The sequence below is a fragment of the Paenibacillus sp. FSL H3-0321 genome, from assembly GCF_038002865.1.
Taxonomy (GTDB): domain Bacteria; phylum Bacillota; class Bacilli; order Paenibacillales; family Paenibacillaceae; genus Paenibacillus_AQ.
In genome coordinates this window covers 4,093,301-4,150,971 of sequence record NZ_JBBODH010000001.1, presented here as the reverse complement: position 1 = coordinate 4,150,971, position 57,671 = coordinate 4,093,301, and the positions used below count along the sequence as shown (strand labels likewise).

The window sequence follows — 57,671 nt, the reverse complement described above, 5'->3', positions numbered from 1 at the left end:
GCCCTGTCGGCACTGTAGAGCTTGTGTTCCTGAAAAATTTCAACAAGTTCGTCAACTACGAGCGGGCACACTCTGAACCTTTTGCAGGGTAGATCATTTATTCACAATTCCCGAACGATTGCACATTTCCTTGTGTGATCGTTCGTTTTTATTTGACTTTAAAAAGTACCACTGTTACACTGGTTATTGTGCTTTAGCGGGTTAAAACTGCTTTGGCGTCCGGAGGGCTGCGTACATAAGAACGCTGTACAGAGCCCATATTATGAAAAATAATGGTGCTAGCTTGCACCTACGGAGGAATGAATATGTCAACGGTAGTCGTCGTGGGAACACAATGGGGAGACGAAGGCAAAGGGAAGATCACGGATTTTCTGGCAGAGAGCGCAGATGTGGTCGCCCGGTATCAGGGGGGTAACAATGCCGGTCACACGATTCTGATTGACGGAAAGAAATTCAAGCTGAGCTTGATTCCATCAGGTGTATTTTATAAAGAAAAGACTTGTGTAATCGGTAACGGAATGGTTATTAATCCGGAAGCCCTGATCCAAGAAATTAATTATATTCATGAGAACGGATTTGACACCAAAAATCTGGTGATCAGTGATCGTGCCCATGTCATTATGCCATATCATATGCTGCTTGATGCCTTGGAAGAAGACCGTAAAGGCCCGAACAAAATCGGTACTACACGCAAGGGAATTGGCCCGGCGTATATGGATAAAGCGGCACGCAACGGAATCCGGATCGCCGATCTGATGGATGCCGAGGAATTTGAGCTGAGACTGCGCCAATTAATGGAGGAAAAGAATCAGGTCATTACCCAGGTATATGGAGCGGAAGCTTTGAACGTGGAAGAAATTCTGGTCAAATATCTGGAGTATGCAGAAGTGCTTCGCGGTTATGTGACTGATACTTCAGTGGTTCTGAATGATGCTATAGATGCTGATTCCAGAGTACTGTTTGAAGGTGCACAAGGTGTAATGCTGGATATCGATCAAGGGACTTATCCGTTTGTTACATCGTCGAACCCTTCGGCTGGCGGTGTGTGTATCGGTTCTGGCGTGGGCCCTTCGAAGATCAAGCAGGTTATCGGGGTTGCCAAGGCCTACACTACCCGTGTTGGCGATGGTCCGTTCCCTACCGAGCTGAACGATGCTACGGGTGATTACATCCGTGAAACAGGCCATGAATATGGTACTGTAACCGGACGTGCACGCCGTGTGGGCTGGTTCGACAGTGTGGTTGTCCGTCATGCCCGCCGGGTCAGCGGAATTACCGGTCTGTCGCTCAACTCGCTGGATGTGCTTAGCGGCCTTGAGACGGTAAAGATTTGCACCGGCTATAAATTCCGCGGCGAGGTGATTACTCACTATCCGGCCAGCCTCAAAATGCTGGCTGAATGCGAAGCCGTCTATGAGGAGCTTCCAGGCTGGAGCGAAGACATCACCGCAGCGAAGACACTGGAGGATCTGCCGGCTAATACACGCAGATATGTGGAGCGGGTATCGGAGCTTACAGGCATTCCGATTGCCATCTTCTCCGTGGGACGCAACCGTGAGCAGACCAATCAGGTTCTGCCTATCTATATCTAAGTGATTCCTGTGAGTAAAGGGGCCCTATGTGGGGCTCTTTTTTTTGCGCTTCAACAATTATGTAATATTTTGGTTTCCCGGAGCCGGTTCTAGTCAATACTGGGAGGATGAAAGCAATAACGCACTGATCCTCCGGAGATTGAATATGAACAGGGCGCAAGGGAGTGATGAAGATGAAGATAGTAAGACGTGCACTTGGAGTCTGCCTGATTGTCGTACTGGCCAGCGCACTTTCGGTTCTGACCACGGCATTCGTCGTCAATACTTATATACAGTCGGTGTTGGCCAGTTTTGATATAAAGCTGGAGGGGCCGTCACCGGGAATCGGCGGTTTTATCAAGAGCCTCACGGGAATGGGAGCCACGGATAACGCCAAAAATGTAGCTGAGGATGTTAAAGATGCCCCCGATGCAAAGAAAGACAGTAAAAGTGAAACGGTGGACACACCAGAACAAAAAAAGGAGAAGTCCGTGGAGGAAAAGGTACCTGAGGATGCTTTGGCTGTAATGGGAGAGGCTTCCGGAGAGGAAGAACAAAGTGACAGTGCACTGGACCAGCAGCTGGTGATGACACCGGAAGCGATGGGTGAGCTCAAGGACAGTTTGCCCATGGATGAGAAATCCAATATTTTCAATATCCTGATGACCAAGCTTCCGCAGGAGGAGATGCAGAAAATCTCAACGGCGATGGAGGGTGGGTTGACGGAGAATGAAGTGAAGGAACTGCAGCAAGTCATTGCCAAGTATGTGAATCCTGATGAATATGACACATTAATGAAAATGCTTACACCAAATTCAACTGAGGGTACTACAAACTAAAAATTGTCATTTTTTGGACACGTTCTTGATGTTGAAATGTCAAAATCATGGAAGAAACCCGCGATTATCGCGGGTTTTGTCTTTGGGGTAAAGTTGAAATTTTTCTGCCGTCTATGGTACAGTAAAAAAGGACTATAAGGGGTTAATTTTTTGTAACCTTTTTAAATATAAGAAAAGTACGAATTTTACCTCATACTTTATGCTTATATTTTGGACGGAAACGAAATGCAAGTACACTAACGCACATAGCAAATAGATGCAGCAGCATATATAAAAGGGGTCGAATAACAAGGTTGGCCGCTTCTAAGCGGACTGAAAGGGAGAGTTTCATGAAAGGATTTAAGTTCATGCGCGGGATGGGGAAACTGCGGGACAAAGCAGAGACATCCGCAGAATTCAGCGCAGAAAGTCAAAAGGGCAGTTCTGCCTCTAGCGAAACTAACGTCTTTTATCAAGAAACCAAACCTCGGAGATTCCGGCGGTCCTGGATAGCAGCTTCTGCCGGTCTGGTGCTTCTGGCGACCTTTTTAATCGGGGCAGAGAAGAAATATGTGACCGCGAACACGGTAACCTATTATAAGGTGCTGGTTAAGGGTGAGGAAATCGGAAAGATCAGCGAGGAAACGGAGCTGGATCGGCTGTTCGAAGAGAAGCAGCAGGAATACCAGCTCAAGTATCCCGATTCAGTGATGGTGCTGCAGACAAGCGGCATTACGACAGAGGCGGAAAAAGCGTATAAACCGGAGATAGACAGTGCGGCTACGCTGGACAAGCTGGATGGCATGCTTAAAGCTTATGCAGTGGGTGTGCAGCTGACGGTGGATGGCAAAGCTGTGGGGATTGTCAAGGATCAGGAGACAGCGAATGCCGTCCTGCAGGGCGTGAAAGAACACTACGTTCCGGCTGCCGCGGTTTCAACGGGCGCCCAGCTCAAGAGGACAGCAGCTACGCGTTCTGCGAAGGCGGCTGCACCGGCAAATGCAGACAAGGTAGAATCGGTTGCCATTCAGGAGGACGTTGCCGTTGTTCCTGTCAAGGCGGACCCCACCCAGGTGCTGAGCGTCGAGGAAGCGGTTGAGGTGCTCACCGAAGGGAAAGAGGAGCCGCTTGTTTATGCGGTTCAGGAAGGCGACACCGTTTCTGGGATTGCCAAACGTTTTGAGATTACGCAGGCTGATATTTTCCGCAACAATCCGTCGGTGAAAGAGCTGACCCTGCAAATTGGAGACGAGCTGCAATTGACCGTACCACAGCCAGAGCTTACTGTAGTAACCGTAGAGCAGGTATCGGAGCAGCTTGTCACTGAACCGGAAGTGATTGTCCGCAAGAGCGATGAGCTGGCAGCAGGCAAGAGCAAGGTGGTCCGGGCAGGACAGACCGGCCTGAAACAGATGCAGTACCGGGTGACCAAGGAAAATGGTCTCGTAGTGAAGGAAGAATGGATGGGCCAGAAGGTTCTGAAGGCTTCCTTGCCTGAGGTGGTCTATCGCGGCACGAAGGTAGTCGGCGAAGGAACGGGCATGTTCGCCTGGCCGGTCAGCGGGGCAAGCCTCTCCAGCAGCTTTGGCCAGCGCTGGGGACGAAGCCATAAAGGAGTCGATCTCGTATCCGGCAACCGGACCATAACAGCTGCGGATGCCGGGACGGTTACTTTTGCAGGTGTACAGAGCGGCTACGGCAATGTGGTCATTGTGGATCACAAAAACGGATATGTCACCTACTACGGCCATCTGAGAAGCATCTCAGTATCTGTCGGCCAGCGGCTGGAGCAGGGAGCCAGCATTGGTGTTATGGGCAACACGGGGCGTTCAACCGGTACCCACCTGCATTTTGAGATCCGCAAGAACGGCACAGCGGTCAATCCGCTTAGATATTTGAAATAATCCATAGGTTATAATCAGCCGTCCGAGTTTTCGGGCGGCTTTATCTTTTAAAGCTAAAAATATATTGATGAACTGGATGAAAGTACATTTCTATCCCCACTTCGTAGGATGTGACGCCAGTGCAGGTATGTTAAAATAAGAGAATGAGTGATTAGTACGCTTAGAAAGGTGAAGCTGAGCATATGCAGATGGGAACGATTCTGGTAGTAGACGATGAACAGCCTATTGCTGATATATTAAAGTTTAATCTCGAAAAAGAGGGCTATGAGGTAATCTGTGCCTTTGACGGCAACAGCGCTGTGGAGCTGGCTCTGTCCAGACGGCCCGATCTGATGCTGCTTGATCTGATGCTTCCCGGCAAGGATGGCATGGATGTCTGCCGCGAAGTGCGCTCAGCGCATTTGGACATCCCGATCATTATGCTGACAGCCAAAGACGGTGAGATCGACAAAGTGCTGGGTCTGGAATTGGGTGCGGATGATTATGTAACCAAGCCTTTCAGCACGCGCGAGCTGCTGGCCAGAGTCAAAGCTCAAATGCGGCGCCAGCATAAGCCATCGCCGTCCGAAATGCTCAGTGAAAGAGCGGAGAGCAAACAGGGTGTCAATCATTTCGGCCTGTTCGTTGATACCGACATGTACATGGTTTATAAAGACGGAGAGCCGCTCGATTTAACACATCGTGAGTATGAGCTGCTCTATTATATGATTCGCCACGCCGGCAAAGTAATGACCCGGGAGCATCTGCTTCAGGCGGTATGGGGCTTCGAATACTTCGGGGATGTGCGGACCGTGGATGTCACGATCCGCCGCCTGAGAGAAAAAATTGAGGAGAATCCCAGCAAGCCGGAATATATCTTCACCCGGCGCGGACTCGGTTATTTGATGCATAGCCCCAAAAGCGGGGGGTTGTGATGAAAGGGCGGTCCTTTTTCCGGACGATTCAGGCCAAGCTTATCATTATTTACGTGCTGCTGATTCTGATCGCGATGCAGCTGATCGGTGTATATTTTGTCAGCTCGATGAAGAATTCACTGACTGATAACTTCACCAAAGATTTAAAGGCACGGGCAGAAATGTTGTCGATCCTTACGGCAGATAAACTAGGCAGCGAAGCCGGAACAGCCGGTGAAGAGACTGCGGTGGAGAGTCTGCGCGGAATGGTCAATAATCTGTATATCAGCGGAGCTGAAATTCAGGTACTGGATGCGAGCGGTAAAATTATTACGACATCTGTCCCTTCGCAAAATGATTATGTCGGGCAGCGGAACACACAAACTGTGGTCAGCCGTGCCCTGCAAGGCATCAGCGATAATGAGGAATATATCATTGCCGATGATAATGTGCGCAAGAAGGTGGTCGCCAAGCCGGTTCTCTCCGGCGACAAAGTGGTAGGGGCGATTTATATTGCTGCCGATATGAAAGATTTATACGCCACGATGAGCCGGATTAATAGCGTGTTCCTCTCCGGTCTGCTGCTGGCGCTCGCCCTGACGGCCGTTCTGTGTGTCATTCTCGCCCATACGATCACGCATCCTATCAAGGAGATGACCCGGCATGCCACAGCGGTTGCTGAGGGCCGGTTCAACCGTAAGATGCCTGTATTCGGCAATGATGAAATTGGGCAGCTCAGTCAGGCGTTCAACTACATGACAGGAAGGCTCCGCGAAGCGCTGTCGCAGAATGAAGAGGAGAAGGAGAAGCTTGCTTCCATCCTGACCAATATGAGTGACGGCGTGGTTGCTACTGATGAAAGCGGCGTGGTGATTCTGATGAATACCCGGGCAGCAGATATGCTGGGAGCGGAAGGCCCGCTTCCGGAAGGGGCACCGCTCGATGAGCTGCTCGGTCTCGATCATGAGCAGTCGGGGTCGCTGGCGCAAGGTAATGCCCAATCAGCAATGCTTCATCTCTCGCCAATAGGCGGAGGCGATCCCAATATCGTCCGGGTGACCTTCACCCCGATTCACCGCCGTGAAGGCGGAGGAATCGCCGGAACCATTGCGGTGCTGCAGGATGTTACCGAGCAGGAGAATTTGGAGGAATCGCGGCGGGAGTTCGTGGCGAATGTCTCGCATGAGCTGCGGACTCCACTGACGACGATCAAGAGCTATGTTGAAGCGCTTGATGATGGTGCGCTCGATGATCCGCAGCTTGCTGCGCGGTTTGTCGGAGTCATCCGCAATGAGACAGAACGGATGATCCGGCTTGTTACGGATCTGCTGCATCTCTCGCGGCTGGATTCGAGGGAATCGAGCCTGCGCATTCAGCAGACGGATATCTCCGAGATGCTGGAGGATGTGGCCGACCGCTTCTCCTTCCAGATTCGCCAAAAACGAATTCATATCAGTACAAGAGTGCGCAAGGAAGTCGCCACGGCCTGGCTGGACCGCGATCAAATTGATCAGGTGCTGGGCAATTTGGTCTCCAATGCGCTGAAATATACGCCGGAAGGCGGAACCATTCAATTGGAGGCACTAAAAACCGAAGATGGAATGCTGGCCGTTTCTGTACGTGATTCCGGGATTGGGATTCCCAAGAAGGATATCGAACGGATTTTTGAACGTTTTTACCGGGTTGATAAAGCCCGCTCCCGCAATATGGGCGGCACCGGACTCGGGCTGTCCATTGCCCGGGAAATTGTCAAAGCGCATGGCGGGTCAATTTCCCTGCAGTCAGAGCTTAATGAAGGCTCGCTGGTAACCTTCACACTGCCTCTGAAAGAGCAAAGGGGGAATGTATTGTGAAGGAAACAATCAAGTCATGGATTCTTGCCCTGCTCGTTTGCGGAAGTCTTGTAGAGAGCTATTATCTGATCTACCGGCTGCCGGGGAGCGACTCCGCGGTGATGTCGGAGAAGCTATATGTGAAGACAGATAATATGGGGCCCGAAGAGAAAGTTGAGAATCTGCTCTACCCTGATAAAATGATCATTCATATGGGGGAGGACAAGCATACGCTGTTTTATCCCGGCTCCACCTTCTATGACCTGATCATGAACCGGCTGAAAGGACGCGGGTTTGAGAGCTTTCAGCGGCGCTCGGTGCAGGATTTCGATTGGGACAAGATCCGCAGTGAGAATTCGGGCATTGAGCTGTCCTTCGGTGCCGGCATTCCGGTAACCTTGCTGCAGCGGGTAATGCAGCTTGCTCCCGATTCGCTGTTCCAGGGAGAAAGCATTGACCGGATCTGGATTTACAATATTAAAAATGATTCCAAGGCACATGCCGTCTTTTTCAGCACCAGAGGTGATATCGTATATGAAGCGGCTAAGGCTGATTTGACCGTTCAGGACGTGCAGCAGCATGTGGATTTCGGTATGAATTGGACGCCATATACCGCAGTGAATGGCGATTATTATGTGCCGGAAGAAAAAATATCGCTGGTTGAGGTGGAAATTCCCTCCGGCATGTACACCATTGAACAAATGCAGAACAATCTATTCTTTGATGCCGGTAGCACCAGATATATTCCAGAGAAGGATGGCTCAAAGATTTATACAGACAGCAAACGCAGCCTGCAGGTTGATCAGGAACAGAACTGGATGAGCTATAGCGATCCGGCTGCACTTCCTGCGGGTGAGAGTACACCTGCGAAGGATGCCCTGGAAGCGGTGGATTTTGTCAACAAGCATGGTGGATGGAACGGTACATACCGTCTGGCATCAACGGAGGAAGGCAACCAGGAGCGGACCGTTTCCTTCCAGCAGTACTACGGTTCTTATCCGATTATGAGCAAGCCGAAGCTGCAGTATGGCGTTATTAACCTGGAGTTGCAGCAGGGCACAGTATCCTCCTATGAGCGATCGCTGATGTATACAGAAGAGGGAAAAGCCGTTAAACAGGTTGTGGAGCTTCCCGGTGGCGATGAGCTGCGGGCTAAGCTGGCCCAATTCAGTGAAGCTTCGCCTGTGAAGGATTTGACCCCGGCCTATGTTGCTTCAGTAAACGGGGAGAAGCTGAAGCTCCTGCCGGTATGGCGGGTAACGCTCCGTGACGGTACTTTCCTTACACTGAACTAGAGTAATAGACACGCGGGAATTCACTCGACGAGGCAGAATCAACGAAGCTAATGCTCACAAACAAAGCGGATGCTTCCGAAGCTAGTTTGTTCGAGGTAGATTCAATGAAGTTAATGCTCACAAACGAAGCGGATGCTTCCGAAGCTAGTTTTGTTCGAAGCAGAATCAACGAAGTGAATGCTCACAAAACTTTGAGGAGGAGCGGTATGGACTGGGGAAGAGCCAAAAATGTGCTGATTTACGCCTTTCTGGTATTGAATCTGCTGCTTTGTTATCAGCTCTGGATGGACTTGCGCGATCAGGCCAGTGCCAATCTGGATTTCACTTCCCTGTCCGCAGAAACGCAGGCGGTGATGGAACAGAAGGGGATTCGTGTGTTGTGTCCCATTCCGGCTGCCACTCCGCAGCTGCCCGACATCACTTACCGCTACTCCGGGGAGGAGCAGAATGAGGAGCCGGTTGAACTGAAGGTGCCTATAGACAGCAAGCTGATTTATTCATCATTTGCCGAACTGAGCAGCTCACTGGCAGGCCAGATCACAGACATCGCCAATTATCGCTTTGATTCGCAGGAGAGCGAGGTCGGCAAATTTGTACTTCATCCACTGGTCGACCATAAATGGTCTTTGTTCAGAGTGCGGCTTGAGCTGATCAACAGCGATCAAAAAATTGTGGCTTACCGTTGGCCGAAGATTGAAATCGGAGCTACAAGCAGTGACGAAGATATCCAGAAGGTGCTTCCGGCCTCACAGGCACTCAGCAGCCTGATTGAGAAATATTTTCCGGCGGATTCGGTAGTTAAAGAGATTGAGCTTGGCTATTATGGGGAATTGTTCAACTCTGAAAGCCAGGTGGCTTCGCCAATGTGGCGCTTTATGCTGGAGAACGGCAACGCCTATTACGTCGATGCCATCAGTGCGGACATCATCAGTCCGAAGACAACAGAGTAGAAGGAGCAGGAGAGAGATATGGGGATTTCATTTACGGTACTGTCCAGCGGTTCTACCGGCAACGTAACAGTGGTGCGAAACGGGGAAACGGCGCTTATGATCGACGCGGGCCTCAGCGCCAAACGGATCGACGAGCTGCTCGCGATGCGTGAGATGACAGGCAAGGAGATAGACGGAATACTGGTTACGCATGAGCACTCGGACCATATCAAGGGACTTGGAGCCATGGCCCGCAAATACGATCTTCCGATCTACGCCAACTCCAATACCTGGGGGGCGATTGAGAAGGGGATCGGCACTATTGCCGAGCATAACCGGATTATTATGGAGACCGGACAGCACAGGGATTTCGGCAGTCTGCGGGTAGAGTCATTTGCAATCTCCCATGATGCGGCTGAACCGGTAGGGTACAATTTTTATGACGGCAAGGAGAAGCTTTGTGTTGCTACGGATCTTGGGTATGTCAGTGATAAAGTGCGGACGGCGATTGCCGATTCGGATGTGCTGGTACTGGAGGCCAACCACGATATAGAGATGCTGAGAATGGGGCGTTATCCGTGGAATACGAAACGGCGAATTCTGGGCGATTTAGGCCATCTCTCCAATGAGGCGGCGGGAGCGGCACTAAGCGAGATTCTTACCGGACGGACCAAACGGACCTATCTGGCTCACTTAAGCCGGGATCACAATATGATGGATTTGGCCAAAATGTCGGTGCGCGGGGCAATGGAAGACCGGGGCTGCTTCTTCAGAGACAGTGAGTTCAGATTGTGCGATACCTATTATGACCAGCCTACGCCGTGGGATAAGGTGAGCCAGTCATAAGCTGGTCTACCTCCGTAATTTTACGTTCCAATTCTTGGCGTGAGAAAAGCCCTTTATCAATCAGCAGCTCGATCAGGGCGCTTTGAACCAGGATCAGATGATAGTGTTCATCCTTCAGGTCACCGAGTTTGCCGATAAATTGCACCAGATCCATACTTGTTGAAAAAGATTCCATATTTATTCCTCCTTTTGGGCTAAACGAAAGCTGATCTGTAAAAAATTTGTAGGGTTTTTGCGTCAGAAAAAACGTGGGTGCCAGCCCCGCCTGTGATACAATCATAAAGAGCAGAATTAAGCCTGAGTTTAAATAGTACTTCTATTATTGTAGTCTTTTAAGTTGGAAAATATTCCGGATTGAAGCTTATCCTTTTTTAATATGTTGTAAGAATAGGAGACCCCTTGCGCTTATAACACACACATTTGTGGTGAATGAATGAAGTGAAACCTTTTAGAGCTTTCAGGAGTCTAAGAGATAAAGCGGAAAGCTCGGGCGTGGTTGCTTGGCGTTCAGGTCATGGATGCAGTGGCAATAGAGGGGAGAGGATGTAACGGTGGGACTGTTTGATGATGATTTTTATTCAACCAAGGTACCGCGGCGCGAAGGCAGAGAGCAGGAACCCTCTAAGGTCTTAACGAGCCGGAATTGGTCTGCCCGCAAATCACGGCGGAGTCTGGCAACTTGGCAGGTGTCTGTCATTAGCTCAGTGATCAGTGCGGTGGTTGCAGTGCTTCTGTTCAGTCTGGCTACAGGCCAGTTGACACAGGAGAAGGCGGAGCAGCCGAAAGTGATTGAGAAGGTGACTGCAAGCAGCGGTGACCCGTTTGAGCGGATTGTTCAGGCTGCGGCTCTTGTCCGACCGGCCGTTGTGAGCATAATTAATCATAAAGAAGATAACAAGGAACTTAACATTCTCGACGAGTCGGCACTTGGCTCGGGAGTGATCTATAAGAAGGATGATAACAAGGCCTTTATTATTACTAATAATCATGTGATTGAGGACTTCGGCAAGCTGGAAGTCGTTATGGTGAATGGTGAGACACGCAAGGCGACACTTGTGGGTACGGATAAAGTAAGTGATATCGCAGTGCTCTCCATTGATGCCAAAGGTATTACTACAGTTGCCCAGATTGGTGATTCCTCTAAGCTGCGGTTTGGGGAGACAGTCATTGCTATCGGCAATCCGCTGGGACTTGGCGATAGCTTAACCTCGGGGATTGTCAGCTACACAGAACGGACCATTCCCGTATCACTGAACCAGGACGGTGTCTATGATTGGGAACAGGAAGTCATTCAGACGGATGCTGCAATTAACGAGGGCAACAGCGGAGGTGCGCTGGTCGATCTGGACGGCAAGGTGATTGGTATTAATACAATGAAGATTTCCGATACAGGCGTGGAGGGACTTGGCTTTGCCATCCCGGCCAATCATGTTATGGAAACGGCGGGTGAGCTTGAGGCAAACGGGAAGATTGCCCGCTCTTATCTGGGAGTGTATTCCGTGGATCTGAATAACCCTTATGTGCCGCTCGCGGAAGACCAGCGCAAGGAGCTTAATCTGCCAACCACCGTTAAAGACGGAGTAGTTGTGCTGGATGCGGTAGGGCCGGCCAAGGATGCAGGACTGCAGTTCAATGATGTGATTACCAAGTTTGACAATGAACCAATCACATCGACCCTTTCGCTGCGCAAGTATCTGTATGATCACACCAAAATCGGAGATGATCTGAAGATTACTTATTACCGCAACGGAGAGGTAAAACAGGTGACGGTGAAACTTCTTGAAAAACAAAAGGAATAAAAGCGGCATCAGCCGTATATAATAATGTGGCAGTCAAGATAAGCGAGACGGCCCAGCCGTCCTTATTATAAAATTAAGGACGGCATCCGTTTCGAAGTCAAATCATCTGGGTATATTACTTAATATGGATGCAAATCCCCCTTTTTATAAAGACTGGTAGCCCTTACATTGGGAACAGCACCTTATAAGGGGAAATACGGATATATTCGGATGTTGGCTTGCCTTTGTAACTCCGGTGTGGTAACATGAGATTAATCATACATTTGATACCTAATTCTCGTATTGAAAAGGGCTGTCAATGCTAATACAACCTTTTTCAATGTGTGAATTTTTTCTTTGTTTGAAGATAAAAAGAACATATTAATTTAAATTTGTGGAGGTAACACACATGCAAACAGGTACAGTTAAATGGTTCAACGCAGAAAAAGGATTCGGTTTCATCGAAGTTGAAGGCGGAAGCGACGTATTCGTTCACTTCAGCGCAATCACTGGCGACGGCTTCAAAACTTTGGACGAAGGCCAACGCGTTGAATTCAACGTTGTTCAAGGCAACCGCGGACCACAAGCCGAAAACGTTGTAAAACTGTAATAATAGAAGCACCGTCCCCGCTTTTGCAAGTTGGGACGGTCTTTTTTTATAAGATCAACTGCTATATCATCATGAAACTAACAACATGATCTTGAAGTAGAGCAACTGCAAATGAAGGATTTGTAAGCATCTTAGAAAGAGTATAATTGGATGCTTTTTTACTTGTTTCTCAACTTGTAACATAAAGGAAGGGAGGAACGGCAATGAACTACCGGAAGAAGCCTTTAGAGGAAGTACCGGAAGAAAATACCGCAATTTGGGCCTGTACCAATGATGGATGCAACGGATGGATGAGGGATAATTTCGCATTTGAACATGCGCCTTCTTGCCGTCTCTGTCATGCCCCAATGGTTCGCAGCATGAAGATGCTGCCGCAATTGCTTAATTCTAATGGCGATCTCAAATCGCTGAAGAAGGGTATTTCGATTACCTAACCAATGCCTTTATGAGTCAAGCTTTCTATAGAACGACGAACAAATCCAAGACGGTAAAACCGTCTTATTTTTTTTGCTTTCTGAACGTAATATTGTGATATTTGTCACAAATTTATTGTTTTTTAGCCTGAATCCGGGTGTATAATGTGATAATTATCACACTTTAGCCCTTAAATTTTTGACAGAATAGACATAACGAATGGGGAGAAGAAAGGGGAAGAAACATGGATACAGTTATGCTGTCGCGTATACAATTTGCGTCGACGACGATCTTTCATTACTTCTTTGTACCGGTATCTATTGGACTTGCACTCTTGATCGCGATCATGGAGACGATGTATGTCCGAAAAGGCAACGATGAGTACAAAAGAATGGCGCAGTTTTGGGGAAAGCTTTTTCTCATTAACTTCGCAGTAGGGGTAGTAACAGGGATATTGCAGGAATTCCAGTTCGGAATGAACTGGTCCGATTATTCCCGCTTTGTCGGGGATGTATTTGGGGCTCCACTTGCGATTGAAGCGCTGCTGGCGTTTTTCCTGGAGTCTACTTTTATCGGCTTATGGATTTTTGGCTGGGACAAAGTCTCCAAGAAGATTCATTTACTGTCCATCTGGATGGTAGCGCTGGGAACGATGTTATCGGCATTCTGGATTCTCGCAGCCAATTCTTTTATGCAGCACCCTGTTGGTTTTGCGATGAATAATGGCCGGGCCGAAATGAATGACTTTCTGGCTTTGATTACAAACGGACAATTGCTGGTGGAATTCCCGCATACGGTGCTCGCGGCTTACGCTACAGGGGCATTTCTGGTAACGGGTATCAGTGCCTATAAAATGCTCAAGAAGCAGGATGTGCCTTTCTTTAGAAAATCGTTCGAAATTGCGGCGATTGTCGGCATTGTCTCCTCCATGGGGGTAGCCGTTGCAGGTCATGCCCAAGCGCAGTATCTGGTAGAGACGCAGCCGATGAAGATGGCAGCTACGGAAGCCCTTTGGGAGGACAGTGGTGACCCTGCGGCTTGGACAGCCAGTGCTTTTATTGATCCTGACAATAAATCAAACTCCGGGGAAATCAAGATTCCTTATATGCTGAGTTTCTTGTCCTACAGTAAGTTCTCCGGTGAAGTTAAAGGGATGAACACGCTGCAGGCGGAATATGAACAAAAGTACGGCCCGGGGGATTATATCCCGCCTGTGCGTACGACGTTCTGGAGCTTCCGGATCATGGTGGTCGCAGGCACACTGATGATTGTGCTCGGTATGTATGCGATGTATCTGATGTGGCGCAAAAAGATGGAACGTCCGAACACCTGGTTTATGCGGTTCATGTTCTGGGGGCTGCTGCTTCCGCCAATTGCCAATACTGCAGGCTGGATCATGACAGAGATCGGACGTCAGCCTTGGACGGTATTCGGATTAATGACGACAGAAGACAGTGTGTCTCCTAATATATCGGCTGGACAGGTGCTGTTCTCGGTGATCTCCTTTACGGCGATCTACGCTATTCTGGGAGCGGTACTGATCGGATTGTTCATCAAAGTTATCAAAAAAGGCCCTTATGCCATGGATAACGATCACGGTGAGTCGCATGATCCATATAATAAGGAGGGATCGCATGCTTTCTCTTAATGAATTGTGGTTTGTGCTGATTGCGGTATTATTTATCGGATTTTTCTTCCTGGAAGGCTTCGACTTCGGCGTAGGAATGGAAACGCAGTTCCTGGCCAAGAATGATACGGAACGCCGGGTGCTGATCAATTCAATCGGACCGTTCTGGGATGCGAATGAGGTATGGCTGTTGACGGGTGCGGGCGCGATGTTCGCTGCTTTCCCCAACTGGTACGCAACGCTGTTCAGCGGATTCTATATTCCGTTTGTCTTTGCCCTGCTGGCGCTGATTGCCCGCGGTGTCGCCTTTGAATTCAGAGGCAAACGCGATTCACTGGCTTGGAAAAGAACCTGGGACGCCTGCATCTTCTTCGGCAGCTTCCTTCCGCCGTTCCTGCTGGCAGTAGTGTTCGCGAGCTTCATTAAAGGGTTGCCGATTGACGGTGACATGCAGATGTATGCCGGATTCTTCGACATCGTGAATGTGTATACCGTAGTCGCAGGGATTACTGTAGTGCTGCTTTGCCTGGTGCATGGCCTGATGTTCACGACGCTCCGTACGGTTGGCGATCTGCAGGTTCGTGCGCGCAAGCTGGCGCAGAAGCTATTGTTCCCGCTGGCTGCGCTGCTGGTTGCTTTTGTAATTATGACTTACTATATGACAGATGTGTTTGAACAACGTGGTGCACTGCTGCTGGTATTAGTGATTCTAGGCATTGCCGCCTTCGTTCTGTCCGGCTATTTCATGACCAAGAAGAAAGACAGCTGGGCGTTCGGGATGACCGGAGCGGTTATGGCCTTGTCGGTGCTGTCGATATTTGTGGGCCTGTTCCCACGGGTTATGATCAGCTCTATTGATGAGGCGTTTAATCTGACGATCACCAATGCGGCTTCGGGCCAGTATTCACTGAAGGTGATGTCGATTGTGGCGCTGACGCTGCTGCCGTTCGTGCTCGGTTATCAGATCTGGAGTTATTTCATCTTCCACAAACGGGTTCACGAGAAGGAGCATCTTGAATACTAATGGATAAAAATTTGCTTGGGTACAAAGGAGTTAAGCCGGTCTTTCTGATCGTAGGCTTCCTTACCCTGGTGCAAAGCCTGTCCATTCTTCTGCTGGCCAAGTCGCTGGCAGAAGTAGTCTCTGCGCTGTTTGCGGGAGAACCGCTGAAGGAACAAGGGGCGACAATGCTCTTGTTCCTTCTTGCGTTTCTTGTACGCCATGCCTGCGCCATGCTGATGAGCCGCGTCTCTTACCGCTTCGCGGAGAACACCGGCAGCAGCATGCGGAGACAAATGATGGACAAGCTGTTCCAGCTGGGACCGAGGCTGGCGGGCGACCGGGGCACGGGAAATCTGGTTACGCTTGTGCTTGAAGGAGTAACGAAGTTCCGCACCTATATAGAGCTTATTATTCCGCGGATGGTAGGGATGGCGGTAACACCGGTCTTGCTTCTGGTATACATCTATACTCTGGATACGTCGAGCGGTGTTATTCTGACCCTGACGATGCCGATTATTATCGTCTTTATGATTCTGATCGGAATGACCGCCCGCAAGCAAATGGACCGCCAGCTGAAATCTTACCGGACGCTGTCCAATCATTTTGTCGATTCGCTGCGCGGGCTGGAGACGCTGAAGTTTCTCGGGCGCAGCCGCAGTCATAGTGACAGTATTGCCGAAGTCAGTGACCGCTACCGTTCGGCTACAATGCGTACGCTGCGTGTAGCTTTTCTGTCTTCCTTCGCGATGGACTTCTTCACGATGTTATCCGTGGCCTCAGTAGCGGTAAGCCTGGGCCTGCGGCTGGTCAATGAGCAGATGACCCTGGTTACCGGGTTAACCATTCTGATCCTGGCGCCGGAATATTTCCTGCCGGTCCGGCTGGTCGGAGCGGATTTCCATGCTACATTGGATGGCAAGGAAGCTGGTGAAGCGATGAAGGACATTATCGACCGGGATACGGTAACAGCGGAGGTATTGGAGGCTGGGGGAACGGAAATCTCTACAGCCGCGCCGTCTTCTGCCGCTGTGTTTACTTGGCGGCAGGATAGTGTGCTAAAGCTGGAGCAGGTTGGCGTTAGATATGAAGCAGACGGGATTGCCTCGCTGGAGGGCGTTAACCTGGAGTTCAAGGGTTCTGCGAAGATTGGAATTATCGGAGAGAGTGGCGCAGGTAAATCCACATTAGTCGATATCCTGGGCGGCTTTCTGCATCCTACCTCAGGGAGCATAAGCATTAACGGGAATCGTGTCAGTGCGCTTACCGATGAGGAGTGGCGCAAGCAGACCTCATATATTCCGCAGCGGCCGTATATTTTCAGCGGCACGCTGGCAGATAATGTACGTTTCTATTATCCGGAAGCTTCGACGGAAGCTGTGGCTTCGGTGATGGCCGCCGCAGGATTATCCAAGCTGGTGGAGTCGCTGCCAAGCGGGCTGGATGAAATGATCGGCGGAGGCGGCCGCTCGCTCAGCGGCGGTCAGGAACAGCGCGTCGCGCTGGCCCGTGCACTGCTGAGCAGCCGTCCGGTCATGCTGCTCGACGAGCCGACCGCCCATCTCGACATTGAGACGGAATACGAACTGAAGCAAACGATGCTGCCGCTATTTGCAGGGAAACTTGTGTTTCTCGCCACCCACCGCCTGCACTGGATGATTGATATGGATCTGATTGTCGTGATGCAGCAGGGACAGGTGGCCGAGGTTGGCACTCATCCGGAGCTAGTTGCCCGGCGCGGTGCTTATTATGAGCTTATTCAAAGTCAATTGGAGGGAATCCATTGAAACGTGAAGGATGGTTTACTCCCTATGTCTCCCCTTATTTCTGGCGGTTCCTGCTGATTATCGTGCTGGGTGCGTTGACGATTTTTTCAGCTTCGTCCCTGATGTACACCTCGGGATTTCTGATCTCAAAGGCGTCCATACCGCCAGAAAATATACTGATGATCTATGTGCCGATTGTCGGCGTGCGCACGTTCGGGACGAGCCGGGCGGTCATCCACTATGCGGAACGCCTGGTCTCGCATGATACGATCCTGCGGATTCTCTCGAAGATGCGGATCCGGCTGTACAATATCCTGGAGCCGCAGGCGCTGTTTCTATCTTCGCGGTTCCGTACCGGGGATATTCTCGGCATGCTGGCCGACGATATTGAATATTTGCAGAATGTGTATCTGCGCACTGTATTCCCAAGCATTATTGCCCTCCTGATCTACGCGGCGGCGGTGATTTCCATCGGCACGTTTGATGTGGCTTTTGCCCTGCTGATGGGACTCTATATGCTGGTGCTGGTAGTTGTGCTGCCGCTGATTTCCCTGCTGCTGACGCAAAAACGCCAGCGGCAGGTGAAGCAGGAGCGCAACCGCCTCTACCAGAAGCTGACGGATGCTGTGCTGGGGATGGGCGACTGGGTGATCAGCGGACGGCAGGGGCAATTCGTGGAAACCTACGAGGCCGATGAGAGAGCTGTCGCCCGCACCGACGGAGCGCTGCGTCGCTGGGCGCGCCTGCGCATGTTCATCGGGCAGGCGGTTGTTGGCATCGGCGTGCTGTCGATGCTGTACTGGGCCGCCGGCCAATTCGCGGACGGGGCCATTGCCGGAACGCTGATTGCAGCGTTTGTACTGGTGGTGTTTCCGGTAGCAGATGCTTTCCTGCCGGTCTCGGAAGCGGTGGAGAAGATCCCGCAATACCGCAATTCGCTGGAGCGCCTGTCCGGGGTGGAAGCCGCGGAAGGAAATATGGCGGGGGCAGCACCGGATTCGGGGAAGGCTGACACTGCCCGCCATGTGGATGCTGCGGTCAAGGCGATCAAGGAAACAGGGCAGGCGCCTATCCGGCTGGAGAATGCCGGTTACCGCTATGCTGCGGGAGATGACTGGTCGATCCGCAATCTGACGCTCGATATTCCGCAAGGCCGGAAGGTTGCTGTTATCGGGCGCAGCGGGGCAGGGAAATCAACACTGCTGAAGGTGATTCAAGGCGTCATTACGCCTTCCGTCGGTTCGGCCACGATTAAGGGCATTGAAGCTTCCGCTTATGGCGAGAGAATTCCGCAGCTTATTGCCGTGCTGAACCAGAGCCCGCACTTGTTCGACACTACCGTAGCCAATAATATCCGGCTTGGTAATCCCGATGCGTCTGATGAGGACATAAAGCAGGCCGCCAAGCTGGCCAAGCTGGATACACTGATCTCATCGCTGCCGGAAGGCTATAACACAGCGGTGCGCGAGGCGGGCCAGCGCTTCTCCGGCGGGGAACGCCAGCGGATTGCCCTGGCGCGGATTCTGCTGCAGAATACACCGGTAGTTGTGCTCGACGAGCCAACCGTCGGGCTTGACCCGCGTACAGAGCGGGACCTGCTGGCTACTATGTTCGAGGCCATGGAGGGCAAGACGCTGATCTGGGTCACCCACCATCTTGTCGGTGCAGAGCAGATGGATGAAGTAATCTTTATGGAGAACGGGTTCGTGGAAATGCGCGGCACCCATGCCGAGCTGATGGACAAGGAACCGCGCTACCGCAAGCTGTATGAGCTGGACCGGCCAAGCGGGTTCGTGAACACGGCACCAGGAGAATAGAGATGTATACGAAAAGGCTCTTTCCACCCGATTGGGGGAAAGAGCCTTTTTTAAAAACATAAGAATTTATATGCTTCGCGCTATTGGCGGTTCACGATTACCTACAGCCGGTGCAGCTACTCCGCCTGAGGCACTTCCGCTTCCTCTCCAAACCGCTCCTTCACCCATTCTGTAAACATCACGAAGTCTTTCTCCACCTGGGTGGCATAACCGTAAGCCCATTGGGAAATATAGCGGGCAAAAGCATCAGGGTCGGGGCCCATCGCTTTGGCAATTTCCTTCTCGCTGTGGTAGGAGAGGATTCCTTGGTCCACATCTGCGTCGGCTCTGGCATGCATTTTGGCCGTTAGGCTGCCCATGACTTCAACAACCTGGAGCATATCGTCTACAGTTGCGATGTCTTTGAGCTTCAGGCTTTTTTTATACGGGGAGCGTTCGCGGACATAAAAATCCCGGCCATCCATCGTCAGAAAGCCCAGATAGGGATCAGCTTTGTGATGCATCGCCTGCTGTGTGGCCGCCACACGTTTCCCTTGATGTCCGAAGGTGCTCCAGAAAGATTCCGAATAAGGCATGAAATAAGCCGGGACTGGCACACGAACCTCTTTTACTTCCAAAATGGTATCGTCGGTATCTTCTTGACTGCTTCCGCCTTCGATCAATATATAGTAACGGTCCAGCCCGATGGATGCAGTGCCCGAGCCATGTTTGACAGCAATGTCCTTCATCCGGTAATGATCGTCGTTCCAGCTGCGGGCAACAATGGTCTGCATATAGAAGCTCCAGGCCTTCTCCAGCAACGCTTGCTCCGCTACCTCAGGGACAGCCAGTTCGGAGTTCTCCAGAAATACTCTGCCGCTCTGCATTTGGGACGTGACCTTTTCCAGAAAATGACCCTGGCGGCGTTTCTCCAGCTTGCGGAGCAGCTTCTTCACCGGCCCTTTGGCCCCGTTCTCATTCATTACGAAGTTGCCGGGGTTGTCCTTGCCTTGGCTGAACCGGCGGATCCCTCTGGAATAGGCCTGCACAAAACTCCCGATCACGTCAAGCTGCTCTGCCTCCCCGTACCCCAGCTGCCGCCCGACAAGCGCAATACTGCCTGCCATACGCAATATATCGTACAGATAGGAGCCGACATAACCCTCATCGAAATCATTGACGTCATATACGATAGAGCCATCTTCGCTGCGGAAAGCCCCGAAATTCTCGAAATGCAGGTCCCCTTGAATCCAGGTCGGGCGCTCCGCCGAAGTGTGGTAGGGAAAGTATTGTCTTGTGGCGTCAAAATAGAACAGATAAGAGCTGCCCCGGTAGAATGAAAAAGGGCTAAGCGACATCTTCAGGTACTTTTCTGCCCGCTTCGCGGGAGTCAGGCCCATAATGGTGCCGTCGAATTCATCAAAAATGGAGATTAGCAGATCTTTACGGAGTTTCGTACGGGTACGAATGACACCCTCAGTTATGGATTCATTGATCATGATAGGTACTCCTTTGCGGGAATAAATAGAATTAAACTTATCATAACGCATTAACCCTGATATTTCCTGATGATCTTAGTGAAGAGCGGCCATCTCCCTTTCCGTGAACCGTTGTTAGTGTGTTATGTCCAGTTATTTACCGCATATTTCACCATGAAGAAGCGTGATATACTTGAATGAATTTCTTGTAAAACATCGGAAGAGGTGGAAGCATGTGAGTTGCAACCGCAGGATAGAGAGTTCAGAAATTTCATTCAACTATACGCAGCCCGCTATATGTATTTATGGCTGGTTGCCGGGATACGTATAACTTCAGCTGCGTTTATGATAAGGAGATAAATGTAAATGGACTTAACATGGGACCTGGAGAGCCTGTACCCCTCATTCCAGTCAGGTCAATTTCAAGAGGACCTTAAACTTGCGGAGACCCTTGCCAGCGGCCTCAAGGCATGGGCGGCTCTTCATTTAAAGGATAACGATAATGCGGCCAAACAAACGGAAGAGTTCCTGGAGCGTTACAACGCGTTCAAAAGAGTATATCTCTGCCTGTTCAGTTATGCGGAGCTGGTCTTCAGCAGTGACAGCGGCAATGCAGAAGCAGTGAATAGCATGGATGAACTGGAGGATACCGCAGCCGGTGCCGGCGAAGCGTTGGTAAGCTTCAGCAAATGGCTGGCCCAAGTGAGCGCGGAGGATCTGGAGAACATCATACAATCTAGCGATTATCTTGCCGGACATGCCTTTTATCTGCGCCAGCTTCAGCGGCAGTCACAGTATTTGCTCAGTGAAGAGGCTGAGACGGTCATTGCCCGGATGCAGAATACCGGTGCCAAGGCTTGGGAAAGACTGTATATGAGAACCTTGTCTACATTGCGCGCGGATGTGGAAATGGAAGGTGCGATTCGTAGTCTGTCTCTATCGGAACTGCGAAATCTGGTCTATGACAATGATCCACGGGTTAGAAAAGCAGCGTATGAAGCTGAGGCCGGCGCTTGCCGGAGCGTGGCGGAACAGAGTGCGGCCTGCCTCAATGCCGTGTGCGGAGAAGCGGCAGCAGTCTATGAGCTGAGAGGGTATGCCTCGCCGCTGCATAAGGTGCTGGCAGCTTCGCGCATGGATCAAGAGACGCTTGAAGTCATGCTTCAGGCTATAGAGGAAAGCCTGCCGGTCTTCGGGCAGTACTATCTCCAAAAAGCAAAGCTCCTGGGCCACACGGGCCCGCTGCCATTCTATGATATCTTTGCTCCGGTTGGCGGGGAGTCCTCTGCCAGAATCACCTATCCGCAGGCACAGGAGCTTATCGTAGCCGGGTTCAGCACGTTCAGTGCAGAACTGGGAGAGTTTGCCCGCAAAGTATTCGACCGCCGCTGGATTGATGCTGAGCCAAGATCGGGGAAGGGGAATTTCGGCATGTGCGTCGATATTTTCCCGATCGGAGAGAGCCGGATTATGACGAGTTTTACCGGAAGTTATATGGATGTCAGTGTGCTGGCGCATGAGATTGGGCATGCGTATCACAGCAGCTGCCTCGCCGGGGAGACGATGGTCAATACCGATTATCCGATACCGGTTGCCGAGACGGCATCGATCTTTTGCGAGAGTCTGATTAATCAGAAGCTGCTTCAGTCCGCCCCGGAGGGGGAAGTCTTAGCTATCCTGGAACGAAGCCTCTCCGATGCCGGTTATTACATCGTTGATTTCTACGCCCGCTACCTGTTCGAAAGCCGGCTATATAATAGAAGGAAATCAGGAGCGTTAACTGTTGAGGAGCTTAACAGTCTGATGCTGGAGGCAATGACTGCCGCTTATGGCGACAGTGTCGCTCCGGAATCAATTCATCCTTACCAGTGGATCAGCAAAGCCGGATATTATATGACAGGCAACGAGTTTCTGAATTTCCCTTATTCGTTCGGGCTGCTGTTCTCCAAAGGACTATATGCACAGTATAAGAAGCGGGGCGGGGATTTTGTGAACCAGTATCAATCCTTCCTGGCAGCCAGCAGCAGAACTACCATCGCGGATGCCGCAGAACTGATGGACATTGATGTGCATTCACTGGAGTTCTGGCGGGATGCGCTGGCTCTCATTGCAGAGGATATCCTGCAGTTTGGGACAGGTAGTTCCTTTTTGCCGGGAAGTGTGGTAGAACAATAGAAGGAGTATACGCCGCAGCGGCACAGAAAGGGATGCTTGATTGAATGTACGTAGTGTGTAAGGAACATGTGGAGCTGGCCATCGACAAGTTTGTGGACGAGTACGAGGATGCACCGGATATTGTGGATCTGAAGGAAACCGAGTTCTCGGACTGGGACCCGCCGGCGAAATGTGCGGAATGCGAGAAAAATGCGGAGTATTTGGTGGTCTAGGGACCTTCAATAAGTAATCAGGCAAGAGTAGAAAGCACCGGGCTGCTGTAGTTACAAGCGGTCCGGTGCTTTTTTGTGGAAATATAGGGAATTAAGCATCTGCCAGTTGTCCGGTCCGGCTGCTACGGCGGTACATAAAGGCTGAAAGAATAGCAATTCCTGCGGCCAGTGAAAGTCCCCAGTAGATGTTGGAGTAAGCGGACGAAAGCGATAATCCGCGCTGCCACTCCAGGGCGCTGGCTGCCAGAGCTACGCTGAATGCCCCGCTGAAGAATTGAAGCAGCTGAAACAATCCCATACCGGAGCCGATCTGGGCAGAAGGGAGAATTCGCGAGATTTCATTAGATACGCTGCTGGACAACGCCGTAAAGGACAGGCTCATGATCATATAGGTCAACATGACCGCAATCCAGGAGTGCGCGGCGAGCAAAGCAAACAGGACGGTGGCGGTTAGCACAAGGAGCGGCGCATATCGCAGAATGCCGCCATTGCCATATCGGTCAATAATCCGTCCTACCCCCCGGGAGACGATAATCGCCAGCAGTGACCCCGGAAAGATAACCAGCCCGGCGTGGCTTGCACTGAAGCCGAAGCGGTGGGTCAGAATCTGCGGCAGCAGAAACAAGGTGGCAAAGCTGCATAAATAAGAAGCGATTCCGACCAGTGACAGGACCAGATAAGAGCGGTCACGGAACAGTGCAGGCATTACGAACGGATCGGGAGTGCTGCCAATGCGGCGGATGAACAGGGCAAGGGAGGCCACTCCGGCGATCAGCGCAATCCAGTATCCGCCGGTCAGAAACAGCAGAAGGCCGGTCGTTCCAATGCCGAGAAACAGTCCGCCGAGCGCGTCGAATGAACCGCGGCGGGGCACTTCTCTGGGCAACAGCACCAGAAACAGCGGCACCAGAAGCAGGATGGCGGCCGTAACGGCGAACAGCCAGTGCCAGCCGAGATATTCGACGATACTTCCGCCGGCCACCGGACCGAGACCCAGGCCAAGCGAAACCGCAGACATGATGGTCGCCATTGCTTTGCCGCGGCGGGCCAGCGGGACATAGCGGGTGAACAGCACGAGTGACAGGGACATCACTGCGCCTGCACCGGAGGCCTGCGCAATACGTACAATCAGCAGAAATACGAAATTCGAACTGAAGAAGCCGGCAATCGCCGCCAGGCCAAGCGTCAGCAGACCTATTGTAAGCAGCCTGCGAATCGGCAGGAAGTCGGAGAGCCGGCTGAATGTGATGGAGGCAATGGAGAACATGATCGAATACCCGGTTACGATCCAGGAAGCAGATGCAGCCGTGATGCCGAATGTTTCAGTCACATCGGGCAATGCCAGGTTGAACATGGCGGTATTCATTATAACGAGTACAATGGCGACACTGAACAGAACGGTCAGCAGCCCTTCCCGTGGAAGAGTGGCTTCCACCGAAGGGGCTGAGCTGTCCACTGCAGGTGGATATGTAGAGCTTGAGCTCATGTGAGGGCCACTCCTTTATTGTTTGATAGTTCGATTACTTACGAACAATTGAAATATAGCATGCAGTAAGGTAAAATGCAATTAGGGATTTTAAAATATTTTGCACCCATCTGTACCACAAAGGGGATATTTATCTATGAAGATACTGTATCATCCGGACCGTAAAGACATTCAGCTTGCTTCCGTATTGTATGCGCTCAGCGATCCTCTTCGATTATATGTTGTTTCGGAAATCCGCAAGCATGGTGAACAGGCCTGCAACAGCTTCAATGTCCCTATCGCCAAATCGACCATGTCGCATCATGCCCGCACGCTGCGCGAGGCGGGAGTCGTCCACACCCGTGCCCAGGGAACACAGCGCCTGCTGTCGCTACGCTCCGATGACCTGGAAGAGCGGTTCCCCGGCCTTCTTGATTCTATATTGGAGGCCTATGAATCGGCTGGTGAGTCAAAGCTGTTGTTTATGGAGAAGACGGAAGAGCACTAGACGGCAAGCTTTCGGATTCTTTTGCACAACAAATGAAAAAGAGGACGTCATAGCACGTCCTTTTGCGGTTTCTATAGAAGGAAAAAGAACCCTGCCATCAGCAGGGTCCAGTTCGTACTATGCAGATTAAGGTTGCTTGCCTCAGGCGTATCCTATCATGTTCATTCTTCTTTTCCTGAGCCGTTATCGGTTTGCAGCGGCCTTGCCGGTTACAGTCTGGCCCTTCAGCGGATTTAAATTGTCCTTCCACCGGATATGGAGGGACCGGGAGCCGAACAGGTCGGCTCCGTCCGATACCTGGTAATGCAGATGCGGCTCGCTGGAGTTGCCGGAATTGCCAAGCTTCCCGATGATATCGCCCGTTTTGACTGAATCGCCTTTTTTTACGGTGACCGAACCTTGCTTCAGATGGGCCAAAAAGCTGTATTCCCCGCCATGGTCAATCACGACCAGATTGCCTGGGGGTTCTTTTTCATTCATCACGCCCACAGGGGTATTATCGGGGATATCATTTATGACTTCGGTGACGGTTCCGTCAGCAGGGGCGGTGACATTCTTTCCAAAAGCATGGTAGCTCTCATTGCGCAGCGGATCTCCTTCGTATGAAAGTCCATTCACCTCCTGCACGAAATCATAGGCGTAGCGCTGGCTTTCGTACTCATAATGATAATTGTTCAGCACGTTGTTGCCGCCCCAGAATACAAACCAATCCCCTTGGAACGGCAGCGTCATGGCAGTCCGGGTCAATGCCTTATCCGTCTCGGGATAGGTGGTCAGCTCCGTGATGTTCAGGCCGTGAATGACGCCCGCTTCATCAAAAACAGCAATAATCCCCTTGTCGCCATCATCGCTTGTCCATATCCGGTGTTCGGCGCCGTTCAGCCTCATCATAGTGGAAGGCTCAAAGGCAGTGACCCCTTGAATAAACGCCGAACCCATCTCCTTGACCTCATCTTCACTGATTTGCTGCTTGAATTCAGGGCTGAACCGCTCATAAATCCCGCTGAAATTGCTGCTTAACAGGGCCCCGGCCAAATTCTCCGGCTGTACGGGCTGTTGTCCGCTTTCGCTGATTTCAGGGGATGCGGAAGGTGTAACTTGTGCTACCTCCTCTGTGGGGCTGGCAGATGCTGATGCCTCCGGACTGTTATTCATCGAATTCTCTCCTCCACAGGCTGATAATAAGACGGCCAAGATCGTCGTACCGGCCATCATTTTGCTGATGCTTCGCATATGTTGTTCCTCCCGGCAGTGCTGTTGTCCTATCGTCTCTTTATTGTAGCTAGTCAGTATTTCCGCCAGTATAACACTGCATTAACGGTTGCTTAACTTTGAACAACGGTTTTGGCAGACGAATTAAGCTATTGTTAAGGTTGTGCGGCCAGCCTGGCGGAGCCAATCATGTTATGATAGTTGCGATTACTAGATCGAAAGGGGAACTGGCATGAACCATGCTGCCATTCTGCTCGTTGATGACGAGGCGTCCATTGTTGAGCTGATTAAGACGGTACTTTATAAAGAAGGATTCACGGATATAGATTCGGCGGGTACGGGTGAAGCTGCTATTCTAGCCTGCCAGAGCAAGGTGTATGACCTGATTGTGCTGGATGTGATGCTGCCGGGGCGCAGCGGGATTGATATCTGCCCTTTCCTGCGGCAGACGACGAATGCGCCGGTGCTGTTTTTGTCTGCGCGTATTTCGGATTTTGACAAGCTTACCGGCTTTGCGGTCGGCGGCGATGATTATATCACGAAACCGTTCAATCCGCTGGAGCTGGTGGCCCGGATCCGTTCGCAGCTTCGCCGTTATCTGGGTGACGCGGGCGGGCCGGAGCCTGTTCAAAATAAAGAGGGGCAACACGGACAGCCTCCCCAGGGAAATGCCAGGCAGGAGCGGCAGCCGGTTCAGCAGAACATTAGCTATGATTTCGGAAGATTCCAGGTGGATGAGACGGCGGGCGAGCTGAGAGTGGAGGGCGAAGTGGTCACCTGTCCGGCGCTGGTGTTTCAATTGCTGTTATTTTTCTGCAAGCATCCGAACCGGCTGTTCACCAAAAGCGAGCTGTACGAGCGGGTATGGGGTGAGGCCGCGCTTAGCGACGACAATACAGTTATGGTACATATTCACCGGATCCGCGAACGGATTGAAATGGAGCCTGCCAATCCCGTGTATCTGGTCAATGTTAGAGGACTGGGGTATAAGCTGGTACAGCGCAGCGGGAAGGAAAAGGGACAGGCATGAAGATGAAAAGGCGTCTGACCCTCCGGTTCGTGCTGCATTCGGCCATCGCCGGATTGGTTGTGCTGCTTATTGCGGCAATCACCGTTATGTGGGTGCTGCTGCGGCTTTCGGAGATCAATCTCACCGATAATTTTGTTTCTGTGGGTTTGGAAAGGCTGGTTGAGTCCTCCGAGTTCGGAGCGGACGGCATTATCTTCGACCCGAAGCTGCTGGAGCAGGTCAAGCAAAATAAAGGCTGGCTGCAAAGCCTGGATGAGAACGGAAAAGTAGAGAAGTCCTATAACACACCTTCTGATGTTCCCGCGCAGTATAATCCGGGAGAGCTGGCCGCCTATTGGCAGCAGCAGCAGGATTTCCCGTATGATGTCTACCTCTGGATTCAGGAGAAACACGGCAAAATGTACACACTTCTCTATGGGGTGCCTGAGGTGCTTAAGCCGCTATTGCAAGCGGTCAGCGAAGAACCTTCCTCCTATGCGGAGGGGAAGCTGCTGCTTTCAGCTAAGACAGAAAGCCGGATCCAGGCGCTTGGCGGTTATGTGCAGCTGCTTAATCCGGAGGGCAATGAGGTGGCGGCGTTTAACCGGCCGGATTCTGCTCCAGCCAAATATACTGTACAAGAGCTTGCCTTGCGCTCGAAGTATGAGGGAAGATATGGATACCGTATGGCTTTTGACTATAATGAAGATACCGGCCAGACCTGGGTGGTAAGCTTGCCCAATGATGTGGCGAAGCCATCGGCCAAGGCCCCCCTGATCTCCGCAGAAATGCGTATTGTACTGACTGGAATTGCCGGGATGCTGGGGGCGACGCTGCTGATCTTTGCGCTGCTGTCCTTCTTGAACGCGCGCCGCTTCGGCGCTCCGATGTTCCATATGCTGGCCTGGCTCGATATGCTCGGGCAGGGCTCTTATGACGAACCGGTGGACCGCAAAGGCCGTCCGCGCAGCCGGCTGAAGTCAGGCAAGTGGAAGCGGCGTTATTCTATCTTTGCCGATGTCATGCTGTCATTGGACCAGCTGACTGAGATTCTGCGGCATGACGAGGACCGGCGGCAGCGGACAGAGACCCTGCGGGAAGAATGGATTACCGGCATTACCCATGATTTGAAAACCCCGCTCTCCTCCATTAAAGGCTACGCCCATTTGCTCGCCGAGGATACTTATGACTGGTCCTCTGAAGAAGTCCGCAAGTTCTCTGCAATCATGCTGGAGAAGTCGGCGCATATGGATACGCTGATCAGCGATTTGGCCATTACCTACCGGTTGAGATCGGGTATTCATGTCCCGCAGACCGAGGCCGTGGAGATGAGAGCCTGGCTTGGCAATGCGCTGGAACAGGCCGCGGCCAACCCGGAGTATGGAGAGGGGCGGATCATTTATCAATCCCCTGACACAGAAATTACCGCCAGGATCTATCGGCCTTGGATGGAGAGGGTCGTCGGCAATTTAACGGCCAATGCGCTGCTGCATAATTCTTCGGATACGCAGCTTACCGTAACGCTGAGCGCGATGGATACCGGCAGGCTGGTTATTATTTTCCGCGACAATGGCCAGGGGATGGATGAGCAGACGGCGGCGAATTTATTCGAGCGGTATTACCGCGGGGGAGATACGGCTTCCACAACCAACGGTTCCGGTCTCGGCATGGCGATCTCCAAAGGACTGGTTGAAGCGATGGGTGGACAGATTACCGTGAGTTCCGCCCCCGGCAAAGGAACGGAAATCCGGCTTATTTGGGATGGTCTGTTGGCCACTATTTCCGGCTAACGTTTCCGCCAATGGTTCCAAGCTTAATTTCACCATTCCCGGTCTGAGAGATCACGGCATCGCCCGTAATATGATCCATATCCAGTGAACCGTCTCCGACAGCAACCTCGGCCGAACCTTCTACTTGGGTTACCACAACATGTCCATTGATATTATCGATATCAACATCGGTACCAATATTGCGCACGGTGATATCGCCGTCCCGGCTGGAGAGTGTTACCGGACCTTTGGTGTCGATAACCTCCAGATCTCCGTTCACGTTGTCCACCTCCAGCGGAGCCGAGAGATCAGCAACCTTAAGTTTGCCGTCTCTATGCGAGTCCAGCTCCACAGCGAGTTCACGCGGAAGTGTAATCTCCAGATCCACGGCCCCGGAACCCATAGCCAGCATCTGGCCGCCAAAGGAAGCATCCAAATAAGCAGTAGCCTCTTCTGCCCGCAGCTTCAGCTTCAATTTATCCATACTTATGCCTTTGGCGGTGACCACGGCGGTGACTTCAATCGTATCCGTGTCTGCACCGTTTACTTCAATTTCTCCGTTGCGGTTATCTATAACCAGCTTCGTCAACTTGTCAGCCTCCAGTTCAAGCTTCTGAGTTGACGATGTTTCTTCGCCCTTGCTACAAGCGGTTACTAGCAGCAGGCAACCTACGATTAATAATCTCCATGTCCAGCGCATTGGAATTCCCCTTTTCTAAATTTAATATGGAAGAGCATTGTGTACCGTTATGAGACATCGCGTTTGACGAACAGGGTGTGCGAAAGAAGATGCATGACTGCCAGATGAAGTCCTATAAAAGCCAGAGAGAAGCCGAGCGTCATGCCTTTCACTGCCGGATCCCCCAAGAAATAACCGCTAAGGTCGGAATGGGAGAAAATAAAGAAACGGGTCCACGTCCAGCCGTTCATAGCGATGGAAATAACAAATCCGGCCACGGAGACGAACAAGGGAATGACGATAGCAAAGATAGGACTGCGAAAACCAGCAGATATCATAAAAGCCAGTGTAACTGAAATCAACAGAAACGGCAGATGGAACAAGTAACTGCCAAGAATTGAAAGCAGTATGGGCGTTTGGTGCACTGTATGATCCCGCACATACATATAGCTGTCTCCAAGACCGCCCCAGCCGAACATGATTCCCCCGAACAGCAGGGAGAGCAGAAGGCCGAGCAGCGTCAACCCCAGTCCGAACAGGATCGCGGCAATATATTTGGCGGTATACACCTCTGTCCGGCTGGCCGAGCGGGTCAGCAGCAGCTTGATCGTGCCGGACACAAATTCGGCAGCTGCAATCTCTCCGGCAATAATGATTGAGATCAGCGAGACGGCAAAAACAATGTTTCCTGAAAGATCCCCCGCAAAGCTCCAGGCATTCGTCTCAGGCGGCAAATTATGCTGCAGGGAGTACTCGTTCAGCAAAATGTTTTTCTCCGCCTGCCGTATTTCAATCTGCAACGCATCCGGTTCGGCAGCTTCCTCTGCCAGCCGGTGATTCTCCTGCTCAAGCTGCGACCTCCAGTCTGCCGCAGCGGTACCCCCATCTCCAGCACGCACATTGATGATCTGAAGGATGACGAAGACTGCAACGAGAGCAATGAGCACCCAGGTGCGTTTTCTTTTGTAAATCTTCATATTCTCATTTCGGATATAGTTGATCAGCTTCAATGTCCTTGCCCTCCAGTAATCTCAAGGTATTTGTCTTCAAGCGTCCGCTTCACCGTGTTCACCCCGTATACGTTGATGCCTGAATCCAGCAGCTTTTGGCTGATTTCGGGAATGCGGTTCTTGGGTAGGCGTACACGAAGCTGGTTGTGGCCGGCAGTAATTTCCGCGCCTGACAGGAACGCTTGCAGTACTTGCATCGCCAGCTCCGGCCGGTCAACCTCGAACTGGACGAGAGCGTCATCCTCCTGAACCAGCTCCGACAAACGATGCACTCCGATCAGCTTGCCTTGCTGGAGCACGGCAACGCGGTCGCACATCATCTCCATTTCGGACATCAGATGGCTGGAGATCAGAATGCCGACATTCTCCTGGCGGGCCAGATTCTTCAGATGCTCCCGCAGCTCGTGGATGCCCGCCGGATCAAGGCCATTGGTCGGTTCATCCAACAGCAGCAGAGAGGGCTTATGCATCAGCGCTACAGCCAGGCCGAGACGTTGCCGCATCCCCAGCGAGTAGGTACTGACTTTTGCAGAAATGCTCAGCTCCAGTCCTACAAGCTGGATAATCTCCTTCAGCCGGTCCTCGGTGACGCCCGGACTCATTCTTGAGAAGAGGATCAGATTGTCATATCCGGATAAATATTTGTACAGATCGGGCTGTTCCACGATAACGCCAACCTTGCCCATAGCTGCAGAGAATTGCTGCCGGGTGTCGATTCCGTCAATAATGACCTGTCCTTCCGATTTGGAGACGAGTCCCACGATCATGCGGATTGTCGTTGTTTTTCCAGCTCCGTTGGGGCCCAGCAGGCCCATGATTTCTCCTTTTTCCATTTCCAGTGATACATGGTCTACAAGAGTTTTGCGGCCAATGACCTTGGTCAGATCCCGTATTTGAAGCAGCGGCAAAGCTACCCCTCCCTTTTCCAAAAGATTGTAGTAGGATATAATTCTGCATATCGCTTAGCTGAATCCCGCTGCCCATAACCTACCAAGCGGACTGTCATATTGAACAGTTACTGCGTGTCATATGCTGGATGTGACAACAGATCAAGCTGAATTGGAGATGCTGATTGATGCAAAAAAATAAAGCCCGGCGGGCGTGGCAAAATCTAACCGTTCTGCTCTTACGCCTGTTATGGAGCATAGCGGTCGTTATATTGATGTATCTGGATAAGCCGGATTTCCCGCTCTGGCTAGTGCTGCCAGCGGTATTGCTGGGCGGCTTAATTCCTTCATGGGTTGGACGGGATTTCAAGACGCGGTATATTCTTCTGGAATTTATATTCGCAGGCGGGGTCGCGTTCGCGCTGGCGTACTATTTTGGCTTAACGCGATTATTCCTGCCTGCTGTAATGATGCTTGCCTTCCATACCCGGGACAAGGCGCACTTATATACGCTTCCAATCACCTTATTGCTGTACAGCTTAAGCGCCGGACCCGCCATAGGGGAAGGACTGTCGCACCCGCTGATCTGGAAGAGCCTCTCGGATGGGTTGTTCGTCTACGCAGCCGGATATGGATTGCAGATGGGAGCGAAGTCAATCAACGCGATCCGGCAAAAGCTGACGCTAGTCAACGAGCAATATACCATTCTGGAGCAGTATTCCTCTCAGATTGAACGCATGACCCTGCTGGAGGAACGTTACCGGATGGCCGGGGAAGTGCATGATACGATTGGACACAGCTATACTTCGATGATTCTGGGTCTGGAAACGCTGAGGCCGCATGTAGCCACGCAGGAAGGAGAGCATAAGCTTCAGGGTGTTCTGGAGCTAGCCCGCAAAGGGCTGGAAGATGTGAGGCGGCAGGTCCATCAGATGGACCCGCTGGAGGAGCCGGTGACCTTGGACCGGGCTTTGATGCAGATTGCCGGGCAGTTCGAATCCAATACGGGGGTCGCATTGTCGTTCCGCACGATGGGCGAGCCTTATGCGGTGATTAAGCAGGCCAAACATACGTTATGCCGTTCGCTGCAGGAGGCACTGACCAATGCCAGCAGGCATGGGCAGGCGAGTGCCATCCGGGTGGTCCTGCAATATGATCCGGCCCAGCTCATGCTGCAGATTCAGGATAACGGCAAGGGAACTGCACAGCTTCGCTACGGCTTCGGCCTCACCGGTATGAAGGAGCGTCTTGCGGCATTACAGGGCAAGCTATACATTGATTCCCAGGAAAATGACGGCACGCTAGTAACCTGTATGATTCCGAATCAGACGCAGGAAGGGGAGCGGCGGATTGATATCCTGCTGGCTGACGATCAGCCGCTGGTCCGCGAGAGTCTGAGGCTGCTGCTTGGAGAGGAGAAGGATTTCCGGATCCGTACTGCCGCGAGTGGCAAGCAGGCGCTGGAGCAATGCGCCGCCGAGCAGCCGGATATTGTCCTGATGGATATTCACATGCCGGAAATGGACGGCCTGGAGGCTACCCGGCAGCTTAAGGAGAAGTGGCCGGAGATCCGGGTCATTATCATTACAACCTTCGAGGAGATTACCTATGCGGCGGAAGCGCTGCGGCTTGGCGCTGAGGGCTATCTGCTAAAGGCGCTCCATCCGAAGGAATTGGCGGCGACGATCCGCCTGGTCTACGGAGGCGGGACGATGATCTCGCAGGAGGTGGCCCAGCAGCTGTTCCAGGATCAGCAGTTGGAAGCTTCGCTGAATCCGTATGACCTGACCGAGCGGGAGCTGGAGGTTCTGCAAGAATTAACGGAAGGGCTGCGCAATAAGCAGATTGCCCAAAAGCTGCATCTGTCAGAGGGAACCGTCCGAAACTATATTTCGGCGATTTATTTGAAGCTTCAGGTGGGCGACCGCGACGAGGCCGTAGAGAAGAGCAGGAAAGAGCAGCTGGTGCAGCCTCGGGCATAGAATTGATTTAAGATTGATAGCTGGCGGATGCCTTGCTAATCATACAACGAAGAATACAGCAGCCGGCCCGGAGGCCGGCATATGGAGGATATTATGTTAATTCAAATTATAGGCGTGGGCAAATTGAAGGAGAAATACCTGATCGACGGTATCGCAGAGTATGCCAAGCGGCTGACGCCGTACCTCAAGCTCCAGCTTATCGAAGTAGCCGATGAGAAAGCACCCGACAACCTAAGCGCCGCAGAGGTTGTTCAGGTTAAGGCACGCGAGGGCGAACGCATCCTCGCGCACATCAAGAGCGAGGCGCATGTTATTGCGCTCGCGATCGACGGCAAGCTCTGGAGCTCCGAGGAGCTTGCCGCAGAGATCGACCGGCTCGGCACCTACGGGACGAGCCATGTCGCCTTCGTCATCGGAGGCAGCCACGGGCTGTCCGATGAAGTCCTGCGCCGCGCCCAGCAGCGCATGAGCTTCGGCCGCATGACGCTGCCCCACCAGCTCATGCGGCTGGTGCTGGTGGAGCAGGTGTATCGGGTGGTGAAGATAAACCGGGGGGAACCGTATCATAAGTAGGGCGAACTATTGAAGAATTCAGATGTTAGAGCCTAAATGGAGGATTTAAATATCAAGTAGCATTGAGATAAAGAACTGCTGACCTGAACCGAAGAATATATTTCCTTAAGGGTTGCTGCTGGTCTAAGCCCAAAAGATTTGGCAGGCTCGACAATAGCCCTTCAAAACAGCCTCTTTATTGTTACTTTGAGGGAAGCTGATAAGCTAGTTGGAATGGGTAGAATTATTGGAGATGGCGGCTGTTTTTTTTCATATTGTTGATATTGCAGTCGATCCGATCCATTAAGGAAAAGGGCTTGGTAAACGGATTATGTCCGAGCTAATAAAATATTTGGACGAGAAGGCTCCGAAGGGTTCCTATGTTAGTTTAATCGCCGATATACCAGCAGATAATCTATATAAGAAATACGGGTTTGAATACACATATCCAAAATCAGTTGGTATGTAAAAGGTATTGAGTTAATGAGAAACTCAAGCCGACACAGGAGCAAATTAGCCGATGGTATCTCAAAGGCCAGCATGACGCTACCGACGCGCCTCCTATCGTCCAGCCTGATTAACACAAGCAAGCCGAGATGAACGGTTTTAGGTTTGTCTCCTGTGCATGGATCTGTCTTTGGATCTCGTAACCATTTAATGGTATTATCACATGCGCTGGAATATCAATCCACTCTTGTAAACAATTCCATTTTATTTAAAGGACTGAGCTATTAGAGGAGAATACAATGAGGAAAAAAACAGCTAAAAATAATATAACGCTTCCCGATAGATTAAATCATTTAGAACCGAATGAGTATCCGCTCAAGGAAGCTTATGCATATGAAAAAATAATTAAAAGCCTCCGAGAATTTGGTCTTAACGAAAGCGGTTGGACAAATGCAACTCCTTCAGCCGTTCTTCGGCCAGTATCGTAAGAAGAGTGAGCGAAGCAACTAGCAGCCATTATATGGAAATATTCTCAAGCATGGTCAACCTTCATAATTTGCCCGAAATTTTGAGAGGTCTCAGAAATGATGGGCTTCATTTTGGTGAACTTGGATATGACTATTTATCAGATAAGATTTACAAAGAACTAACTACTCTTCCTGAAATGGCGTTAAGCTAACTGGGAACGTTGGTTAAATAATTAGGGAGCAGATCGCCGTGGCAGGCAGCAGCTCCCTTTTTCGTTGAAGTAACTGGAGTTTAATTCTATTACGCATAATATTAGTTTGACTGAATGTGTACTGGTGATGTCCTGCAATAATCTATCTTGAAATTAGCTGATCTGCAGCTCTACGCAGGGTTTCTGCTCATGGAGACGTTATCATCATCCGTTCTAACAATGCCCAAATCTGTTCTGCCATAACTGAAGCTGGATATGGAATCGAATTGGTAATCCACCATTCGAAAGAGCTTATTATAGCTGACGCTAGAAATTGTACTGTTATTTCTTTATTAAAATCTGGCCCGAAAGAGATTAAATCAAATTGTTTACTGAGACTTTGTTGGGCAATAAGAAGTAAGCGATTCCTAAAGACAGGTATTCCTCTATTTTTCAGCATAGTTGAATACAAATTGGAGTTCTGTTCTAAATATTCAAAAACTCGAAGCAATGTGGATTTCGAAGTGAATTTATCTGTGACCTCATCGGGAGCACACTTTTCTAATAATTGATTAATTTGTTCTTCTAAATATTGATCAAGCAGGTCATATTTATCTAGAAAATGTAAATATACCGTTCCACGATTTACATTTGCTAAATCAGCAATTTTATTTATTGTGATATTTTCAATGTCCATTTCCGACAATAGCTCTATAAAAGCATCCATGATAGCCTTTTTGGATTTTTGAATACGTCTGTCCATTTATTTCTCCTTCGGAGTCAGAATATTAAACATTCCTTAGGTGTTTGTTGATTATTCAACAATTATAATCGTTTTAGCGATTGAACATTCCTTTGATTTTTTATATTGTGATTTTATCAAACAAACGTTGAATTTTCAACGAGTGTTAAATAATCTAATTGGAGGAAAATACTATGAAAGCTATTGCTCTAACCGGTTTTGGTATCCCTGAATCTTTTGAAGAGTGTCAAATTTCAATTCCTGAGTTAACAGATACACAAGTTCTTGTGGAGGTGTATGCCTCATCTATAAACCCTGGCGATAATCATTTACGTTCCGGCGATCTAATGCAGAGTGCAGTAGGAGATCAATTTAAAATTCATTTCCCTCATTTTCTTGGGGGTGATGTTGCAGGAATTGTAAGGGGGGTTGGAAAGGAGGTACACCATCTTAAACTTGGTGATCGTGTTATGGGTATGGTTCGTGGCGGCTCATATATGGATTATGTGGCAGTAGAAGAGAATACCTTGACGACAATACCGGAAAATGTATCCTTTGAAGAAGCCAGTGCCGCACCCACAATAGCCTTGACGGCCTGGCAAGCACTTTTTAAGCACGGCAACCTTCAGGCAGGTCAACGTATTTTTATCAATGGTGGTGCAGGTGGTGTAGGACATGTAGCCATTCAGTTGGCAAAACAGCACGGTGCTTATGTAATTACAACTGCAAGAGAGCATAATCGCGAATTTGTCATGGGTTTAGGTGCTGATGAGTTTATTGACTTTACAAAAATTGACTTCACTAAAAGTATATCAGAGCCTGTAGATATTGTTCTTGATACAGCTATGTTGGAAAAAAAACAATTAGAAACAGGACTGCCAGGAGAGTTTGGAGATAATAGCTATGCTATTTTGAAGGATGCTGGAAAGTATATTTCAATCATATCATTCGGTATTGGAATATCTCCAAGAGTTCGTAACATTGAACCGATCTTTTTCCAAGCAAATCCTAATCGGTTCGACCTGAACGAAATTTCCATTAAAATGCAAGAAGAAAAGCTCAAGATTCATGTAGATCAAATATATCCATTTACTGCTAATGGTTTGTTCGATGCCTACCGTAAAAGTGAACAACAACCCAAACGAGGAAAAATTGTGATTTTAAAGGGAGAATAATTTCTTTATTGAATTTACATAAGATAGCAGAATCGCTTGAAGTTAATTTAGTTCAGCTATTTGCATATCAGAATGAAGAGTTTATGGTTACTTCAGCTGAGAGCGATATTCAGGATATTGTAAGTATGCTTCGTGACGCTAATGACGAGAAGATACGCGTGGCGAAAAATGTACTTAAAGAATTATTATGAGATACGTCCTTCAGAGCAAATGAGGTCATTGAAAGTAAACGCACAAGCCACTGGCTTGTGCGTTTTGCTGTAGCTTAAGTAATAGTTCTTATTTTATGATTAATGGCAATAGTCTGAAATTTGATTTTCTAATAATCTTATTAATTTACTAAGGAGCAGCCAAGACATTATTTATCGGATTTATAGTAGTTATTATCGTATTATCCATCTTAACCGGAATGATGCAGGGGACTAAGAAGATTAAGATGTCTTATAAAGACTTGTACCAACATAGAAAGTAATCCTTTTATTGAGCAATGTTTTTAAAAATGTAGAGATATCCGAATTACTTGCTTAAAAACATGTCGAGATAAAGATTTTTGCTTGATATGACCATCAGTAACGACCTAACATATGAGCTGATATACTTAGTCTATAAAGAGATGAACATGGAGTGATTAGGGGATGATGAATTTATATGGAGCGGAGCATCACTTGATGGTGGTGTCAGACGCTATTGATGCGGAAGAACACCGGCATTCCTTTTTACAGGTGACGATCTCATTAACAGGAGAATTTGATATTGATGTAGCGGGGCAAAGCTTGAGTTGTCCAGGAATCATTATCAATTCGAACGTCGTTCATCGCTTAAAAGAGGCGGGACACCCGTTGATGCTTCTTCTGATAGATAGCACCTCTGAGATGGCTGCAAGCTTTAGGCGGTATCTGGAGGGGCAGCAGTATTATGTGTTTCCGCAAGGAATGATGAAGAGCATTCGCGAATTTGTGCAAAAAGAGTATGCTGGCGTTAAGGACCCGGACAGCTATCGTTCTTTTCTGGGACAACTCATGATGCTATTGGGCGTAGAACAGGTGAATACAGCTATTGTTGATCCGAGAATAAGAGAGTTTATTCAGCTCATAAAAGATTGCACGAACTCCGAACACTCCGTAAGTCAATACGCCCGGCAATTTGGTTTATCCAACAGCAGAATGTCGCACCTCTTTAAAGAAAATACAGGCATTTCGCTTAGCGGGTACATGGTGCTGCACAAGCTGCAGAAGGCAACCTATTTAATTTTTGAGGGGCTCAGCATTACGGATGCGGCTATGGCAGCAGGATTTGACAGTCCGTCACATTTAGCCGCCACCAGCAAGCAGTTGCTGGGAATGACGGCGAAGGGTATTCGCAAAGATAGCGTCTTTTTAAAAGTTTCTTGCCTGTATTAACCTTACAATGGGTGCAGGAGGTGTGTTCCATGAGTGCATACTTGAAGGAAACCGAATTACTAAACTATTCTCACCCATTGATCCAGCAAATTGTTCACAGCCGCCAGTGGGATTCGATGTCCAGGAGGGAACAAATTCTTGGCATATATAACTACGTGCGTGACGAAATCCGGTTCGGCTATAACCGGGCAGATGATATTCCGGCAGCGGAAGTATTACAGGATGGCTACGGTCAGTGTAATACAAAGGGTGTGCTTTTTATGGCGTTGCTAAGGGCTGTGGGAGTGCCATGCCGTATGCATGGATTTGCCATTGATAAGAAGCTGCAAAAGGGGGCAATGAAAGGGTGGTATTACCAACTGTCTCCCCAGGAGATCATTCATAGCTGGGTTGAAGTGCTATATGAAGGCAAGTGGTTGAATATCGAAGGATTTATACTGGATATTCCCTATTTGACCAAGCTTCAGCAAAAATTTGAACAGTGTACGGGTTCATTTTGCGGTTATGGCGTTGCAACCGATAATTTTCAAAAGCCGGATATACATTGGAACGAAAATGATACCTACGTGCAAAAAGAAGGAATCGTTCAGGATTTCGGGATTTATGACAGCCCTGATGCCTTCTTCACGGGTCATCCGCAAGGGCTCAGTCCATTCAAGAAAATAATCTATAGCAGGGTGGTTCGGCATCTTATGAACCGGAACGTCGATCACATAAGGCAGGGGTAGCTAACTGATTCTAGATGTGAATAAAGAATTATTATGAGGCAAGCCTCTCAGGGCAAATAAGGTCGTTAGAATCAAAAGCACATTTATTCCAGCTAAACTGTTAAATGCAGCAAGAAGAGATATTGTACTGGGCTTATATGACTTAAAGCTTAACAGCCAGAAGAAAAGAACCAAGGTTTTGAAAGCAAAAGAAAAAATAAGCTTTGCTCCTGTAAAGCCATACCTTACGGCCTCTGTAACGACTAAGGAACAGTACGATGCTTGCGTGAGCTGTGGAATTAAGGAAATCTATTTTGAAAACGTTGTGAGAAGAAATCAGAATGATTATAAGGAACAAGAAGGGCAGCTGCTAATCGGAGGATATGGCGGTATTTATCACTACAGAGAAACAAATCCGTTTGTTACCGACTATTCTCTAAATGTTATTAATGCTACCAGCTGCTATGAATTATATAAATTAGGTGCAAAACGAGTCACTTTATCTTATGAATTAAATAAGGGCCAAATTGAAGATTTAATGACGAAGAGCTATGAGTTAAAAGATGAGCACGGAACGTTCCCTATCATTTCCCATAATGATTGTACAACGACTCTCCTTAATGGGAAGACGCTTAATCTTTTAGATGAGCTACCAAACATCAAAGGAATCGAGGCGCTCAGATTAAACTTCACAGTTGAATCTAAAGAGCAAGTTGTGAAAGTCATTAATATGGCGTCAGGTAAATTAAATGGCTCAATGAATAATGCTGTCTTTAATCAGGAAACAGACACAAGAGGACATTTTAATAAAGAGATTGTGTAGTCGTGGAATTCATTAAATGTCCAAAATCTTGGGAAATACTACAAGTAAATCTGGGACAGATGCAATTCAATCCAATCATAAGGATGACCTTCAGATGAAAATATTATTAGTTGAAGATGATAAGACGATCGCGTCGGGACTGGAATATTCGCTGCAGCAAGAGGGTTATTGGACCGTTCTCTGCCATGATGCCGCTTCAGCCCGAAAGGTGCTCGCCGAAGACATCGATCAGTTCACTTTGTGCCTGTTCGATTTACAGCTTCCAGACGGAACTGGTTATGAATTATGCAAGATGGTGAAGGAACGACGGGATATTCCGGTCATTTTCTTAACGGTGATTGATGATGAGGTCAATGTCGTGATGGGACTCGATATGGGAGCCGATGATTACATTACCAAACCTTTTCGGGTTCGCGAGCTTCTCTCCAGGATCAAATCCGTCTTGCGGAGATACCAGAAGCTGTCCCACGCCGGAGCGGTCATCGACATTGACAATGTGCGCATCCATACGCTGGAAGGCAAAGTATATAAAAACGGTGCCGAAATTTCGCTAACCGCCTTGGAATACCGCTTATTGCTGATCTTTGGCAACCACGTTGGACAGGTCCTCACCAGGAATCAGCTCTTGGAGCAAATCTGGGACGTGGCCGGCGACTTCGTGAATGACAACACGTTAACGGTCTATATCAAAAGGCTAAGGGGAAAGCTGGAGGATAATCCAGAGCAGCCGGCTCTGATCAAAACGGTACGCGGTTTAGGCTATAAGGTTGGTGATTAGATGCTGCGCAATCGGGAAAATCAAATATTATTACTCGTCATGGGCTCGATCAGCTTATCGGCGATCGTCATTGCTGCTTTCATTTCGTCCGTCGCCGCAGCCCTGGTTATTATTGTATCCGTGCTGCTTACCGGCACAGCTTTATTATTCACAAAACGGAGATATTACGAGCTAGAGAAGCTGTCCGTCTATTTGCGGGAGATTAGCAGCGGCCAGGCCTCCCTTGACCCTCGCGATAATCAAGAAGGTGAGCTTAGCATCTTAAAGAATGATATTTACAAGGTTACACGCATGCTCTCCGAGCATCGTTCGCTATTGCAGCGGGATAAGCTTCAACTGACCGATGCCATCTCCGATATTTCACATCAGCTCAAAACACCGATCACCTCTATGACAGTCATGGCAGATCTGTTAAGCGCCCCTGATCTGCCTCCACTCAAAAGAACGGAGTTCACCCATCATATTCGCATTCAGCTTGAACGGATCGATTGGCTTGTTTCATCCTTATTAAAGCTAGCGAAAATGGAAGCGGGAACTATCCCGTTCAAAAAAGATCGAATACACATGGAAACCCTAATCCAAAAGGCACTGGAGCCGGTGATGATTCCGATGGATATTAAGGGACAGACCGTTTCCATCACAGGGGATGACAACGTCTCTTTTGCCGGCGATTTCCATTGGACTGCTGAAGCGGTTATCAATATTTTGAAAAATGGAGTGGAGCATACACCTGAGGGCGGTGCGATTACCATCACATTTTCCGACAACGTGCTATTTACGGAAATCGTTATTGCTGACAACGGAAAGGGCATTCCGAAAGAGGATTTGCCTTATATTTTCAAACGTTTTTATAAAGGAAAAAATGCTAATGAAGGAAGCATCGGTATAGGGCTTGCGATGGCTCACAGCATCATTGCAAGCCAGAACGGCGTGATTGATGTAACGAGCGACAGCGGGACTGGTACAGAGTTTCGGATCAAATTTTATAAGCATGTGATTTAACAGCACTCCGTAAGTGACTGAACTGTCACCTCCAACGTCACTGTAAAGTCATTTTGGACAGATAAAATGATATTCATCAGATGAACGATGGAGGTACAACCATGCAAGTGAAGCAGCAGCGCAAGATTACTTTTATTATCACGATAGGCTACACCCTGATTATTCTTTATTTTATGCTTTTTGCTTTCGGCAGAGCGGATAAGGTAGATCAAATCAGTCAGTACACCTTTATTTTTTTGCCGGACGGTTTTTTTAGGGTGCCGGGTCTTTCCGATCTTCTACATCCGACACTGATGGACTTGGTGGGTATTGGAAACTTTGCAGCCTTCATACCTTTTGGCATACTGTTTCCGTTGTTATACCGCACCAGCTTTGTTCGCTTCATGACAGGGTTTATCCTGTCCATTCTTGTGGTGGAGACCATCCAGGCACTAACATTCCTCGGCAGCTTTGACACGAACGACGTCATACAGAACTCATTGGGCGCTGCTATTGGATTCGGGGCGTACAAGATTGGCTTCCGTACAAAAAACTACTGGAGAAATATCGCTGCTACGGGAATTGCCAGTGCTGTCTTAATGCTCGGCGTGTGGGGGGTCTTCGGAGTAGTTGATCAAGTGTTCACCAAAGAGGTGGGCCCTTTTGTAGCGATAAACGAATGGAAAGATAGTAACGGAAATCGATTAACGGGAACCAAACAGGACAGTCTTAAGATTGGCGGTCAAGACGTGACACCCCAATATAATGTGTATGGCATCGAAGGTAAAAAGAAGGAAACATATACGTATTCGCTAGGCAATAAGGGAGAGTTGTATCTTAGCTTGAATTATGGAATTCCTGATCATAAGGATTTTCAGGGCAGCATTAAGGTTACGGTTGACGGGCATGAGCTCCTGTCTGTATCTGCAGAAGATCAGCTCCATGAGCCGGATATGAGGATCCTTTATCTCACCCGGGCTAATGAGCTTAAGATAACCATTGAGGGGAATGAAACCCTTTGGGATGTTGGATATAGAGAGATGGTATATACCTGGAATTGAGCATCTAGGGAAGGGGGGATGACAATGGAGATTTTAACAATTGAAAATTTGTCCAAAATATACGGCACAGGCGAATCGGCGGTGAAGGCGCTTGATGATGTTTCCTTTTCGGTCCAAAAAGGTGAATTCGTCGCAATTATCGGACCTTCCGGATCGGGAAAATCGACACTCCTTCATATGCTGGGCGGTGTGGATCGACCGACTGGCGGGAAAGTGTATGTTCAGGATACGGATATGTATACCTTGGACGAAACGCAGCTGGCCATCTTTAGACGCAGGCAAATCGGGCTGATCTACCAGTTTTTCAATCTGATTCCCGTCCTGACGGTGGAAGAGAATATTACGCTGCCGCTCTTGCTGGATCAACAAAAGGTAGATCAAAAGCAATTGGCTGATCTTGTGAATACGTTGAATTTGCAGCATCGATTAAACCATCTGCCGAATCAGCTATCCGGCGGACAGCAGCAGCGTGTCTCGATTGGCAGGGCGATCATCGGCAATCCTGCGATCATGCTGGCCGACGAACCCACCGGGAATCTGGACAGCAGGAATAGCAGCGAGATCGTCGATTTATTGAAAATGCTGAATAAGACCTATCATCAGACACTGATCGTAATCACGCATGACGAACGGGTCGCCCTGCAAGCCGACAGAATCATTTCAATCGAAGATGGGAGGATTGCCAAAGACGAGGTGATAAGGCGATGAATATTGTCAATACATTAACCATCCGGCATCTGAAGCAGAACAAGAGACGAACACTTGTGACTATTCTTGGCGTAATTATTTCGGTATCCATGATGACCGCTGTCATTACGCTTGTTTTTTCCTTTGCGGATTTAATGATCAGACAAACTATCACAGATACAGGGGAGTGGCATATTCAGTATCAAGATATAACCAAGGAACAGCTTGCGGCGATACAGGGCGATGATGCAACCAAAACGGTTGCAATCACAAGAGACCTTGGGTATGCCCCATTAGAAGGGGGACAAAATTCCAATAAGCCGTACTTGTTCATTAAGGAATATGATGTGCAAGGGTTCACACAATTTCAGATTGAAATAAGCAAGGGGCGTCTTCCGCACACGGACAAGGAGGTTGTGATCTCCGAGTCTGTTGCAACAAATGGCAAAGTGAAGTACGAAATCGGCGACCGTCTAACGCTTCGCGTCGGCGACCGATTCGAACAAGGGGGCGATCATCCCCTGGATCAGACGGAACCGCTGCGCAGGGAAGACGGCACATTGACCGAGACATTACAGCATAGCATAATTAGGGATTATACGGTGGTAGGCTTCATTAAACGTCCGGTGTCGGAAACGGCTTGGGCCCCGGGTTATACGATCATTAGCTATGTCGATGATCATATCATCGGGGGGGACGATCGGGTCGATGCGTCGGTGGTCTTGCAGCAGGTCAATCCGTTCTTGTTCGCACATGCGGAGAAGCTGGCTGAGAAAAACCAAATTGACACTGTCCAATATAATAACGATTTGCTTCGTTATTATGGCTTGTCCAGCAGCGGAGCCTCATCCAGCATGATGTTCTCATTATCGGCAATCATTATGGGGGCCATTATAATTGGCTCGGTTGGGCTCATCTATAACGCTTTTGCGATATCCGTCTCGGAACGTTCCCGCCATTTAGGGATGCTCGCGAGCGTGGGGGCGACGAAAAGGCAGAAGCGAAATTCCGTATTTTTTGAAGGTATCGTCATTGGTTTGATCAGCATTCCCATTGGCATCTTATGCGGTCTTGCCGGAATCGGAATCACCTTTTCGTTCATGAACACAATGATTGAAGGGGCATTATGGACTAGTGAAAAGCTGAGGCTTATCGTCACGCCGTTATTGCTCTTGATTACTTGTCTTGTTTCGATGCTGACGATTTTCGTTTCGGCGTATCTCCCGGCGGTTAAAGCATCCAGGGTATCTCCCATGGACGCGATTCGCCAAACCACTGACGTAAAGCTTACGGCCAAAGCAGTGAAGACGTCGAAGATCATTCGTAAGCTCTTCGGAATCGAAGCAGAAATCGGGCTGAAAAACTTAAAAAGGAACAAACGAAGACATCATGTTATTCTTTTTTCGCTTGTCATCAGCATCGTTTTGTTTTTGACGATATCGTTTTTCACGACTGGCCTGACACAATCTCTGGCATTGTCGCTGGAAGGCATCAATTACGATATTGAAGTGTCGTCCAGTAATGGAAAAAGACTAGATGACCGGTTGATGCAATCGCTTGTATCTCTGGATGGCGTCACGGAATACAACGTGAGTCATGAGTTAGTCGGGAACGCTTGGGTCGATGCAGCAAGCATCGCCGACGAGTTGCAAGAGAAGGTTAAGCAGGATAAGAGTATGCTGCAAGACGGGAAATACCCTTACGAAATTAAACTCTATGCACTGAATGATTCGAGCCTGCAAGCCTATGCCAGAGCGGTTGGCGCAGATTACGAACAGCTTACGGATCTGGATCATCCCGCCGCAATCGTGATGGATACGATTCATTACAAAGATATAGATACGGGGAAATATATTCAGACGAAGTCCATATATGCGAATATCGGTCAACATATCGAGCTAACGAGTTTTATTAATGAGAGCGGGGAAGAAACGAAGGCAAATAAAGTGATATTTGCCGCATTGACGGATAAGGCACCGATGGGGATGAGCCCGGTAGGCGTAGGCGGGTTAAATATGATCGTGTCGGAACGCGTCATGAATCGGCTGGCAGACGGCGAGGAGCTGGCTAACGCTTCGATGTACCTCCATTTGAAAAGCACGGAACCGGTGAAAACGCAGCAGGAAATTGAAGCGATGAATGAGACCAATCTGAATGTCTACAATGTATATCAATCCAGAATAAGCGAAGAACAACAGATTCTGCTGATGAACGTCTTTTCTTACGGTTTTATCGTATTAATCTCTGCGATTTCCGTTGCGAACATCTTTAATACGATCTCAACAGGGCTGGCTCTTCGCAAACGGGAATTTGCGATGCTGAAATCCGTAGGCGCGACGCCAAGGGGGTTTGCAAAAATGCTGAACTATGAGAGTGTTTTTTATGGGGTCAAGTCGCTCTTGTATGGGCTTCCTGTCAGTTTCGCCGTGATGGTTCTAATCTATAAAGCATTTGCGAACAAATTCAGCTATGGGTTCACCCTGCCCTGGATGAGCATTCTGTCTGTCATTGTGTGTGTATTTGTCATTGTCAGCTCTGCGGTTGTTTATTCCGGAGCTAAAGTAAAAAAGGAGAATATTATTGATGCATTAAAGCAAGAGAATATATGATTCACTTACTTCACCCAGAGGAGGAGACGTTACCCGACGTCACACACAATCATGCGAGTCAATCGATTGCTCTCCATGCTGCTGATCATCTCCGGTAAAGGTACGGTAACGGGCAAGGAGCTTGCCGAGCATTTCGAGGTATCCTTGCGGACGATCTACCGGGATATCGAAAAAATAGGAGAAGCCGGCATACCGGTTGCATCGTCCAGCGGCAAGGGCGGAGGATACTATATTATGGACAGCTATAATATAACCAGCCTCTTTTTAAACCAGGATGAAGCTCATACGTTTGTAGCTGTAATGAAGAATTTACACGGCTTGTTTGGCAGGAACGAAGCTTTTAATGACATCATGCTAAAGGTTGAGCATACCTATAAGCAGGAGCAAGGTAAGCACAAACTGACTCTGGATATGTCCCATTTCAGCATGGAGCAGGAAATTAAAGAGTACATGGGGATCATAAGCAAGGCCATCACGGATAACAGGCTGCTGGTGTTCGACTATATCAACAGGGATATGGAATACCTGGAGCGAACGGTAGAGCCAAGCTGGATTGACTTTCGCCACGGCCATTGGTACGTGATAGGTTTTTGCCGGGTCAGAGAGGACTACCGCAGATTCAAGCTCGTGCGGATCAAGCAACTGAAGCAGGGACCGCCTTTTGCAAAAAGAGAGCTGCCCGATGACCGAATCGCCGAGGTCATTGAGCACAGCTATTCGCAGCGGGACATACAGGTTGTGCTCAGATTCACTTCGCGAATTGGCGCGCAGCTTACTGAGTACTTTCAGAAAGAGAAAATTAGCCGGGGTGAAGATGGCTTCTATCTCGTTAGGGATACTTTTCCTCATGAGGAGGGCCTGCTGAAATTCATTCTAAGCTTCGGCAAGGAGTGCGAGCTGCTGGAGCCTCGTGAATTACGGGCGGAGCTTCAGCAATATATGCAAAATATGCTTCTATCCTACAATGACTGACGCCCTGGTGTCAGTCATTGTGTTCTATAGTGGGGATATCGGCGGAAAGAATACATACCGCCCGCTATAACTAGGCTAGGAGTGAACCGACTAAATGAAAGCCAGCATTTTGGACGATGATTTCAATGAATGGGGTACGGAGGACACACGAACAGAACTGATACGGAAGCTGCAAAGATTGGAGGAGGCACGTTATATCCTGCGTGAGGGAGAAAGGTTACAAGACTTTACCTGTCTGATGCTGCGGCATATTGGCGATCCGGAGCCTGTGCTCCGTGAGCATATCTATTCGATTTTTTACATATGGCTGAAGCGCGATAATAAGTTCTCCTGTGAGGAAATGCGGAAACTTTTGGCTGTTCTAATGGATGACCGGCATTTGTTCTATCGGATTGGAAGCGAGGGTGACCAAAGTGTGCTTACCAGGGCGTTCTCGGTTCTGCCTGTCGCTCTTATTGTGCAGCGGGACAGGAACAATCCATTCTTGACTCCGGATGAGTTCCAGCATCTAAAGCATTCGCTGCTTCGCTACTACCAGGAGGAGAAGGACCTGCGCGGTTATCTGGCAGTCGAAGGCTGGGCTCATGCTGCGGCTCATGGGGCAGATGCCCTGGAGGAGCTGATCCGCTGTCGGGAAAGCGATAATGTGTTGCAGCGCGAGGTGCTGGAGGCGGTTAAAGGGATGCTGCATAACGGTGTGCGGATTTTTGACGAGGAGGAAGACGAGCGCATGGCCAGCATTGTGGACACGATGATTAGCGAAGCACTGCTTCCGCAGCAGGAGATTGCCGACTGGATTCATTGCTTGTCGAAGTGTACGGAATGGCCGGATACGCGCACGCAGAGAATCGCCAGAGTAAACGGGAAAAATTTCGTACGCAGCCTGTATTTCAGAACAAGGGTCCGGAATGACGGAAATAATCTTATTCTTAACGGCGCCATGCTGACGGCTGAAGCTAAATTAAACCGTTTTAATGAGGCTAATTAAGAAGTGCGCTAGAAATAATACATATGGAGGTAATTAAGTTTGAGTACCCACTACTATTTCAGTTGGTTTAATGAATTTTTTCCAGAGAAGCTGGTCCATTGTTTGCAGGAGGATATACAAGACAGACAATCGCTTGTTATGATTAGCGCTGACCCGTCTGGTTATACAGATGAGCCAATTAACTTTGATGATATCTCTGAATGGACATGGCTGAATCAGGCTAATATTATTTTTGATGAATATCATTTCATTGATTACCGCATGCAGAAGGAAGATGCCCGGCGATTCATTCAGAACGCTTCCGTCATTTTTTTATGCGGCGGGTATCCTGGTTTGCAGAAGGATTTCTTGGCGGATTATGAATTAGCGGACATTATTAAGAACAGCAATGCCATTATACTGGGTGCCAGCGCCGGTGCGCTAAACATGTCTGCTCAATGGTTAAGCTTGAATGACACGGACCATGAAGTTGAAACAGGTACTATTTATGAAGGTATGGGCTTTGATCAATTTGCCTATGAATCTCATTCTAAACGGGGCTACGACACGTTTGTTCAAGGCTACCTGTTCCCCTTGTCTGAAGAGATTGATGTCTATGCGGCAGAACAGGAGAGCGCTATACGGGTAAAGGACGGCAAAATCGAAACAATGGGTCCTATATATTTAATTTCCCGCTCAAAGATTCAGAAATTGGTTGAGACGCTCAATACTTGTATAACAACATTCCTAGCAATCTACCGGCTGACACAGTGCAAGCCGCGATGATGCTGAATAGAGTCGCTTAGCAAGCAAAACATAGAAGGACAATAAGGGCACCCTAAGAGGGTGCTTCTTGATTTCGCGCTATTAAAAATACATAGAAAAAACAACAAATGATTTCGCGTTAGAGATGATACGGTGAACCATATCACAAGTAACGGCGAAAAAATTGTGAATTGGTTGGATATGGGAAAAATACAACCTTTGAAATCAAAGTCTAGCAACTGAAGTGCCTCAGCTTGATCTGGAGCCCCTGGCGAATCTAGAAAAACATGTGAGATGGGCAATGTATCGACACCTGACCATATTCACACACCACCTTACCCAACACTTTAACAAGCCACACAAAGGAGAATGTCCATCGTAGGTGTTCTCTTTTTCATTACGCATGATATTCTATTGCCTCTCTTGCTACTTGCTGTGCATAGGCTTTACCCGAGCCGATAGATTGGTAATACGCCGCGCGTCAAAGTATCAATAAGCTCGATCACTACATCATGCTGTCCAACGCCAACGGTGACGGCTTCCTTAATCGATTCTTTGAAAGCTGCTCCGTTATCACTATGGCTCAACCGCTTCTGTATTCGCTTTACAGTCTGACTCACATACATCTATTCCATCTTATCTTCACCACCGTTTTTGAAATTGTATTGGTCTATTGGCATGCTCAATCAATTCATGGCCTCCATCTGCCAGTATGCTTCACCTAGGCCAATTGAATCATAGTAAGCCTGCGTCACATCCTCCATGCGCTGGGTCACAGCATCATGCTGCTCCATCGGGATAAACTCAAGGATAGCTATGGTGATGCAGCTCCATGTTACGGAGAACGTATCACAAGTAACTACAAATTTTATTTAATTTATGGGTCATAAGGAGGAAAAAATGACTGAATTACTAGCTCCAGCAGGAAATATGGAGGCTTTAAAGGCTGCAATTTCTAATGGTTGTGATGCAATATACTTAGGAATGCAAAAATTTGGTGCACGTGCATACTCATCTAATTTTGATTTAGAATCGTTAAAAGAGGCTGTTACGTATGCACACCTGAGGGACGTTAAACTCTATGTTACAATGAATACCATCGTTTTTGAAAACGAAGTTGAAGAGATGAAAGAGCAGATCCACGAATTAAATAAAATCGGTGTTGATGGCATTATCGTACAGGACCTGACTGCTTTCGATTATATCGTCAAAAACTTTCTTGATATGGAAGCACATTGTTCAACTCAAATGGGAATAGACGATTTAGACGGAACTTTATTATTTAAAGAACTTGGTGCTAAAAGAGTTGTTCTGTCCCGTGAGGTTGAGATTGAAAAAGTAAAAGAGATCAAAAGAATAGCTGAGATACCTTTAGAAATTTTCGTTCACGGTGCTTTATGTGTATCTTACTCGGGAAACTGTCTAATGTCAGGATTAATCGGCTATCGATGCGCAAATCGCGGAAGATGTGTGGGTTCATGCCGTAAGGAGTATGAACTAATGGATAAGACAACAGATACGTCTTTAGGGAAAAATTATATTCTATCTACTAAGGACTTAAACACAATCGATTATATCCATGATTTAAAAGAAATCGATTCTTTAAAAATAGAAGGTCGAATGAAAGTGCCTACGTATGTTGCTAATGTTGTATCCAAATATCGCATGGCCTTAGATCATAAAATAACCGAAGAAGATAAAGAAAATCTGAAAAAAACATTCAATAGAACATTTACTAAAGGGTATTTGTTTCACGAAGATAGGAGAAATATTACAAACATCTTAAGACCTAATAACTTTGGTTATGAAATTGGAACAATCAGCAAGATTATTAAAGATACGTATGAAATAACACTTACACGTCCTTTAAATCAGAACGATACCATTCGAATAAGTCACAACAATGAAGATGTTAATTTAACGGTTGCCAAACTGTACGATAAAGAGGGCGAATTAATCAACAAAGCAGATGATGTCTGCTATATCAAAATCAAAGAAAAGATGTCTAAGGGAGATTTAGTATATAAAACGAAGGATTATTTCTATAACAAAGAATTAGAATCATCACTGGAAAAAGAATTTAAGCGGTTTAACCTCGATATTAGAGTATATGCATGTCCAGATGCAAAGCTTTTCATAGATGCGGAGGGCTTAGGCTTTAATTATTCATATGAAAGCGAGGAAATACTAGGCGAAGCCATTAATAATCCAACAACGAAAGACCAAGTAATCAAGCAATTTTCAAGATTAAATGATACGATATTCGAACTTAATCATGTGGATTTTGAGGAATGCAATGCATTTATTCCAGCTAAACTGTTAAATGCAGCAAGAAGAGATATTGTACTGGGCTTATATGACTTAAAGCTTAACAGCCAAAAGAAAAGAACCAAGGCTTTAAAAGCAAAAGAAAAAATAAGCTTTGCCCCTGAAAAACCATACCTTACGGCCGCTGTAACGACTAAGGAGCAGTACGATGCTTGCGTGAGCTGTGGAATTAAGGAAATCTATTTTAAAAACGTTGTTAGAAGAAATCAGATTGATTATAAGGAAAAAGAAGGGCAGCTACTCATCGGAGGATATGGTGGAATTTATCACTACCGAGAAACTAATCCGTTTGTTACGGACTATTCTCTAAATGTTGTTAATGCTACTAGTTGCTATGAATTATATAAATTAGGTGCAAAACGAGTCACTTTATCCTATGAATTGAATAAGAGCCAAATTGAAGATTTAATGAATGCTTATTATGAAGAAAATGACGGCTATCCTGCACTGGAAATGATTGTATATGGTAAGGTTCCTTTGATGTTTACAAAATATTGTCCGATGAAAAAAATGAATCAATGCAGAATTTGCAAAACGAAGAGCTATGAGTTAAAAGATGAGCACGGAACGTTCCCTATCATTTCCCATAATGATTGTACAACGACTCTCCTTAATGGGAAGACGCTTAATCTTTTAGATGAGCTACCAAACATCAAAGGAATCGAGGCGTTGAGATTAAACTTCACAGTTGAATCAAAAGAGCAGGTTGTGAAAGTCATTAATATGGCGTCAGGTAAATTAAAGGGCTCAATGAATAATGCTGTCTTTAATCAGGAAACAGACACAAGAGGACATTTTAATAAAGAGATTGTGTAGGTAGCCAAAGGGATGGTTCTGGCGATATGATGGCGGGAGCGAAACCAACAGCGGCAGCGGTCAGATTATGGCGTACATAAATGCCCGGACGGCAGACTCTGCGATTGGGGTAGGTAGTGAGCAGTATCTGAGAATTGGTCAAGGAGATCATCGCTCCATCAATACACGTTTACTTGGGGTGAGACCGCCATTGAACCAAAATCAAAAAATAACGGTGAAGGGATAGCCTCCCTTACGCCGTTATTTTTCTAGTTGAAATTTTCTTCTCGCTGAAGAGCTGCCTTCAACTCAAGATAGAATAAGCAACCCCTCTGCGGTGTTACGATTATGACTTTTCTTAATCCGTATAGTAGCCTAAGACAAGGTCAACTACGTCCTGGATATCTTGTTTAGTAGACATAGGCGTTCCAAAAGGATTGTTTTTGGCCTCCTGATAGGCCGATTCAAGGGCAGATAAGACCTCACTTAAGTTCGAAGCTGTCACTCCGGTTATACCAGCTAGAGCGAATACTTCTTCGTTAGGAGTAGATCCTTCACTGAAAGGATTCAAATAATCATAGATTGCAGCTAAGATAATTGCCTGATTAGTCTCGTCAACAATCGCTTGAATTTGAGACAATGTTCTTGGAAGTGGTGTTAATCCGGTTTCCAATGCGTATTCGTAGGAGGAAAGGTCCTCTAATGTGACGCCCGTAATACCTGCATTGGCAAAAGTCGTCACATCAACATTCGTCCATGAACCCGAAGCCGATGCAGCATTGATCAAATCCAGTGCCGCTTGCTTCGTAATACCGTCAATAACCGCATTGACGATGGCTTGAATTTCTGAAACCGTCCACGGAGAGCTTCCATCAGAGTCAAGTGCATCTTGAACAGCTGATACATTGGATGTCGTTACGCCTGTAATACCGGCTTCAGCAAAAGTCGTCACATCAACATTGATCCATGTCCCAACAGATGCATTAATCATATCTAGTGCGACATTGGATGGCGCCGGTGTTGGTGTTGGTGTTGGTGTTGGTGTCGGTGTCGGCGTCGGTGTTGGTGTCGGTGTTGGTGTCGGTGTTGGTGTCGGCGTCGGCGTTGGTGTCGGTGTCGGTGTTGGTGTTGGTGTTGGTGTTGGTGTTGGTGTTGGTGTTGGTGTTGGTGTTGGTGTTGGTGTCGGCGTCGGTGTTGGCGATGGTGTCGGCGTCGGTGTTGGTGTTGGTGTTGGTGTTGGTGTTGGTGTCGGTGTCGGTGTTGGTGTCGGTGTCGGTGTTGGTGTTGGTGTTGGTGTCGGCGTCGGCGTCGGTGTTGGTGTTGGTGTCGGCGTCGGCTCCGGCGTTGGTGTCGGCGTTGGTGTCGGTGTCGGCGTCGGCGTCGGTGTTGGTGTTGGTGTTGGCGATGGTGTTGGTGCTGGTGCTGGTGCTGGTGTCGGTGTTGGTGTTGGTGTTGGTGTCGGTGTTGGTGTCGGTGTCGGCGCTATATATTGTGATTTCGCTTCGTAGGCACCGGTAAGCAGCAAATCGCGCGTAGCATTTGCTTTGCCGCCAAACGTACCATCAGCGCCATTGGATAACAATTTAAGCTCCAATGCCTCGGACACATAACCCTGCGCCCATTTGGATACGGTTGTATCGGTACCAGTTTTCGCTTTTGCTTCCGCGTCCTTGCCTAGCACTCGAACCAAGAACGTAGCCAACTGCTCTTTGGTCACTTTGCCAGCCGGATTGTATGTACCTTCGCCATAGCCGTCCGTTACGCCAGCAGTTTTAAGTGCTTCAATGTAGGGCAGCGCATAACCATTGGCGGCATCATTCGCCTTGACGTCACTGAAACTGGACATCTTCAGATCTTTATTGACTTCAATACCCGTAATCAATGCCGCAACCTTTGCGAACTGGGCGCGGTTCATCTCCTCTTTGAGCCCAAACGTCGTATCACTGACGCCATCGAAAATCCCAGCGCTAATCATTGCATCAAACTTTGCCTTCGTCGCCGCATCCAAATCCTTTAGATCAGTGAAGTCTGCCGAAGTCTTCGCCTCAGCATAAACCGTACTGCCAGACGCGCACATTAATAAAACCAGAAATGAAACAAGCCATTTTTTTCTCATAAATCCTTCTCCTCCTTAGACTCTACCGTCTGGGTTAATCGTAAATGCCCCTTCAGACTCATACTTTTCTTGTAACAAGATAATTATCGGCAGAATATCCCCTTATTTTTATATAAAATTTGTTGGGAATTGCGGGTGTACGCTCCCTATATCCGCTGGTTCACCACACTTCCAACACACTGTACACAACAAAAAAACCTGCCAAGCGACTCTCGCACAAGCAGGTTTCCGTAAATAAACAATTGCTTGTATTATCGCAGTATCTTTTTCCGGAAAACAGCAAAATTCCCTCGATTGATTAGGATGAGGAGGTACCAATATTTGTTTTGCCATTATTTTAGGAGTAGGATTATTAAGAACTCGTCATTTATATATAGCTTTTAATGCATTTGGTCCTAAGGAAAACGGAGGTATTGGAAATGGATATCAGGGATAAGGTCGAAAAGTTAAGACAGCTAATGAGAACAAATCAAATGGATGCTTATATCATTCCCAGCTTTGATGCACATCAGAGTGAATATGTAGCAGAGCATTGGAAATGTAGAGAGTGGATATCAGGATTTACAGGGTCTGCAGGTACAGTAGTTATTACCTTAGAGGATGCTGGGTTATGGACAGATGGTAGATACTATATTCAAGCAGAAAAGCAGCTTAAGGGCTCAGGAATCAGATTATTTCGAATGGTGGATCCAGGGGTACCCTTTTATTCGGAATGGTTAGCAGATGTTCTTAATGAAGGAAGCGTTGTGGGCTTTGATGGAAATGTTTTTTCAATTACTATGGTTAAAAGGATGGAAAAAGATCTAAAAGCAAAAAGAATCGGATTAAAAATGAATCAAGATTTAATTGGTGATCTGTGGGAAGATCGACCGGAGATTCCTAAAGGATCAATGTTTACTCATGACGTAAAATATGCAGGCAAATCACGTGTGGAAAAATTAAATGAAGTAAGAAAAGAAATGAAAAATATAGGAGCAAATTATTATATTTTAACCTCCTTAGATGACATTGCATGGCTTTTGAATATAAGAGGGGCCGATGTGCCTAACAATCCAGTTGTAATTAGTAATGTAATCGTAGCAGAACATAAATGTTATTTATTTATTGATTCCTGCAAGATTCCCCCTTTGGTTCAATTAGAACTGGAGGCTGAAGGAATCGAGTTAAAAGCGTATGATGAAATACATATGTTCTTGGGAAATCTTTCGAGCGGAGATACCATTATTTTAGATGCGAATAAAACAAATAGCAGATTATATAACGCCATTAACAGTAATACAAATAAAATTGAAAGTCCGGACATCACAACTAATTTAAAAGCTATAAAAAATGAAGTTGAGATAAAAAATGTGAAATGGTGTGAAATCAAAGACGGTTTAGCCATGGTGAAATTTATAAAATGGTTAAAAAACGTTGTAGATAAAATAGAAATTACAGAGATTACTGCAGAAGAAAGATTAGAAGATTTCAGAAGGGCACAGGAAGGATATGTTGGGCCTAGCTTTGATACGATAGCAGGTTATAGAGAACATGCTGCGTTGATGCATTATAAAGCCAATAAAGAAACGCAATTTACACTTAAGAATGAAGGCCTTTTTCTAGTTGATTCAGGCGGACAGTATTATGATGGAACAACAGATATTACACGAACGATTGTTTTAGGAAAACTTACCGATGAGCAAAAAAGAGATTTTACTTTGGTGTTAAAAGGGTTTATTGCATTAAGCTCAGTGAAATATTTATATGGGGCTACAGGTTCTAACTTAGATGTTTTAGCAAGACAACCAATATGGCAATATGGTCTAGACTATAAGTGCGGGACAGGCCATGGGGTAGGTTTTTTCTTGAATGTTCATGAGGGACCACAAAGCATAAGGAATAATACTAATAATGTTATATTAGAAAAAGGCATGATCATTACGAATGAACCGGGGATATACCTTGAAGGTAAGTATGGAATTAGAACTGAAAATATGATGTTAGTAGTTGACGACGAGAAAACAGAGTTTGGTCAATTTATGAAGTTTGAAACCATTACGTGTTGTCCAATTGATCTAGCTGGTATCAATACAGATATGTTAACAGAGAGTGAAAAGCAATGGTTAAACAATTATCATCAAGAGGTCTATACGAAGCTGGCTCCTTATTTAAATGATGAAGAGAGCGCATGGCTGAGGGAAGAAACTAGGGAAATATAAATGCCCTGCTTTGTTTTGATGATTCTCAATTCTACAATTGACCATTCTTCGGGGAAAGATTCAATTTGTAACAGATCATTTCAATCATGGGTATAACGGCGGAAAAAAGGGAGTGTGCGGACACTCCCTTTGAGCTAACATTGTCTGTTATCAAATAATATGCAAAATATAGAAACCACATAGACCACTTAATTTGCCGTCTTATTGACAAAATCAATCTCATTTCTGATCCCTTTATGGGCGTCATTCCACAGGCCATTTGTCAGGCGAATGCGCAGCAGGCATGTGTTAGGGTCTTCGTCGTTATTGGCTTCGTTATACCACTCGGCGAATATTATGCGCAGCTTTGTCATCATCTCCGCGTTTTTCTCGTCACATACCCAGCCCAGGTTTTCACCGATACCATCGGCCGTAAAGTTTTCGACGATGATACAAACGGCGACTTCGGGGTTTTGGGCGATCTGCTGCATCTTGCCTGAGGTCGCGTAAGTGACGGTGTAGAACGCACCGTCCTCATAATAGGCGTCCACAATGCGGGCGGCGGGACGGCTTTTGCCATTGGCCCCCGGTTCCAGCGCGATGGTGGACAGAGAGATCAGGCCGTCCTTGTTACCCACTTGTTCTTCCAGCAGCTTCATGGCTTCGTCGTACTTGCTCATTATATTACCTCCTAAAGTGTCGTAAGGCATACATTATTAAGCCTATCATTGTAAAATCTTAGTGCATGTGAAGAATAATACGATAAAATATTAAATCGCTATCATAGTCCTCTGTCGACTTAGGTATGGTTCAACTGATAGAGTCTTAAAATAGTACACTTAGCTGTAGTATAAGGTACTCGAGCAGGTGCCCTTCGATTTCGTTCTATAGATGTTACGGTGAACCGTATCATAAGTAGTGGTAAAGCAGCGGCAAGAAATTTCTATTGAAGGGGTCGGGAGATTAACTTGGCTAAAAGCATTCGATACAGTTGAAATTGAAAGTTCATTTTCTGATTTTGTTGAACTTAAGGGTCGAGCGTTTTCCTTTACTATTGAAGATGGTGTTACACAAGTAGAAGATATACACCGAAGATATCGGGAAATAAAGTTTTTTGATAGAATGATTATAGGGGAACGGTGTTTTTTCGGTAACCATACACCTTATATCTTTTGTCCAAATAGGTGTTGACACTCCACTTTGGTTTTTGCTTGCACGTTCTGAATGCTTATGCCGTGGTAACTCTATTTTATAATGAGGTGTTTAATGAATAATCACAATGTAGTAGAAATTGAAACCAAAGAAGATGAAGTTAATGCACTTGAAACGATAACAACACCAGATATTGCTTCTCGAAAAGATATGGAGATGAAATCAACTATTAAAGACAATAAAAATGGAAGGAGACTTATGTCTATAGAAAAAGTTAATATTTTAACAACATGTATATTTTCATTATTGTTGGT

At 47.9% G+C, this 57,671-nt stretch carries 51 protein-coding genes and 1 pseudogene (2 of these 52 running past the window's edge); 41 read left to right on the top strand and 11 right to left on the bottom strand.

From position 1 onward, the window contains the following. The 9 genes from dnaB to MHI45_RS18350 form a co-directional block, all read left to right on the top strand. A protein-coding gene (gene dnaB, locus MHI45_RS18390) for a replicative DNA helicase (protein WP_038598234.1) crosses the window boundary here: on the top strand, positions 1-92 show its 3' portion. Its footprint begins 1,270 nt before the window's first position; the window shows 92 of its 1,362 coding nt (coding positions 1,271-1,362); its start codon lies off the left edge, out of view; it ends in the stop codon at positions 90-92. A 213-nt stretch (positions 93-305) separates the two neighbouring features. Continuing rightward, positions 306-1,592: an adenylosuccinate synthase gene (locus MHI45_RS18385; protein WP_340895770.1), complete on the top strand. Its 1,287-nt coding sequence runs from the start codon at positions 306-308 to the stop codon at positions 1,590-1,592. 173 nt (positions 1,593-1,765) lie between these two features. Then, the gene (locus tag MHI45_RS18380; protein WP_341119252.1) at positions 1,766-2,410 is read left to right on the top strand and encodes a hypothetical protein; all 645 of its coding nucleotides are present in this window, start codon (positions 1,766-1,768) and stop codon (positions 2,408-2,410) included. A 329-nt stretch (positions 2,411-2,739) separates the two neighbouring features. Beyond that, positions 2,740-4,293 (top strand): M23 family metallopeptidase, encoded by a 1,554-nt coding sequence (locus tag MHI45_RS18375; RefSeq protein ID WP_341119251.1) that lies wholly within the window; start codon positions 2,740-2,742, stop codon positions 4,291-4,293. Positions 4,294-4,475: 182 nt separating this feature from the next. Continuing rightward, positions 4,476-5,207, top strand: coding sequence for a response regulator YycF (yycF, locus tag MHI45_RS18370; protein WP_038598226.1), 732 nt, complete (start codon positions 4,476-4,478; stop codon positions 5,205-5,207). Beyond that, complete coding sequence (walK, locus tag MHI45_RS18365; protein ID WP_341119250.1) at positions 5,207-7,039, top strand: cell wall metabolism sensor histidine kinase WalK; 1,833 nt, start codon at positions 5,207-5,209, stop codon at positions 7,037-7,039. Before yycF ends, walK begins: the two co-directional genes overlap by 1 nt. Then, entirely contained in the window at positions 7,036-8,313 is a 1,278-nt protein-coding gene (locus MHI45_RS18360; protein WP_076111721.1) for a YycH family regulatory protein, read from the top strand. The genes walK and MHI45_RS18360 overlap by 4 nt, the downstream gene beginning before the upstream one ends. A 206-nt stretch (positions 8,314-8,519) precedes the next feature. Beyond that, on the top strand, positions 8,520-9,263 hold the full coding sequence (yycI, locus tag MHI45_RS18355) for a two-component system regulatory protein YycI (RefSeq protein WP_076111722.1): 744 nt from the start codon (positions 8,520-8,522) through the stop codon (positions 9,261-9,263). 18 nt (positions 9,264-9,281) lie between these two features. Then, complete coding sequence (locus MHI45_RS18350) at positions 9,282-10,088, top strand: MBL fold metallo-hydrolase (RefSeq protein WP_038598218.1); 807 nt, start codon at positions 9,282-9,284, stop codon at positions 10,086-10,088. On the opposite strand, the gene MHI45_RS18345 is transcribed toward MHI45_RS18350, so the two are convergent. Continuing rightward, the gene (locus MHI45_RS18345) at positions 10,057-10,263 is read right to left on the bottom strand and encodes a hypothetical protein (RefSeq protein WP_076111723.1); all 207 of its coding nucleotides are present in this window, start codon (positions 10,261-10,263) and stop codon (positions 10,057-10,059) included. The two genes, MHI45_RS18350 and MHI45_RS18345, sit on opposite strands and share 32 nt — an antisense overlap. Before the next feature lie 376 nt (positions 10,264-10,639). On the opposite strand from MHI45_RS18345, the gene MHI45_RS18340 reads away from it, so the two are divergent. The 7 genes from MHI45_RS18340 to cydC all read left to right on the top strand — a co-directional run bounded on the left by MHI45_RS18340 (position 10,640) and on the right by cydC (position 19,100). Further along, positions 10,640-11,887: a S1C family serine protease gene (locus MHI45_RS18340; RefSeq protein ID WP_076111725.1), complete on the top strand. Its 1,248-nt coding sequence runs from the start codon at positions 10,640-10,642 to the stop codon at positions 11,885-11,887. Between the two features lie 388 nt (positions 11,888-12,275). Then, a complete protein-coding gene (locus tag MHI45_RS18335) occupies positions 12,276-12,476 on the top strand; it encodes a cold-shock protein (RefSeq protein WP_019914582.1) in 201 nt (66 codons plus the stop codon). A gap of 203 nt (positions 12,477-12,679) precedes the next feature. After that, positions 12,680-12,910 (top strand): cold-shock protein, encoded by a 231-nt coding sequence (locus MHI45_RS18330; protein WP_038598212.1) that lies wholly within the window; start codon positions 12,680-12,682, stop codon positions 12,908-12,910. A gap of 224 nt (positions 12,911-13,134) precedes the next feature. Beyond that, a complete protein-coding gene (locus MHI45_RS18325; RefSeq protein ID WP_076111727.1) occupies positions 13,135-14,538 on the top strand; it encodes a cytochrome ubiquinol oxidase subunit I in 1,404 nt (467 codons plus the stop codon). Next, positions 14,525-15,541 carry a cytochrome d ubiquinol oxidase subunit II gene (gene cydB, locus MHI45_RS18320; protein WP_076111729.1) on the top strand — a complete coding sequence of 339 codons (1,017 nt, stop codon included), beginning with the start codon at positions 14,525-14,527 and terminating at the stop codon, positions 15,539-15,541. The genes MHI45_RS18325 and cydB overlap by 14 nt, the downstream gene beginning before the upstream one ends. Beyond that, on the top strand, positions 15,541-17,304 hold the full coding sequence (gene cydD, locus MHI45_RS18315) for a thiol reductant ABC exporter subunit CydD (RefSeq protein WP_076111731.1): 1,764 nt from the start codon (positions 15,541-15,543) through the stop codon (positions 17,302-17,304). The genes cydB and cydD overlap by 1 nt, the downstream gene beginning before the upstream one ends. Next, positions 17,301-19,100, top strand: a complete 1,800-nt coding sequence (gene cydC, locus MHI45_RS18310; protein WP_076111732.1) for a thiol reductant ABC exporter subunit CydC — start codon at positions 17,301-17,303, stop codon at positions 19,098-19,100. Before cydD ends, cydC begins: the two co-directional genes overlap by 4 nt. A gap of 116 nt (positions 19,101-19,216) precedes the next feature. On the opposite strand, the gene MHI45_RS18305 is transcribed toward cydC, so the two are convergent. After that, positions 19,217-20,578: a DUF2252 domain-containing protein gene (locus MHI45_RS18305; protein ID WP_076111857.1), complete on the bottom strand. Its 1,362-nt coding sequence runs from the start codon at positions 20,576-20,578 to the stop codon at positions 19,217-19,219. A 345-nt stretch (positions 20,579-20,923) separates the two neighbouring features. Between MHI45_RS18305 and MHI45_RS18300 the strand changes: the two genes are divergently transcribed. Continuing rightward, the gene (locus MHI45_RS18300) at positions 20,924-22,732 is read left to right on the top strand and encodes a M3 family oligoendopeptidase (RefSeq protein WP_076111734.1); all 1,809 of its coding nucleotides are present in this window, start codon (positions 20,924-20,926) and stop codon (positions 22,730-22,732) included. 44 nt (positions 22,733-22,776) lie between these two features. Beyond that, entirely contained in the window at positions 22,777-22,944 is a 168-nt protein-coding gene (locus tag MHI45_RS18295; protein ID WP_063829780.1) for a CxxH/CxxC protein, read from the top strand. A gap of 91 nt (positions 22,945-23,035) precedes the next feature. On the opposite strand, the gene MHI45_RS18290 is transcribed toward MHI45_RS18295, so the two are convergent. Beyond that, positions 23,036-24,430 carry an MFS transporter gene (locus MHI45_RS18290; RefSeq protein WP_076111735.1) on the bottom strand — a complete coding sequence of 465 codons (1,395 nt, stop codon included), beginning with the start codon at positions 24,428-24,430 and terminating at the stop codon, positions 23,036-23,038. 136 nt (positions 24,431-24,566) lie between these two features. On the opposite strand from MHI45_RS18290, the gene MHI45_RS18285 reads away from it, so the two are divergent. Continuing rightward, on the top strand, positions 24,567-24,917 hold the full coding sequence (locus tag MHI45_RS18285) for an ArsR/SmtB family transcription factor (RefSeq protein WP_038598198.1): 351 nt from the start codon (positions 24,567-24,569) through the stop codon (positions 24,915-24,917). 183 nt (positions 24,918-25,100) lie between these two features. On the opposite strand, the gene MHI45_RS18280 is transcribed toward MHI45_RS18285, so the two are convergent. Continuing rightward, the gene (locus MHI45_RS18280; protein ID WP_076111737.1) at positions 25,101-26,150 is read right to left on the bottom strand and encodes a peptidoglycan DD-metalloendopeptidase family protein; all 1,050 of its coding nucleotides are present in this window, start codon (positions 26,148-26,150) and stop codon (positions 25,101-25,103) included. Positions 26,151-26,361: 211 nt separating this feature from the next. Here MHI45_RS18280 and MHI45_RS18275 point away from each other — a divergent pair, with 211 nt between their 5' ends. Continuing rightward, positions 26,362-27,159 (top strand): response regulator transcription factor, encoded by a 798-nt coding sequence (locus MHI45_RS18275; protein ID WP_076111738.1) that lies wholly within the window; start codon positions 26,362-26,364, stop codon positions 27,157-27,159. Next, a complete protein-coding gene (locus MHI45_RS18270; RefSeq protein ID WP_076111740.1) occupies positions 27,156-28,928 on the top strand; it encodes a sensor histidine kinase in 1,773 nt (590 codons plus the stop codon). Before MHI45_RS18275 ends, MHI45_RS18270 begins: the two co-directional genes overlap by 4 nt. Here the strand turns inward: MHI45_RS18270 and MHI45_RS18265 are convergent. From MHI45_RS18265 to MHI45_RS18255, 3 genes are read right to left on the bottom strand one after another with little or no spacing between them, the layout of a single operon-like run. Beyond that, positions 28,915-29,607 (bottom strand): DUF4097 family beta strand repeat-containing protein, encoded by a 693-nt coding sequence (locus MHI45_RS18265; protein ID WP_340895812.1) that lies wholly within the window; start codon positions 29,605-29,607, stop codon positions 28,915-28,917. The genes MHI45_RS18270 and MHI45_RS18265 overlap by 14 nt on opposite strands. Positions 29,608-29,654: 47 nt before the next feature. Next, a complete protein-coding gene (locus tag MHI45_RS18260) occupies positions 29,655-30,596 on the bottom strand; it encodes an ABC transporter permease (RefSeq protein WP_340895813.1) in 942 nt (313 codons plus the stop codon). Next, complete coding sequence (locus tag MHI45_RS18255) at positions 30,593-31,504, bottom strand: ABC transporter ATP-binding protein (protein ID WP_340895816.1); 912 nt, start codon at positions 31,502-31,504, stop codon at positions 30,593-30,595. The genes MHI45_RS18260 and MHI45_RS18255 overlap by 4 nt, the downstream gene beginning before the upstream one ends. Positions 31,505-31,671: 167 nt before the next feature. Between MHI45_RS18255 and MHI45_RS18250 the strand changes: the two genes are divergently transcribed. From MHI45_RS18250 to MHI45_RS18235, 4 genes and pseudogenes are all read left to right on the top strand, one after another. After that, a complete protein-coding gene (locus MHI45_RS18250; RefSeq protein ID WP_340895818.1) occupies positions 31,672-33,465 on the top strand; it encodes a hybrid sensor histidine kinase/response regulator transcription factor in 1,794 nt (597 codons plus the stop codon). Between the two features lie 93 nt (positions 33,466-33,558). Next, entirely contained in the window at positions 33,559-34,038 is a 480-nt protein-coding gene (rlmH, locus tag MHI45_RS18245; RefSeq protein ID WP_340899682.1) for a 23S rRNA (pseudouridine(1915)-N(3))-methyltransferase RlmH, read from the top strand. 99 nt (positions 34,039-34,137) lie between these two features. After that, positions 34,138-34,486, top strand: a pseudogene (locus tag MHI45_RS18240) (GNAT family N-acetyltransferase). 277 nt (positions 34,487-34,763) lie between these two features. Further along, a complete protein-coding gene (locus MHI45_RS18235) occupies positions 34,764-34,952 on the top strand; it encodes a hypothetical protein (RefSeq protein ID WP_076111746.1) in 189 nt (62 codons plus the stop codon). Positions 34,953-35,330: 378 nt separating this feature from the next. Here the strand turns inward: MHI45_RS18235 and MHI45_RS18230 are convergent, their stop codons facing one another. Then, positions 35,331-35,885 (bottom strand): TetR/AcrR family transcriptional regulator, encoded by a 555-nt coding sequence (locus MHI45_RS18230; RefSeq protein ID WP_076111747.1) that lies wholly within the window; start codon positions 35,883-35,885, stop codon positions 35,331-35,333. Positions 35,886-36,058: 173 nt separating this feature from the next. Between MHI45_RS18230 and MHI45_RS18225 the strand changes: the two genes are divergently transcribed. The 13 genes from MHI45_RS18225 to MHI45_RS18165 all read left to right on the top strand — a co-directional run bounded on the left by MHI45_RS18225 (position 36,059) and on the right by MHI45_RS18165 (position 48,810). Beyond that, complete coding sequence (locus tag MHI45_RS18225; RefSeq protein WP_340895823.1) at positions 36,059-37,039, top strand: NADP-dependent oxidoreductase; 981 nt, start codon at positions 36,059-36,061, stop codon at positions 37,037-37,039. A gap of 8 nt (positions 37,040-37,047) precedes the next feature. Then, positions 37,048-37,230, top strand: a complete 183-nt coding sequence (locus tag MHI45_RS18220; protein ID WP_340895825.1) for a hypothetical protein — start codon at positions 37,048-37,050, stop codon at positions 37,228-37,230. 444 nt (positions 37,231-37,674) lie between these two features. After that, a complete protein-coding gene (locus tag MHI45_RS18215) occupies positions 37,675-38,439 on the top strand; it encodes a helix-turn-helix domain-containing protein (protein WP_038598174.1) in 765 nt (254 codons plus the stop codon). Positions 38,440-38,468: 29 nt separating this feature from the next. After that, on the top strand, positions 38,469-39,167 hold the full coding sequence (locus tag MHI45_RS18210) for a transglutaminase-like domain-containing protein (protein WP_340895828.1): 699 nt from the start codon (positions 38,469-38,471) through the stop codon (positions 39,165-39,167). Between the two features lie 178 nt (positions 39,168-39,345). Beyond that, entirely contained in the window at positions 39,346-39,969 is a 624-nt protein-coding gene (locus MHI45_RS18205; protein ID WP_340895831.1) for a hypothetical protein, read from the top strand. A 94-nt stretch (positions 39,970-40,063) separates the two neighbouring features. Further along, on the top strand, positions 40,064-40,747 hold the full coding sequence (locus tag MHI45_RS18200) for a response regulator transcription factor (RefSeq protein ID WP_340895832.1): 684 nt from the start codon (positions 40,064-40,066) through the stop codon (positions 40,745-40,747). Next, positions 40,748-41,749, top strand: coding sequence for a sensor histidine kinase (locus MHI45_RS18195; protein ID WP_340895835.1), 1,002 nt, complete (start codon positions 40,748-40,750; stop codon positions 41,747-41,749). Positions 41,750-41,850: 101 nt separating this feature from the next. Then, positions 41,851-42,789: a VanZ family protein gene (locus MHI45_RS18190; RefSeq protein ID WP_340895836.1), complete on the top strand. Its 939-nt coding sequence runs from the start codon at positions 41,851-41,853 to the stop codon at positions 42,787-42,789. Positions 42,790-42,813: 24 nt separating this feature from the next. After that, positions 42,814-43,497 carry an ABC transporter ATP-binding protein gene (locus tag MHI45_RS18185; protein WP_340895839.1) on the top strand — a complete coding sequence of 228 codons (684 nt, stop codon included), beginning with the start codon at positions 42,814-42,816 and terminating at the stop codon, positions 43,495-43,497. Further along, a complete protein-coding gene (locus MHI45_RS18180; RefSeq protein WP_341119249.1) occupies positions 43,494-46,085 on the top strand; it encodes an FtsX-like permease family protein in 2,592 nt (863 codons plus the stop codon). Before MHI45_RS18185 ends, MHI45_RS18180 begins: the two co-directional genes overlap by 4 nt. A gap of 51 nt (positions 46,086-46,136) precedes the next feature. Continuing rightward, on the top strand, positions 46,137-47,057 hold the full coding sequence (locus MHI45_RS18175) for a helix-turn-helix transcriptional regulator (RefSeq protein ID WP_074087053.1): 921 nt from the start codon (positions 46,137-46,139) through the stop codon (positions 47,055-47,057). A gap of 94 nt (positions 47,058-47,151) precedes the next feature. Continuing rightward, positions 47,152-48,045, top strand: a complete 894-nt coding sequence (locus tag MHI45_RS18170; RefSeq protein WP_076111760.1) for a DUF2785 domain-containing protein — start codon at positions 47,152-47,154, stop codon at positions 48,043-48,045. A gap of 39 nt (positions 48,046-48,084) precedes the next feature. After that, positions 48,085-48,810, top strand: coding sequence for a cyanophycinase (locus MHI45_RS18165; protein WP_076111762.1), 726 nt, complete (start codon positions 48,085-48,087; stop codon positions 48,808-48,810). A gap of 425 nt (positions 48,811-49,235) precedes the next feature. Here the strand turns inward: MHI45_RS18165 and MHI45_RS18160 are convergent, their stop codons facing one another. After that, positions 49,236-49,409 (bottom strand): hypothetical protein, encoded by a 174-nt coding sequence (locus tag MHI45_RS18160; protein WP_340895849.1) that lies wholly within the window; start codon positions 49,407-49,409, stop codon positions 49,236-49,238. Between the two features lie 280 nt (positions 49,410-49,689). Between MHI45_RS18160 and MHI45_RS18155 the strand changes: the two genes are divergently transcribed. Further along, on the top strand, positions 49,690-51,933 hold the full coding sequence (locus tag MHI45_RS18155; protein ID WP_341119248.1) for a U32 family peptidase: 2,244 nt from the start codon (positions 49,690-49,692) through the stop codon (positions 51,931-51,933). 337 nt (positions 51,934-52,270) lie between these two features. On the opposite strand, the gene MHI45_RS18150 is transcribed toward MHI45_RS18155, so the two are convergent. Further along, the gene (locus MHI45_RS18150; RefSeq protein ID WP_341159861.1) at positions 52,271-54,028 is read right to left on the bottom strand and encodes an S-layer homology domain-containing protein; all 1,758 of its coding nucleotides are present in this window, start codon (positions 54,026-54,028) and stop codon (positions 52,271-52,273) included. A 419-nt stretch (positions 54,029-54,447) separates the two neighbouring features. On the opposite strand from MHI45_RS18150, the gene MHI45_RS18145 reads away from it, so the two are divergent. Beyond that, positions 54,448-56,226 carry an aminopeptidase P family protein gene (locus tag MHI45_RS18145; protein ID WP_340895857.1) on the top strand — a complete coding sequence of 593 codons (1,779 nt, stop codon included), beginning with the start codon at positions 54,448-54,450 and terminating at the stop codon, positions 56,224-56,226. A gap of 188 nt (positions 56,227-56,414) precedes the next feature. On the opposite strand, the gene MHI45_RS18140 is transcribed toward MHI45_RS18145, so the two are convergent. Continuing rightward, entirely contained in the window at positions 56,415-56,885 is a 471-nt protein-coding gene (locus MHI45_RS18140; protein WP_340895858.1) for a pyridoxamine 5'-phosphate oxidase family protein, read from the bottom strand. Positions 56,886-57,471: 586 nt separating this feature from the next. Here MHI45_RS18140 and MHI45_RS18135 point away from each other — a divergent pair. Beyond that, positions 57,472-57,671: the 5' end (the start) of a hypothetical protein gene (locus MHI45_RS18135; RefSeq protein WP_340895861.1), read on the top strand. 415 nt of this gene lie beyond the right edge of the window; only the first 200 of its 615 coding nucleotides appear in the window; the start codon lies at positions 57,472-57,474; its stop codon lies beyond the right edge, outside the window.

Coding starts and splice junctions, on each gene's coding strand:
- MHI45_RS18385 (WP_340895770.1), top strand. CDS start 306: ATGTCAACGGTAGTCGTCGTGGGAACACAATGGGGAGACGAAGGCAAA.
- MHI45_RS18380 (WP_341119252.1), top strand. CDS start 1,766: ATGAAGATAGTAAGACGTGCACTTGGAGTCTGCCTGATTGTCGTACTG.
- MHI45_RS18375 (WP_341119251.1), top strand. CDS start 2,740: ATGAAAGGATTTAAGTTCATGCGCGGGATGGGGAAACTGCGGGACAAA.
- yycF (WP_038598226.1), top strand. CDS start 4,476: ATGCAGATGGGAACGATTCTGGTAGTAGACGATGAACAGCCTATTGCT.
- walK (WP_341119250.1), top strand. CDS start 5,207: ATGAAAGGGCGGTCCTTTTTCCGGACGATTCAGGCCAAGCTTATCATT.
- yycI (WP_076111722.1), top strand. CDS start 8,520: ATGGACTGGGGAAGAGCCAAAAATGTGCTGATTTACGCCTTTCTGGTA.
- MHI45_RS18350 (WP_038598218.1), top strand. CDS start 9,282: ATGGGGATTTCATTTACGGTACTGTCCAGCGGTTCTACCGGCAACGTA.
- MHI45_RS18345 (WP_076111723.1), bottom strand. CDS start 10,263: ATGGAATCTTTTTCAACAAGTATGGATCTGGTGCAATTTATCGGCAAA.
- MHI45_RS18335 (WP_019914582.1), top strand. CDS start 12,276: ATGCAAACAGGTACAGTTAAATGGTTCAACGCAGAAAAAGGATTCGGT.
- MHI45_RS18330 (WP_038598212.1), top strand. CDS start 12,680: ATGAACTACCGGAAGAAGCCTTTAGAGGAAGTACCGGAAGAAAATACC.
- MHI45_RS18325 (WP_076111727.1), top strand. CDS start 13,135: ATGGATACAGTTATGCTGTCGCGTATACAATTTGCGTCGACGACGATC.
- cydB (WP_076111729.1), top strand. CDS start 14,525: ATGCTTTCTCTTAATGAATTGTGGTTTGTGCTGATTGCGGTATTATTT.
- cydD (WP_076111731.1), top strand. CDS start 15,541: ATGGATAAAAATTTGCTTGGGTACAAAGGAGTTAAGCCGGTCTTTCTG.
- MHI45_RS18305 (WP_076111857.1), bottom strand. CDS start 20,578: ATGATCAATGAATCCATAACTGAGGGTGTCATTCGTACCCGTACGAAA.
- MHI45_RS18300 (WP_076111734.1), top strand. CDS start 20,924: ATGGACTTAACATGGGACCTGGAGAGCCTGTACCCCTCATTCCAGTCA.
- MHI45_RS18295 (WP_063829780.1), top strand. CDS start 22,777: ATGTACGTAGTGTGTAAGGAACATGTGGAGCTGGCCATCGACAAGTTT.
- MHI45_RS18290 (WP_076111735.1), bottom strand. CDS start 24,430: ATGAGCTCAAGCTCTACATATCCACCTGCAGTGGACAGCTCAGCCCCT.
- MHI45_RS18285 (WP_038598198.1), top strand. CDS start 24,567: ATGAAGATACTGTATCATCCGGACCGTAAAGACATTCAGCTTGCTTCC.
- MHI45_RS18280 (WP_076111737.1), bottom strand. CDS start 26,150: ATGCGAAGCATCAGCAAAATGATGGCCGGTACGACGATCTTGGCCGTC.
- MHI45_RS18275 (WP_076111738.1), top strand. CDS start 26,362: ATGAACCATGCTGCCATTCTGCTCGTTGATGACGAGGCGTCCATTGTT.
- MHI45_RS18270 (WP_076111740.1), top strand. CDS start 27,156: ATGAAGATGAAAAGGCGTCTGACCCTCCGGTTCGTGCTGCATTCGGCC.
- MHI45_RS18265 (WP_340895812.1), bottom strand. CDS start 29,607: ATGCGCTGGACATGGAGATTATTAATCGTAGGTTGCCTGCTGCTAGTA.
- MHI45_RS18250 (WP_340895818.1), top strand. CDS start 31,672: ATGCAAAAAAATAAAGCCCGGCGGGCGTGGCAAAATCTAACCGTTCTG.
- rlmH (WP_340899682.1), top strand. CDS start 33,559: ATGTTAATTCAAATTATAGGCGTGGGCAAATTGAAGGAGAAATACCTG.
- MHI45_RS18235 (WP_076111746.1), top strand. CDS start 34,764: ATGAGGAAAAAAACAGCTAAAAATAATATAACGCTTCCCGATAGATTA.
- MHI45_RS18230 (WP_076111747.1), bottom strand. CDS start 35,885: ATGGACAGACGTATTCAAAAATCCAAAAAGGCTATCATGGATGCTTTT.
- MHI45_RS18225 (WP_340895823.1), top strand. CDS start 36,059: ATGAAAGCTATTGCTCTAACCGGTTTTGGTATCCCTGAATCTTTTGAA.
- MHI45_RS18215 (WP_038598174.1), top strand. CDS start 37,675: ATGATGAATTTATATGGAGCGGAGCATCACTTGATGGTGGTGTCAGAC.
- MHI45_RS18210 (WP_340895828.1), top strand. CDS start 38,469: ATGAGTGCATACTTGAAGGAAACCGAATTACTAAACTATTCTCACCCA.
- MHI45_RS18200 (WP_340895832.1), top strand. CDS start 40,064: ATGAAAATATTATTAGTTGAAGATGATAAGACGATCGCGTCGGGACTG.
- MHI45_RS18195 (WP_340895835.1), top strand. CDS start 40,748: ATGCTGCGCAATCGGGAAAATCAAATATTATTACTCGTCATGGGCTCG.
- MHI45_RS18190 (WP_340895836.1), top strand. CDS start 41,851: ATGCAAGTGAAGCAGCAGCGCAAGATTACTTTTATTATCACGATAGGC.
- MHI45_RS18185 (WP_340895839.1), top strand. CDS start 42,814: ATGGAGATTTTAACAATTGAAAATTTGTCCAAAATATACGGCACAGGC.
- MHI45_RS18180 (WP_341119249.1), top strand. CDS start 43,494: ATGAATATTGTCAATACATTAACCATCCGGCATCTGAAGCAGAACAAG.
- MHI45_RS18175 (WP_074087053.1), top strand. CDS start 46,137: ATGCGAGTCAATCGATTGCTCTCCATGCTGCTGATCATCTCCGGTAAA.
- MHI45_RS18170 (WP_076111760.1), top strand. CDS start 47,152: ATGAAAGCCAGCATTTTGGACGATGATTTCAATGAATGGGGTACGGAG.
- MHI45_RS18155 (WP_341119248.1), top strand. CDS start 49,690: ATGACTGAATTACTAGCTCCAGCAGGAAATATGGAGGCTTTAAAGGCT.
- MHI45_RS18150 (WP_341159861.1), bottom strand. CDS start 54,028: ATGAGAAAAAAATGGCTTGTTTCATTTCTGGTTTTATTAATGTGCGCG.
- MHI45_RS18145 (WP_340895857.1), top strand. CDS start 54,448: ATGGATATCAGGGATAAGGTCGAAAAGTTAAGACAGCTAATGAGAACA.
- MHI45_RS18140 (WP_340895858.1), bottom strand. CDS start 56,885: ATGAGCAAGTACGACGAAGCCATGAAGCTGCTGGAAGAACAAGTGGGT.